We start from the raw sequence: 56,180 nt of genomic DNA, 5'->3' as shown, positions 1-56,180 counted from the left end.
GGGCGATATGGCGGTCGCTCAGCACCAGCTGGGTCTTGCCGCTGCGCACGGCTTCTTCGGCCTGGTCGGCGATGTTGCGCACCGCTGCTTCCAGGCCAAGGCCTTCTGCGTAGTTGAGGTCGATAAGCTGACGCTCGAAACCGGGACGGTCGAGGTTCATCAGCGAACGCCATTTGGCCGGCGAGATCACTGGCGAGCTGAGGATCACCCGCGAGGCGTGCTCGGGGGATTCCTGGAAGATGTTGCGCTCGGCACCCAGGCAGATCTCCAGCGACATGACGATCGCTTCACGCAGCGGGTCGATCGGCGGGTTGGTGACCTGGGCGAACTGCTGGCGGAAGTAGTCGTAGGTCGAACGCACGCGCTGCGAAAGGATCGCCATCGGCGTGTCGTCGCCCATCGAACCGACCGCTTCCTGGCCTTGTTCGCCGAGCGGACGCAGCACCTGGTCGCGCTCTTCGAAGGTGACCTGGAACATCTTCATGTATTGCTTGAGCTGGTCAGCGTCGTAGCTGGCCACGCCCTGGTCGTCGCTGAGGTCAGCCTGGATGCGCAGGGCATTCTGACGCAGCCAGCGCTTGTACGGGTGGCGCGACTTCAGGCGGTTGTCGATGGCATCGGTGTCGAGGATCTGCCCGGTTTCGGTGTCCACGGCAAAGATCTGCCCCGGGCCGACACGGCCCTTGGCGATCACGTCTTCGGGCTTGTAGTCCCACACGCCGATTTCCGACGCCAGGGTGATGTAGCCGTTCTTGGTGGTGACCCAGCGCGCCGGGCGCAGGCCGTTGCGGTCGAGCAGGCACACCGCGTGGCGGCCTTCGGTCAGTACCACACCGGCCGGGCCGTCCCACGCTTCCATGTGCATGGAGTTGTATTCGTAGAAGGCGCGCAGGTCGGCGTCCATGGTCTCGACGTTCTGCCACGCCGGCGGAATGATCATGCGCACGCCACGGAACAGGTCGATGCCGCCAGTGACCATCAGTTCGAGCATGTTGTCCATGCTCGAGGAGTCGGAACCGACACGGTTGACCAGCGGGCCGAGCTCTTCGAGGTCGGGGATCAGGTCGTTGGCGAACTTGGTGCGACGCGCCTGGGCCCAGTTGCGGTTACCGGTGATGGTATTGATTTCGCCGTTATGGGCGAGGAAGCGGAACGGCTGCGCCAGCGGCCATTTCGGCAAGGTGTTGGTCGAGAAGCGCTGGTGGAACACGCAGATCGCGGTTTGCAGGCGCTCGTCGCTCAGGTCCGGATAGAAGGCGGCGAGGTCCGCCGGCATCATCAGGCCTTTGTAGATGATGGTCTTGTGCGAAAAGCTGCAGATGTAGTGGTCGGTGTCGGCGGCATTGGCCACCGAAGAGCGACGACGGGAACTGAACAGCTTGATGGCGAATTCCTGATCGCTCAGACCTTCACCGCCAACGAACACCTGCTCGATCTGCGGCAGGCGCTCCAGGGCCAGGCGGCCGAGGACGCTGGTGTCGATCGGCACTTTGCGCCAGCCCACCAGTTGCAGGCCCGCCGCGAGGATCTCGCGGTTCATGTTGGCGCGCGCGGCTTCAGCCTTGGCGTTGTCCTGATTGAAGAACACCATGCCGACCGCGTACTGCTTGGGCAGCTCATTGCCGAACTGTTCGCGGGCCACGGCGCGCAGGAACTGATCGGGCTTCTGCATGAGCAGACCGCAACCGTCGCCGGTCTTGCCGTCGGCGTTGATCCCACCGCGGTGGGTCATGCAGGTCAGGGCCTGGATGGCCGTTTGCAAAAGGTGGTGGCTGGGTTCGCCCGTCATATGGGCGATCAGGCCGAAACCACAGTTATCCTTGAATTCTTCGGGATGGTACAGACCTGTTTTCATAGACACTTTCTCACCAGGTTCGCCTCTCACCAAGGCAAATCTTTTTTTAGTACAACCACTTACCATCCACGCCGAACGAATGCCAGCTTTGCGGGGGCAATAGGGGAGCCATTGTTGCACAGCGACAGGGAAGCCCACAAATTTACGACGAATTGCCGTAAATCCATGTCGCGTTTTTGAATGTTTTTAAGCGTGCGCCGTGGTAACGGCATGGCTTGAGTCTGAAGCGTTTCAGCCTGGACTGCAAGATGGGCTTGTGGCCGGCAGTCTGGGACAGAAAAGCCTGCCGCGCAGTACGCAGCAGGCTTGACCGATGTTCAGGAGTCGCTCAGCAGGTGGCGGGGGTAGTGCCACCAGGCTATATCAGCGGGTCGAGGCCAGTTCTTGTTGGACGCTGGCGACGGTACGTGGCCAAGGTTTACCAGCCTGGACCTTGGCTGGCAAGGCCTTGATTGCAGCCAGAGCGGCATCACGGCTGGCAAAGTTGCCGTAAGTGATGACGTACAGTGGCTTGCCCTGCAGGGTTTTCTTGAAGTAGCGATAGTCGCCACCTTGAGCCTTGACGAAGGCCTGGGCCGACGCTTCGGAGCTGGTACCGAGGATTTGCACGACATAATTGCCCGGCTTCTGCCCGGCATACCAGCTACCACCGGCCGCAGGCTTGGCCGCCGGCTTCTCTGCAGGTTTAGGCGCAGGCTTGGCGGTTGCAACCTGGGTCGGCGCAGGCTTGGCCACCGGTGCAACCGGCTTGCTGGCAACTGGCGCTACCGGCTGCTGCACAGGTGCAACCGGCTGTGCCGCAGCAACAGGCTGTGCTGGCGTTGGCGCCGGGCCAGCGGCGACACCCGCTGGCGGTGCAATCGTGGTGACGGTCGGCGGTTGCAGAGCGGTTTCGCCAGCCGGCGTGGATTCTTCGCCTTCACCCATGCCGGTGGACTCGGCCAGCGGGCCACGCATGACCGGTTGCGACTGGCCTACCAGCGGCAGGGGCATCGGCTGCGAGTTGCCGGCGAATTCGATCGCCGGGCCGCCATTGTTCGACTGGGCATTGCCTGGCTGACCTTCGCCCAGTGGCAGTTGCGCCTGCTCGGCAGGGGCAGTAGGCGCCTGGTCACCCTTCTTCGGCATCAGCACGGCGGCCGCAACGGCGACCACAACGACTGCAGACAACGCCAGCACATGTTTCTTCGGCATATTGAACCCCATTGATGGTCGCTTCGCCGTTGTGCGGCTGGCGATCATGGCTTCGATCAAGGTATCGCGGGCGACCTGGTTGATTGCCCCAGGCCAGCCGTCAGAGTTTTGGTGAATATCAACGATCTGCTCACTGCTGAACACCTCGATGCCCCGCCCGGCACCTTCCAGGCGCTGCTCGAGGTATTCACGGGTTTCTTCTTCGCTGTAGGGCTCAAGCTCGATGACGTGAAACCGCTCTTGCTCGGCATTGAGCTCTTCCAGCCCGGCGATCAGTGACGGCTCGCCAAACAGGAAGACATGCGGACGCCCTTCCGGAGTGCCCGCCGCCAACTCCAGCAAGGCTTGGAGTGCCGACTCGCCAAGTTGTTCCGCATCGTCCACCAGCAGATAGACTTCCTGCCCGGTCAGTGCCAGTTGCACCACCTGGGCAAGAATGTCCGGAACTTCAGCCTGGGCCACGCCCAGCGACTGGGCAACCTGGGCGAGCAGGCTGGCGGCATCGCTGGCGCCACGGGCGGAAACCACCACGCTCTGCACCGATTGCTTGTTGGTGCTGGCCACCAGGGCCTGGCGCAGCAGGGTCTTGCCACTGCCTTGAGGGCCGGTGACCACCAGCAGCAACTGGCTGTAACGGGCCAGGTGGTGCAGTTGACCGAGCACCGGCTTGCGCTGGGCAGGGAAGAATTTGAAACCCGGCACCCGTGCAGCGAAGGGGTCGTGGTTCAACTGGTAATGGCCGAGAAAGGCCTCGTCGGCATGCAAACTAGTCATCGGACGCTCATCAACCTCAAAGCTGGGCCACGATCGCGCGGTAATCCGCGGCCAGCGTGGCCTGAAGAATCTCTTTTGGATAGTCGTCGGTGACCACCGCTTCGCCCATGCGGCGCAGCAGGACCAGACGCAGACGACCGTCGAGTACCTTTTTATCTACTGCCATGTGTTCCATGAACTGCGCCGGGGACATCTGTGCCGGCGGCACAACCGGCAAGCCTGCATCCTGGAACAGACGGATACCACGGTCACGCTCCTGCTGGCTGATCCAGCCCAGGCGCATGGACATCTCCAGGGCCATTACGGTGCCAGCAGCGACGGCCTCACCGTGAAGCCACACACCATAGCCCATGTGGGTCTCGATGGCGTGGCCAAACGTGTGGCCCAGGTTCAGGGTGGCGCGCACGCCCGACTCGCGTTCATCGGCGCCAACCACCGCGGCCTTGGCCGCGCAGGAACGGCGGATGGCTTCAGTCAGCGCCGCCTGGTCGAGGCCGCGCAGGGCCTGCATGTGCTCTTCGAGCCAGCCAAGAAACGGTTCGTCACAGATCAGGCCGTACTTGATCACTTCGGCCAGGCCCGCCGACAGCTCGCGCGGTGGCAGGGAATTGAGGCTGCGGGTGTCGATCAGCACCGCGTTGGGCTGATAGAAGGCACCGACCATGTTCTTGCCCAGCGGGTGGTTGATACCGGTCTTGCCACCCACCGACGAATCGACCTGGGACAGCAAGGTCGTCGGCACCTGGATGAAATCCACGCCGCGCTGGTAGCAGGCAGCAGCAAAGCCGGCCATGTCGCCAATCACCCCGCCGCCAAGCGCGACCACGGTAGTACGGCGGTCGTGGCGGGCAGTCAGCAGCGCATCGAAGATCAGCTGCAGGGTTTCCCAGTTCTTGTAAGCCTCACCATCCGGCAACACCACCGGCAGCACCGAATAGGCACCCAGGGTCTTGCGCAGACGGTCGAGATAGAGGGGCGCGACAGTCTCGTTGGACACGATGGCGACCTGCCGGCCAGCGATATGCGGCGCCAGCAGTTCAGGCTGATCCAGCAGGCCTTCGCCAATGTAGATCGGGTAGCTACGTTCGCCCAATTCGACCTTTAGTGTCTGCATGTGTCCCCACAATGAACTAGGCGCGGCATCGATGGCTCGAACCGCGCGATAACGGTGTGCCCTGTCACGGCATGACTGGTCGCCGAGGATAGTCCTGGCTTAACGGGGCGGCAACTTCTGCAAGCGCTCGAGAATATCCTGCACCACCATCCGCGGCGGCCGTTCGTCGGTTTCCACCACCAGATCGGCAATCTCGCGGTAAAGCGGGTCGCGAACCTCCAGCAGCGCGCGCAAGGTCGCCTCCGGGTTGGCCGTGCGCAGCAACGGCCGGTTGCGATCACGCGAGGTGCGCCCGACCTGCTGCTCGACCGAGGCGTGCAGGTACACCACCCGCCCGCCGGCATGCAGGGACTGGCGGTTGGCATCGCGCATCACCGCGCCACCACCGGTAGCCAGCACCACGCCATCTAACGCGCAAAGCTCGGCGATCATCGCCTGCTCGCGGTCACGAAAGCCCGGCTCGCCTTCCTTATCGAAGATCCACGGGATATTGGCGCCGGTGCGCAATTCAATTTCCTTGTCGGAATCCTTGAACGGCAGGCGCAGCTCTTTGGCCAGCAGGCGGCCGATGGTGCTTTTGCCAGCACCCATCGGCCCCACAAGTATCAAATTTCGCACAGAATCAACGACTCACAGCAATCGCCTGGTCACTCATGATACGCGGAGTCAGGAAGACCAGCAGCTCGGATTTTTTCTCTTGTAGAACATCGCGACGAAACAGCCGCCCAACATACGGCACATCGCCGAAAAATGGCACCTTGTCGACAACTTTACTTTGCACCGTCGAGTACACACCGCCGATCACGATGGTCTCGCCATCATTGATGCGTACCTTGGCGTTGACCTCGTTCTTGCGGATCGCCGGCACGTGATCAAGGGCATTGAGGTAGTCGGGCTCGTCCTTGGTCACCTTGACCGCCATGATCACCCGGTTGTCCGGGGTAATCTGCGGGGTCACCTCAAGAGACAGCGACGCCTCGCGGAAGGTCACGGACGTGGCACCGCTGCCGCTGGTTTCCTGGTACGGCACTTCGGTGCCCTTGAGGATCCGCGCGGTTTCCTTGTCGGCGGTAACCACCTTGGGCTGGGAGATGACTTCGCCGTTGCCGGTCTTTTCCATGGCGCTGAGTTCCAGATCGAGCAATACGTTATTGCGCACCAGGCCAACCCCGATGCTAGCCGCCGCCCGATCGACACCGAGGTCGACAAAAGTCTCGGCGCTGCCAAGGCTCAAGCCCTTGCCCACCTGCACAGCCCCACCCCAGCGCACCCCAAGACTCTTCTCGAAATCGACATTGGCCTCGACGATGCGTGCTTCGATCATCACCTGACGAACCGGCACGTCCAGTTCGCCGATCAGCCTGCGCAGCTCTTCCAGGCGCTCCGGCGGCTGGCTGGCGACCAGGGTGTTGGTGCGCTCGTCGACACTCAGCGAGCCGTGGCTGGTGCCCCCGGCCTCATGGGCCATCAGGGCATGGAAAAGCTCGGCAATATCAGTGGCCTTGGCGTGGTGAATCGGGATCAGCTCGCGCCGTGCCGGCACTGATCCGGCCAGCTCGGCAAGCGGCGCGACCAACAGCACATTACCGTCCTTGCGTTGCTCCAGGCCCTTGCTGCGCAGCACCAGGTCCAACGCGTGATCCCAGGGCACATCCTGCAAACGCAAAGTCACCTTGCCCTGCACCGCATCACTGGCCACCAGGTTGACCCCAGAAAAGTCAGCCAGCACCTGCAACACCGTGCGTACCTCGACATCCTGGAAATTCAACGACAGCGGCTCACCGCCGTACAGCTGCTTCCCCGCAAACGCACCGGCAGACAGGCAGCTCCCTATCAGCGCGGCAACAACACCTCCCTTGCCCATCGATGACCTCCCTGGTCAGCACCTTCATCGCAGGGCGAGTATTCGCCGCCGCGCTTGCCAGCCTTGGCCGGCGACAAAAACCTGCTCGATGACTTCGACCTGGCGCTCGCCGACCTCGACAACCTGCCCCTGATCACGGCCCAGCCGGTCGCCGACCTGCAGCCGATGCACCCGGCCGTCGGCCTGAATCAGCGCGTAGCGGACTCCGCGACTGGCCAGGCTACCGACCATCTCTAGCCGCTCCAGCGCCAGGCGCTGCAACCCATCGGCATGCGGCTGCAGAGCAGAAGGCGCAAAGGGATCGCGCAGCACAGTGACTGCTCGTCGCTCGGGAAGCGACGGCTGCAGGCCCTCTGCCAAGGCATGCAGCGAGTGCTGACGATAGGACCGGGCTTGCAGCTCCATGTGCATAAGCCCCGCATCGGCCGGCTTGAGCGAAAGGCCATGCAAGGTCACCAGCCGCGATTGCCCGGCCAGGTCAGCAAAGAACGCGGCGAGGGCCGAAAAGGCGCCACGCAGACGCAGTTGCAGGGGGAGTTCAAGGTAGTGCTCCGCGGACGACGCTTCGAGTACCTGCAACTGTTCGATGGCCACCTCATGGGCCTCGGCCAGGCGGGACAGGGTTTCGAACACAGCTGGCTCGTCACTCCCCACCGACAATTGCCAGCGGGCTTGTTGCAGTCGGCTGCGCACTGCTGCGGCCTGCTCGACGCTGCCTGCACCCTCGCGCGGCGATTGATCGGCCACTTGGGCTGCCTGCGTCATCAACGGCCGCAAATGCAGGGTGTAAGCCAAGCCCGCCAGCAGTGCCAGCAACCCTGTCAGCATCACAACCGGCACAGGCCAGACGCACCGTGCCACCCGACCCCAGAAGCTCAAGGCGCAACCTTCAGGGCTGCGACCAGCTCGAACGCATGGCCTTCCTCGACTGCACTCAACAGCTGTAATTCGGCAGAACTGATCAAGGGTGAAGACGAAAGGCTGTCTGCCAGCTGCGCAACCGCTGAAGCCGACTGAGCCATCCCGGCAAGCCTTAGCGCAGTCGGCTCCTGGCTCAGGGCGGTGAGGTACAGTCCGTCGGGCATGGCCCGCTCGACCTGCTCGAGCAAATCCACGGCGAAATAGCGACCGGCCTGCAAGCCCTCCAACTGACGCAGTTCATGCAACAAGGCCTCAGGCTCCCGCTGCCCACCGCCCTGTTTGAGCGCGGCCTGACTCAACGCCTGTTCCTGCAACACGCCCCGAAAATGGTAATCAACAACCCCGGTGGCAACAGCCGCCAGCAGCACAACACCGGCACAGCCTGCCTGAAACCTTCGAATACGCAGTTGATGGCGGCGCTCGCGCCATGGCAACAGGTTTAGCCGCACACCCCGCATGGCCAGGCCGCAGGCAACGGTCAGGCTCGATGCCTCGTGGGAAAGATCGGCGTCGATCTGCAGCGTTGCCGCATCGTCAGTGGTCGCACGCTGCAATGCATGGCTATCAACCTCCAGCACCCTGGCGCTCAGCCCTGCGACTTCAAAGGTGCCCTCCAGCACATCCAGCAACCCGCGATGGCAGGCCGCAACAGCCACCTGCACGCTCACAGCATCGCCGGCAGGCGGCTCCAGCACCCGGTAATCCAGAGCGGTGTCTTCAAGGTCAAAGGGGATGAACTGCTCGGCGGCATCGCGCACCTGTGCAGCGACTTCGGCATCGCTCAGGCCTGTCGGCAGCGTCATCAATTTGCTGATGGCCCGCGTGGCCGGCAATGCCACAGCGGCCTGCCGACAGCGGCTACCACTGCGCTGCAGCGCGCGTTTCAAGGCCTGGCCGACCACTTCGGGGTCGGCAATCCAGCCGTCCAGCATGGCCCCTGCAGGCAGCGGCTCAAGCGCCCAGGCCCGCACGTGCCAGGCGCCTTTGCGTCGGTGCAACTGCACCAGTCGGATAGACGGCGGGGCAATTTCTATCCCCAGGAGTGAACCGGCATCCATGCCGAAGCGTCCAAGCATTGGTTTTTTCCTTGCTGACGACAGCCGCGCGCGTAACGCGGCGAGTTGAAAAATGCTTATAATGCCCAGCGTTTATCCTTTGTCCGCTGGCCCCGCGCGCAACCCATTCTTCTATCTGGACGCCCAAAAGCCTTGATACGCCTGCTGAAGTTCTTCTGGTGGTCTTTCGTCGCAGTCATCTGCGCGCTCGTGCTCGGTCTGAGCGGCGCATTTCTGTATCTTAGCCCCAGCTTGCCCTCGGTAGAGGCCCTCAGAAGCATCCAGTTGCAGATCCCTTTGCGGGTCTACAGCAGCGACGGCAAGCTGATCGCCGAGTTCGGCGAAATGCGCCGCTCGCCCATCCGTTTCGCCGACATTCCGCCGCATTTCATCCAGGCTTTGCTGTCGGCCGAAGACGACAATTTCGCCAATCACTACGGCGTCGACCCCAGCAGCCTGATGCGTGCTGCAACACAATTGCTCAAGTCCGGGCATATCCAGACCGGCGGCAGCACCATCACCATGCAGGTGGCGAAGAACTTCTTCCTCAGCAGCGAACGCAGCTTCTCGCGCAAGACCAACGAGATTCTCCTGGCCCTGCAGATCGAACGCGAACTGACCAAGGACGAGATCCTCGAGCTGTACGTCAACAAGATTTACCTGGGCAACCGCGCCTACGGCATCGAGGCCGCAGCACAGGTGTACTACGGCAAATCGATCCGCGATGTGAGCCTGGCGCAGATGGCGATGATCGCCGGCCTGCCGAAAGCACCGTCGCGCTTCAACCCGCTGGCCAACCCGGTGCGCGCCAAAGAGCGCCGCGACTGGATCCTGGGGCGCATGTACAAGCTCGGCAAGATCGACGAAGCCAGCTACCAGGCGGCCCTGGCCGAGCCGATCAACGCCAGCTACCACGTACCGACTCCAGAAGTTAACGCCCCTTACATCGCCGAAATGGCCCGCGCTGAAATGGTCGGCCGCTACGGCAGCGATGCCTACACCGAAGGCTTCCGCGTCACCACCACGGTGCCGAGCGACCTGCAGGAAATCGCCAACAAAGCCGTACTCAACGGCCTGACGGCCTACGACGAGCGCCATGGTTACCGTGGCCCCGAGTCGCGCTTCCCGGGCAAGACCCGCGACGCTTGGGTGCAGGAACTGAGCAAGCAACGCCCGCTGGGCGGCCTGGAACCGGTGATCGTCACCGAAGTCAGCAAAGCCGGCCTGCAGGTGCTGACCCGCGCCGGCAATCAGGAGAGCGTAGCCTGGGACACCATGAAGTGGGCCCGCCCGTTCCTCAACACCAACAGCCAGGGCCGTGCGCCGCAGCAACCCTCGGACGTTGCCCAGGTCGGTGACCTGATTCGCGTACAGCGCCTGGACGACGGCAGCCTCAAGTTCAGCCAGGTGCCAGGGGCGCAGAGCGCACTGGTATCGCTGGACCCGAACAGCGGCGCGATCCGCGCCCTGGTCGGCGGTTTCTCGTTCGAACAGAGCAACTACAACCGCGCCATGCAGGCCAAGCGCCAACCAGGTTCGAGCTTCAAGCCATTCGTGTACAGCGCCGCGCTGGACAACGGCTACACCGCCGCCAGCCTGGTCAACGACGCGCCGATCGTGTTCGTCGACGAGTACCTGGACAAGGTCTGGCGGCCGAAGAACGACACCAACACCTTCCTCGGCCCGATCCGCATGCGCGAGGCGCTGTACAAGTCGCGCAACCTGGTATCGATCCGCCTGCTGCAGGCCATGGGTGTCAGCTCGACCATCGACTACATCAGCAAGTTCGGCTTCAACAAGCAGGACCTGCCGCCCAACCTGTCCCTGGCCCTGGGCACCGCAACCCTGACGCCGATGGAAATCGCCACCGGCTGGAGCTCCTTTGCCAACGGCGGCTACAAGATCAGCCCGTACCTGATCGAGCGCATCGAAAGCCGCAACGGCGAGACCCTGTTCACCGCCAACCCGCCACGTGTGCCGCAAGCCGAGCAGGTCGAAGCCGGCATCGCCGCACCAGAGCAGGCAATCAGCACCCAACTGCCAGGTGAAGGCCTAAGTACCGTCACCAGCAACGAACCTGCTGCCATCGTTCAACCGCCGGCCGTGGCCGAGCGCATCATCGACGGTCGCACCAGCTACATCCTCACCAGCATGCTCCAGGACGTGATCAAGCGCGGCACCGGGCGCCGCGCCCTGGCCCTGGGCCGTACTGACCTGGCCGGCAAGACCGGCACCACCAACGAGTCCAAGGACGCCTGGTTCTCCGGCTACAACGCCGATTACGTAACCACGGTGTGGACTGGTTTCGACCAGCCGGAAACCCTTGGCCGCCGCGAGTATGGCGGCACGGTGGCGCTGCCGATCTGGATGAGCTACATGGGCGCCGCGCTCAAGGACAAACCCAACCATGCCCCGGCCGAGCCGGAAGGCATCCTCAGCCTGCGCGTCGACCCGGTCAGTGGCCGGGCAGCGGCACCGGGTACACCGAATGCCTACTTCGAACTGTTCAAGGCCGAAGATACGCCACCGTCGGTCAATGAGCTGGGCAACGGCAGTGCGCCAGGCAGCCCGCTGCCAGCGGACGAAGCGGCACCGATCGACCTGTTCTGATGGCCAATGGGGCTGCTTCGCCAGCCCATCGCCGGCAACGCCGGCTCCCACAATCACGCTGCATACGCTGAACCTGTGGGAGCTGGCCTTGCCAGCGATGATGCCAACACCCACCCACAGACGATCCCCCACAAAAAAGCCCCGACTCTCGCGAGCCGGGGCTTTTGGTTACAACGCTACAACAGCTTAGCCGTTGAACACGTCATCCACGCTTTTCAGCGGGTAGTTCTTCGGATACGGCAGGGTCGCTACGCCAGTCTCGATTGCGGCCTTGGCCACGGCATCGGAAACGACGGTGATCAGACGGGCATCCATTGGCTTCGGAATGATGTACTCACGGCCAAATTCCAGGGCGTCGACGCCGTAGGCTGCGCAAACTTCCTTCGGCACTGGCAGCTTGGCCAGGTCTTTCAGGGCGTTGGCGGCGGCGATCTTCATTTCTTCGTTGATGCGCTTGGCGCGAACGTCCAGGGCACCGCGGAAAATGAACGGGAAGCCCAGTACGTTGTTGACCTGGTTCGGGTAGTCGGAACGACCGGTGGCCATGATCACGTCATCACGGGTGGCGTGAGCCAGCTCCGGGGAGATCTCTGGGTCAGGGTTGGAGCAGGCGAACACGATCGGGTTCGGCGCCATCGACTTCAGGCCTTCAGCGCTCAGCAGGTTCGGGCCGGACAGGCCGACGAACACGTCAGCGCCTTGCAGGGCATCAGCCAGGGTGCGCTTGTCGGTAGCGTGGGCGAACACTGCCTTGTACTGGTTCAGGTCGTCACGGCCAGCGTGGATCACGCCAGTACGGTCAACCATGAAGATGTTCTCGATCTGTGCGCCCATGCTCACCAGCAGCTTCATGCAGGAGATGGCGGCAGCACCGGCGCCCAGGCAGACGATCTTGGCGTCGGCCAGGTTTTTGCCAGCGATTTCCAGGGCGTTGATCATGCCGGCGGCGGTAACGATCGCGGTGCCGTGCTGGTCATCGTGGAATACCGGGATGTCGCACTGTTCGATCAGCGCGCGCTCGATTTCAAAGCACTCTGGCGCCTTGATGTCTTCGAGGTTGATGCCGCCGAAGGTGATGGAAATGCGCTTGACGGTGTCGATGAAGGCCTGCGGACTCTCGGAGTCGACTTCGATGTCGAACACGTCGATACCGGCGAAACGCTTGAACAGAACGCCCTTGCCTTCCATGACCGGCTTGGACGCCAGTGGGCCGAGGTTACCCAGGCCGAGGATGGCGGTGCCGTCGGAAATGACTGCTACCAGATTGCCCTTGCCGGTGTACTTGTACGCCAGCTCTGCATCGCGAGCAATTTCGCGTACCGGCTCAGCAACGCCTGGGCTATAGGCCAGCGCCAGGTCGCGAGCAGTCGCGGTAGGTTTGGTGAGCTCGACGCTCAGTTTCCCCGGACGAGGCTGAGCATGATATTCGAGAGCGGCGGTTTTCAGATCTGACATGGTGGGCATTCCGCTATTTACTGTTCTGACGGACCGCCGAGGATACGCAAAGAGCAAAGGGCCGACAAGACTGGTCGGTCACTTGTGTCAAGGCCTTTAACCTACGACTTTCCGCCAAGAGCCGCAGTCTGCAAGGGTTTCGATGTGTACAATCGAAATTAAAAATGTAGACAATTTTTTATCTTTCGACCCTTTCCAGCATCGAAGGATCGGTCAGCGGTAGCAACCAGCGCTGCTGACCAGGCTTCAGGCCACCTTTGCGGGAACGATCCAGCACCCAACCGCGGGCTTCGATGTGCCGACCTTTCAGATCAGTAAAGAAGGAAGAGGGGAAATTGCGCTGCAGGCGCGCCGGCACCTGGAGCACCAGAGAATCGTCAATTTCGATCCAGATACCACCGCGATTGCGCTCGATATCCATCACCTTTCCACTTATCAGTGCAAAGCCAGACTGGCGCAACTCGCTTGCCGGGGTCTGTGGCGCTTGCCGCCACAGGCCCTTGCCGGCCTGACGAGCGGCGCGCTCGGCCTGCTCCTGGCAGACTGTCAGTGAGACGTTTGGCGCCACCGCAACCCGGTAACCAAGGCCTTCACTGAGCAGTTGTGCTTCGAAATTGTCGCCAGAGCGGCCGTAGACATGCGCCAGAGTGCGGCCGTATTTGTCCCGCGCCTCGACCCCGGGAACCAGGCCAACCTGGCCGCCACTGGCCTTGACCAGGGCCTGCAAGCGTTGGCGTGCGGCCTCGGCGAAGGCTTCACTGGTGCGACCCTTGCGACCGATTTCCGGTGCATTGATGCCGATCAAGCGAACGCTGCGACCATCATTCAGACGCAAGGTATCGCCGTCGACCACCTGACGCACGCTGACGACCTGCGCATCGACGGGTGCCGTGCAGAACGCCAGGGCCGGCAACTGCCAAATCGCGCCCATAAAAAAGGCGCCCGCGAGGGACGCCTTTTTCAGCAGCAATGCCAAACCCATGGGGCCAGCTTCGCGCAATCTTACTTCTTGGCACCGAACATGCCGAAGCGATCGGCGAACTTCTGTACGCGGCCGCCGGTGTCCAGGACCTTCTGCTTACCGGTGTAGAACGGGTGGCAGAGGTTGCAAACGTCGATCGGCAGGGCCTTGGCCAGAGTCGAACGAGTTTCGAATTTGTTACCGCAGCTGCAGGTAACTTCTACAGCTTCGTATACCGGATGGATATCGGCTTTCATGGTGTTTCCTCAGTGCTGACGTGCCGCCACTCAACACCATTGTTGAATACCGCACGCAAAATAGGGTCGGAATAATACCAGAGCAAACAGCCAACGCAAGTTGTCGCTTACACCGGCGGTCGTCTGCTAGGCTCGCCGGACCCTGGAATTCCCCTGCAGAGAACCTTTCGCGTGTCCGACGTCATTCTACGCCTTGCCCTGCCCTCGCCCCTGCGGCGGCTGTTCGACTACAGGGCACCGGCGAGCATGGCGCGCCAGGCACTGACCCCGGGCATGCGTATTCGCGTACCGTTCGGTCGACGCGAGATGATCGGCATCCTCATCGAAATCAGCGAAACCAGCGAGGTACCGGCCGACAAGCTGAAGCCGGCCATTGCCCTGCTCGACCCGGTGTCGCCACTGCCGCCGGCACTGTTCAAGTTGTGCCTGTGGACCGCGCAGTATTATCAGCACAGCCTCGGCGACACCCTTAGCTGGGCGCTGCCGGTGCTGCTGCGCCAGGGCGAGCCGGCCGAGGCGCGCCAGGAGCGATTCTGGCAAGTGGCCCCGGGGGCACGCCTGGACGACCCGCGCATCACCCGCGCGCCACGGCAACGCGAAGCCCTGGCGACCCTGGCGCAGCACCCCCACGGCGTGGCCCACACACTGCTGAGCAAACTGATGCTGAGCAAGGACAGCCTCGACCTGCTGCTGGCCAAGGAGCTGGTTCAGGTTGAAGTACGCCGCCACCTGCCCCAGGAGCGTCACGAACACTGGCTGGCGCAGCCGGAGCTGCCACTGAACGACGAGCAGCGCGCTGCCTTCAACGCCGTGCGTTCGGGCTTTGACAGCTTTCATGCCTTTTTATTGGCCGGGGTCACCGGCAGCGGCAAGACCGAGGTCTACCTGCAGTTGATCCGCGAAACCCTGGAAGCCGGCAAGCAAGCGCTGATCCTGATCCCGGAGATCAACCTCGGGCCGCAAACCCTGGCGCGCTTCGAGCAGCGTTTCAACGCGCGCATCGCCTTGCTGCACTCGGCGGTCAACGACCGCGAGCGCCTGGATGCCTGGCTGGCCGCCCGTGACGGTGAAGCCGACATCATCATCGGCACCCGTTCGGCACTGTTCACACCGATGAAAAACCCGGGGCTGATCATCATCGATGAAGAGCACGACGGCTCGTACAAACAGCAGGAAGGCCTGCGCTACCACGCCCGCGACCTGGCGCTGGTACGCGCGCGCCAGGAGAACATCCCGATCCTGCTGGGCTCGGCCACGCCTTCGCTGGAGAGCCTGCACAACGCCCACAGCGGCCGCTACGGCCTGCTGCACCTGCACCAGCGCGCTGGCGGCGCCCAGCAGCCACGCTTCTTGCGCCTGGATGTAAAAAGCCGGCCGCTGGACAGCGGCATCAGCGGTCCGATGCAGCAAGCCATTGGCCAGACCCTGGCTGCCGGCCAGCAAGTACTGGTGTTCCTCAACCGCCGCGGCTTTGCCCCGACACTGCTGTGCCATGACTGCGGCTGGATGTCCGAATGCCCGCGCTGCGATGCACGGATGACCGTGCACCAGCGCTCCAACGAGCTGCGCTGCCACCACTGCGGCTATGACGAGCGGGTGCCGCGCCAGTGCCCGCAGTGCAACAAGGTCGACCTGCGCCCGGTCGGCGCCGGTACCGAGCGCGCCGAAGAGCGCCTGAGCATTCTCTTTCCGGATTACCCGGTACTGCGCGTTGACCGCGACAGCACCTCGCGCAAGGATGCGATGAACCAGTTGTTCGCCACCGTCCAGCGCGGCCAGCCGTGCATCCTGGTCGGCACCCAGATGCTCGCCAAGGGGCATCACTTTCCGCGGGTGACCCTGGTGTCGATCCTCGATGCCGACGGCGGACTGTTCTCCGGCGATTTTCGCGCCAGCGAGCGCATGGCGCAGATGATCGTCCAGGTCGCCGGCCGGGCCGGGCGCGCCGAAGAGCCGGGCAAGGTGATCATCCAGACCCACCTGGCCGACCATCCTTTATTGGTGCAACTGACCGAACAAGGCTACTTCGCCTTTGCCGAACAGGCCTTGAGCGAGCGCCGCGCCGCCGGTTTGCCGCCTTTCGCGCACCTGGCCCTGCTGCGCGCTGAAGCGCACAAGCCAGGGCAAGCCGAGGGTTTTCTCGATGAAGCCTGCAGCGCCGCCGAGCAGTTGCTGGCCGAACAGAACTTGCACGGTATCGAGCTGCTCGGCCCGGTACCGGCACCCATGGAGCGCCGTGCCGGGCGGTTTCGTGCGCAATTGTTGCTCCAGGCCAATGCCCGGGCACCTTTGCATCGACTGATCAGCGCCTGGTTGCTAGTGTTGGAGCAGATGCCGTCCGGGCGGCAGGTGCGTTGGTCGCTGGATGTCGATCCGGTGGATTTGTACTGATCCATCGCGGGGCAAGCCCGCTCCTACACATCCCTGTAGGAGCGGGCTTGCCCCGCGATAGCGCCCCAAAGGTTGGCAACCTCGCCCCGGCAACGGATAATGTCCAGTTTTTCCACCTGCGCATCGAAGCGCCGCCGCGCTTGCGGTCGAAAGAGAAGCCCATGAAAGACACCATTCGCCAGCTGATCCAGCAAGCCCTCACCCAACTCGTCACCGACGGTGTGCTGCCTGAAGGGCTGACGCCGGCGATCCAGGTGGAGAACGCCCGGGACAAGACCCACGGCGACTTCGCCAGCAACATCGCGATGATGCTGGCCAAGCCGGCCGGCATGAAGCCGCGCGACCTGGCCGAGAAGCTCATCGCCGCCCTGCCTGCCGACGAGCAGGTCAGCAAGGTCGAGATTGCCGGCCCGGGCTTTCTCAACTTCTTCCAGAATACCCAGGCCCTGGCCTCGCGCCTGGATGCGGCCCTGGCCGACGCCAAGCTGGGCGTGAAGAAAGCCGGCCCGCAGCAGAAGGTGGTGGTCGACCTGTCGGCACCGAACCTGGCCAAGGAGATGCACGTCGGCCACCTGCGCTCGACCATCATCGGTGACGCCGTGTCGCGCGTGCTGGAGTTCCTCGGCGATGACGTGATCCGTCAGAACCACGTTGGCGACTGGGGCACCCAGTTCGGCATGCTGATGGCCTATCTGCAGGAAAACCCGATCACCAGCGACGAGCTGTCGGACCTGGAAAACTTCTACCGCGCAGCGAAAAAGCGCTTCGACGAATCCGAAGAGTTCGCCGACCGTGCCCGTGGCCTGGTGGTCAAGCTGCAAGCCGGCGACCCGGAATGCCTGAAGCTGTGGACTCGCTTCAAGGACATCTCGCTGTCGCACTGCCAGAAGACCTACGAGCTGCTCAACGTCAAACTGACCATGGCTGACGTCATGGGCGAAAGCGCCTACAACGATGACCTGGCCAATGTCGTCAACGACCTCAAGGCCAAGGGCCTGCTGGTCGAAAGCAAGGGCGCCCAGTGCGTGTTCCTTGAAGAGTTCAAGACCGCCGAAGGCGAGCCATTGCCGGTCATCGTGCAGAAAGCCGACGGCGGCTACCTGTATGCCACCACCGACCTCGCTGCCGTGCGCTACCGCAGCAACGTACTCAAGGCCGACCGCGCCCTGTACTTCGTCGACCAGCGCCAGGCCCTGCACTTCAACCAGGTGTTCGAAGTGGCCCGCCGCGCCGGTTTCGTCGGCCACCCGATGCACATGGAACACATGGGCTTTGGCACCATGAACGGCGCCGACGGCCGTCCGTTCAAGACCCGCGACGGCGGCACGGTGAAGCTGATCGACCTGCTCACCGAAGCCAAGGAACGTGCCTACGCCCTGGTCAAGGAGAAAAACCCTGAGCTGCCCGAGGCCGACCTGCGCGCCATTGGCGAAGTCGTCGGGATTGGCGCGGTGAAGTACGCCGACCTGTCCAAGCACCGCACCAGCGACTACAGCTTCAACTTCGAACTGATGCTCAATTTCGAAGGCAACACCGCGCCTTACCTGCTGTACGCCTACACCCGCGTTGCCGGTGTGTTCCGCAAGCTGGGCAAGAGCTTCGACGAAGTCGACGGCCAGATCATCCTGCAAGCACCACAGGAGCAGGACCTGGCTGCACGCCTGGCGCAGTTCGGCGAGATCCTCAACAACGTTGCCGAAAAAGGTACCCCGCACGTGCTGTGCGCCTACCTGTACGACGTTGCCGGCCTGTTCTCCAGCTTCTACGAGAACTGCCCGATCCTCGGCGCCGACACCCCTGAACAGCAGCAGAGCCGCCTGCGTCTGGCGGCCCTGACCGGTCGTACCCTCAAGCAAGGTCTGGAACTGCTCGGCCTGGAAACCCTGGAGCGCATGTAAGTTGGCTGCCAAGAAAAAACCTGCACCCAAGCGCGGCGCCAGCCGCTATCAGGCACCTGCCAAGCAACCGATCCCGGGCTGGCTGTGGCTGGCAATCGGCCTGTCGGTGGGCGCCTTTGTCGTTTTCCTGATGAAGCTCGAGCCGGGCAACGGCGAGGTCAAGCGTACCAAGCCCGAGCAACAGAAGGCCGAGAAGGTCGCCGAAGCCAACAAAACCGCACCCAGCCCGCAGCAGCCGGTGAAGCCGAAGTACGACTTCTATACCCTGCTGCCGGAATCGGAAGTGATCGTGCCGCCTGAAGCGGTACCGGAGAAAACCCCGCCGGTGCCGGCGCAACCTCCGGTCACCCCGGCGGAAGCGGCGAAGATCGACACCGCCCGCGCCCAGGCAGCGCTGATGGGGCAGACGCCACCGCCAGCACCACCGGTGATCAAGCCGGCGGCCACCACCCAGTTCTTCCTGCAGGCCGGTTCGTTCCGCAAGCAGGCCGATGCCGACAAGGTCCGCGCGCAGATCATCCTGCTCGGCCAGGCGGTCAAGGTGGAGTCCGGTACGGTGAAGGAAGAAACCTGGTACCGCGTGCTGGTCGGCCCGTTCAGCAACCGTGAACAGCTGACCGTGGCGCAGAAGCAACTGGCCGGCAGCGGCTTCAGCAACCTGCTGCTGCAACAGCGCCAGACCCGCCAGTAACCCCGCCCCAAGGCCTTGTCGCAGAGCGCTGCGACAAGGCCTCAGGCTTTAACGCCGCTGGGCGTTGGCCAGTGACACCTGGGTATTGAGCGTCCAGAAGTCATACAGCACCCCGACCAGAAACAGCCCGCCGGTGCACAGGTAGATCAGGCCAGTAATCCACTTGCCCTGGTACATGCGGTGCACGCCAAATATCCCCAGGAAGGTCAGCAGGATCCACGCCAGGCTGTAGTCCAGAGGACCAGGCTGAAAGCGCAGGTCAGCCTCGCGGTCCATTGCCGGAATCAGGAACAGGTCGATCAACCAGCCGATGCCGAGCAGGCCCAGGGTGCAGAACCAGAGGGTACCGGTGACTGGCTTGCCATAGTAGAAGCGGTGCGCCCCGGTGAAGCCGAAAATCCACAGCAGATAGCCGATCACTTTGCTGTGAGTGTCGTGTAACGGACCGCCCTGTTGATAACTGTTCATTCATAGCCCCTGTGGGTTATCGATAAATTTTCTAAAGAAAAATGTGACTTTTCTGTGGCAACCCGACGTGTGGTCATTTGCCATCCCTCCCGCCGCAAACCCCTATCCTGTCTGGCCCGCGCCTTTCCAATGCAGGCCAATCGCCGCTTTTGCCGGTTTCTGGCGCAGCCCGGAATCGACCAACGGATCAAAATTTGATCAAAAAGCTGTTATAAAGTTGCGCGCCAACCCACCTAGAGCCCTGCCTATGCGTCCTTTTTTCAAGACATGGCTGACCATCTGCCTATTATTGCCACTGGCTGCCCACGCCACCAATCGTGAGCAACGGTTACCCAACGGTTTCTCCGGGTACACCTCCAATTCCACTGCTGTGCGTCCACACAAGAACGTCAGCAGCAACCAAGTCCAGCACAGCTCCAAGCGCAGTGCCCGTTCGAGCAGGCCGCTGCCGGTCGCCGCTGCCATGTCGCCACAGCAGAGCAGCGATGTGCTCAGCCGTGCGGTCAACGTGCTCGGCACCCCGTACCGCTGGGGCGGCAGCAGCCCAAGCAAGGGCTTTGACTGCAGCGGCCTGGTCAAGTACGCCTTCAACGACATCGATGAAGTCGACCTGCCACGCACGTCCAACGCCATGGCCAGCGGCCACGGCATCAAGGTCGATCGCAACGACCTCAAGCCCGGCGACCTGATCTTCTTCAACATCAAGAGCCGCCGGGTCAACCATGTGGCCATTTACCTGGGCAACGACCGCTTCATCCATGCGCCGCGCACCGGCAAGCGGGTCAGCATCGACACCCTTGACAAGCCGTACTGGAAAAGCCGTTACGTGGTTGCCAAACGCGTCTTGCCAAAAAGCCAGCAACTGGCCCTGGCCAAGCGCTAGAATCGCCCCGGCGCCCGCTCACGGGCGCTATCTGGGCTGACCAGCCCTCGCCGCACCAGGCCCTGCAGGCAACCGTCCAGGGTCTGCATACCCTGCGCCCCGCCTGTCTGTAGCGCCGAATACAACTGCGCCACCTTGCCCTCTCGGACCAGGTTGCGCACCGCAGGCGTCGCCAGCAGGATCTCGTGGGCCGCCACCCGCCCGCCACCAACACGCTCGACCAACACCTGCGACACCACCGCCTGCAGCGACTCCGCCAGCATCGCGCGCACCAGTTGCTTCTCTTCGGCGGCAAATACATCCACCAGGCGATCGATGGTTTTCGCCGCCGAGCCGGTATGCACCGTGGCCAGCACCAGATGCCCGGTTTCCGCCGCAGTCAGGGCCAGGCGAATGGTCTGCGGGTCGCGTAGCTCACCGAGCATGATCACATCCGGGTCCTGGCGTAACGCGGCACGCAAGGCCTGGGCGAAGCCATGGCTGTGCCGGCCGATCTCGCGCTGGCTGATTCGGCTGCGCTGCGAGCTGTGGATAAACTCGATGGGGTCCTCGAGGGTGACGATATGCAGCGGCCGCTCGCGGTTCAGGTGATCGACCAGGGCCGCCAGGGTAGTTGATTTGCCCGAGCCGGTGGGCCCGGTGACCAGCACCAGCCCGCCCGACAGCTCGGCAATCTGCCGAAATACATCCCCGAGACCGAGGTCAGCCAGGCTGCTGACCTGCGCCGGAATCACCCGCAGTACCGCAGCGGCACCATGCAGTTGCTGGAATGCATTGACCCGAAAGCGCGCCAATGCTGGCACGGCAAAGGCAAAGTCGATATCCAGATGTGTTTCAAAATCCTTTTGCTGCGCCTCGGACATGATCTGACCGAGCATTTCAGCCATGTGGTCCGGCGTCAGCAGCGCCAGCTCCATCGGCCGCAAACGCCCCTCAAGACGCAGCGCCGGCACCTCGCCCGCCGCCAGGTGCAGGTCGGAAGCACCGGCCCGCACTGCCAGCGCCAGCAGTTCAGTCACATCCATGAGACTCCCCAAAGGCCGCCAAGCAGGTAGAATGCCGCAGACCCAAAGAGCCGCTGGCATCGATCAATGTCCACCATAGCAGACAACCTTTCCACGCTCGCCGCACGTATCCGTGCCGCCGCGCTGGCCGCCGGGCGCGAGCCTTCGGCCGTCCAGCTGCTGGCCGTGAGCAAGACCAAACCCGCCGCTGCCGTGCGCGAAGCCTTCGCCGCCGGGGTGCGCGATGTCGGTGAGAACTACCTGCAGGAAGCCCTGAACAAACAGGGCGAATTGACCGACCTGCCCTTGACCTGGCACTTCATCGGCCCCATTCAGTCGAACAAGACTCGTGCAATTGCCGAGCACTTTGACTGGGTACATTCCGTGGACCGCCTGAAAATCGCCCAACGCCTGTCTGAGCAACGCCCCGAGCACCTTGCAGCGCTGAACATCTGCCTGCAGGTCAACGTCAGCGGCGAAGCGAGCAAGTCCGGCTGCACTCCCGAGGAGCTGCCGGCCCTGGCCAGCGCCATTGCCGCGCTGCCACGCCTGCGCCTGCGCGGGTTGATGGCGATTCCCGAGCCAACCGACGACGAGACCGCGCAACTAGCTGCCTTCGCCCGGGTTCGCCAGTTGCAGGCGAGCCTTGGCCTGGAACTCGACACCCTGTCCATGGGCATGAGCCATGACCTGGAAGCCGCGATTGCCCAGGGCGCGACCTGGGTGCGTATCGGCACCGCGCTGTTCGGTGCCCGCGACTACGGCCAGCCCTGACCCATGCTTTTTCCCTATTTCCCTATCAAGGACCTGACATGAGCAAGACTCGTATTGCCTTTATCGGCGCCGGCAACATGGCTGCCAGCCTGATCGGCGGCCTGCGTGCCCAGGGCCTGGAAGCTTCGCAGATCCGCGCCAGCGATCCGGGCGCCGAGCAGCGGGCGAAAATCCATGCCGAGCACGGCATCGAGATGTTCGCTGACAACGCCCAGGCCATCGAAGGTGCCGATGTGGTGGTCTTGGCGGTCAAGCCACAGGCGATGAAAGCCGTGTGCGAAGCCCTCAAACCCAGCCTCAAGCCCGAGCAGCTGGTGGTCTCGATTGCCGCCGGGATCACCTGCGCGAGCATGAACAACTGGCTCGGCACCCAACCGATCGTGCGTTGCATGCCCAACACCCCGGCGCTGCTGCGCCAAGGCGTCAGCGGCCTGTTCGCCACCGCCCAGGTTTCGCCGGCCCAGCGCCAGCAGGCCGAGCAACTGCTGTCGGCCGTGGGCATCGCCCTGTGGCTGGACACCGAACAACAGCTCGATGCGGTGACTGCCGTGTCCGGCAGTGGCCCGGCGTACTTCTTCCTGCTGATCGAGGCCATGACCGCCGCCGGCGAAAAACTCGGCCTGCCACGGGAAACCGCCGCCAAGCTGACCCTGCAAACCGCCCTGGGCGCGGCACACATGGCCGTCAACAGCGATGTCGACGCCGCCGAACTGCGCCGCCGGGTAACCTCGCCGGCCGGCACCACGGAAGCGGCGATCAAGTCGTTCCAGGCCAATGGATTCGAAGCGCTGGTGGAACAGGCGCTGGGTGCCGCTGCGCACCGCTCGGCCGAAATGGCCGAACAACTGGGCAACTAAGGAGCCGAAGATGATCGGATTGAACACCGCTGCAATCTATGTGCTGCAGACCCTCGGCAGCCTGTACCTGCTGATCGTGGTCCTGCGCTTTGTCCTGCAACTGGTGCGCGCGGACTTCTACAACCCGCTCAGCCAGTTCGCCGTACGCGCCACCCAACCGCTGCTCAAGCCTATGCGCCGGGTGATCCCGAGCCTGTTCGGCCTGGACATGTCGTCGCTGCTGCTGGCGATCATCATCCAACTGCTGGTGATGGGCCTGACCCTGCTGCTGGCCTACGGCACCACTGGCAACCCGCTGCAACTGCTGGTCTGGTCGATCATTGGCGTGACCTCGCTGTTTTTGAAGATTTTCTTCTTCGCCCTGATCATCAGCGTGATCCTCTCGTGGGTCGCGCCGGGCAGCCATAACCCGGGCGCCGAGCTGATCAACCAGATCTGCGATCCGTTCCTCGCGCCGTTCCGCCGTATCCTGCCGAACCTGGGCGGCCTGGATATCTCGCCGATCCTGGCGTTCATGGCGCTCAAACTGATCGACATGCTGGTGATCAACAACCTGGCGGCGATGAGCGGGATGCCGGAGATTCTGCGTCTGCTGGTCTGATCGGTAACCGCAGCGCCCCTATCGCTGGCAAGCCAGCTCCCACAAGGTTCTCAACAACCTGTGGGAGCTGGCTTGCCAGCGATGTTTTTCAAGCCTTGGCACATTGCTTGCCGCCCACCCCGGTGGTCTTTAGACTTACGCCTCATTCAAGCGTGAGCAGGGTCGATGTCCACTGTCTTTCCCGAAGATTCGGTCGGTCTGGTAACACCGCAACTGGCACAGTTCAGCGAGCCGCTGGCGCTGGCCTGCGGTCGCTCGCTGGCCACCTATGAACTGATCTACGAAACCTACGGCACGCTCAACAGCAAGGCCAGCAACGCCGTGCTGATCTGTCATGCGCTGTCCGGCCATCACCATGCCGCCGGCTACCACAGCCCCGACGACCGCAAGCCGGGCTGGTGGGACAGCTGCATCGGCCCCGGCAAGCCGATCGATACCAATCGTTTCTTCGTGGTCAGCCTCAACAACCTCGGCGGCTGCAACGGCAGCACCGGCCCCAGCAGCATCAACCCGCTCACCGGCAAGCCCTACGGCGCCGATTTCCCGGTCCTGACCGTGGAAGACTGGGTGCACAGCCAGGCGCGCCTGGCCGATCGCCTGGGCATCCAGCAATGGGCTGCGGTGGTTGGCGGCAGCCTGGGCGGCATGCAGGCGCTGCAGTGGACCATCACTTACCCGGATCGCGTGCGTCACTGCCTGGACATCGCCTCGGCACCCAAGCTCTCGGCGCAGAACATCGCTTTCAACGAGGTCGCGCGCCAGGCCATCCTCACCGACCCGGAATTCCACGGCGGCTCGTTCCAGGACCAGGGTGTGATCCCCAAGCGCGGCCTGATGCTGGCACGCATGGTCGGGCACATCACCTACCTGTCCGACGACTCCATGGGTGAGAAATTCGGCCGCGAGCTGAAAAGCGACAAGCTCAACTACGACTTCCACAGCGTCGAGTTCCAGGTCGAAAGCTACCTGCGCTATCAAGGCGAGGAGTTCTCCGGCCGTTTCGACGCCAACACCTACCTGCTGATGACCAAGGCGCTGGACTACTTCGACCCGGCCGCCAGCCACGGCGGTGACCTGGCGGCGACCCTGGCCCCTGTCACGGCGGACTACTGCGTGATGTCGTTCACCACCGATTGGCGCTTTTCCCCGGCGCGTTCGCGGGAGATCGTCGACGCGCTGATCGCCGCCCGCAAAAACGTCTGTTACCTGGATATCGACTCGCCCTATGGCCACGATGCCTTCCTGATCCCGACCCCGCGCTACATCACGGGTTTCACGAACTACATGAACCGCATCGTCTGCTGAGGACCCTATGAGAGCCGACCTGGAAATCATCCAAGACTGGATCCCCGCCGGCAGCCGGGTACTCGACCTCGGCTGCGGTACCGGTGAACTGCTGGCGTCGCTGCGCGACCACAAGCAGGTCGCCGGCTACGGCCTGGAAATCGACCCCGACAACATCGCCCAGTGCGTGGCCAAGGGCGTCAACGTCATCGAGCAGGACCTCGACAAGGGCCTGGGCAACTTCGCCAGCAACAGTTTCGACGTGGTGGTCATGACCCAGGCCCTGCAGGCCGTGGAGTACCCCGACCGGATTCTCGACGAAATGCTCCGCGTCGGCCGCCAGTGCATCATCACCTTCCCCAACTTCGGTCACTGGCGTTGCCGCTGGTACCTGGCGACCAAAGGCCGCATGCCGGTTTCCGACTTCATGCCGTATACCTGGTACAACACGCCGAACATCCACTTCTGCACCTTTGAAGACTTCGAGGCCCTGTGCAGCGAACGCCGCGCCCAGGTCCTCGACCGCCTGGCGGTCGACCATTTGCACCGCCACGGGTGGGCGAGCAAGCTATGGCCTAATCTTCTAGGTGAGATCGGCATTTACCGTGTCAGCAGCCCCGGCCTTACCGAACACAAGGTCGCGGTTTAACCCGCACACCGGAGGAGAACGATCATGGGTCGCTTGTTGAGCTGTTTACTGGTTGCCTGCCTGAGCCTGTCGGCGGTTGCCGCCGATGCCATCAAGGGCGAGCGCAAAGAAGTGTTCGGCGATACCACCGTGCACTACAGCACCTTTATTTCCACCTTTCTGACGCCCGAGACCGCCAAGGCGACTGAACTGGTGCGCAGCAAGAACCAGGGCGTGATCAACGTCTCGGTGATCAAGGCCGGCAAGCCGGTGGTCACCCAGGTCAACGGTACCGTCAAGGACCTGACCAGCAACTCGGTACCGCTGAAGTTCAAGCAGATCACCGAACAAGGCGCGATCTATTACATCGCCCAGTTCCCTGTTGAGCAACAGGAAACCCGTACCTTCACCATCAACGTTGGGGTTAACGGCAAGACCGAAACCATCAGCTTCAACCAAGAGCTTTTCCCAGGCGAATGATGACTTTTCAGCAAATCGTATTGGCCAGCCACAACGCCGGCAAACTCAAGGAACTGCAGGCCATGCTCGGTGACACCGTGCAACTGCGTTCCATTGGCGAATTCAGCAGCGTCGAGCCGGAAGAAACCGGCCTGTCGTTCGTCGAGAACGCCATCCTCAAGGCGCGCAATGCCGCGCGCATTTCCGGCATGCCGGCGCTGGCCGACGACTCGGGCCTGGCTGTGGACTTCCTGGGTGGCGCGCCCGGCATCTATTCGGCACGTTACGCCGACGGTAAAGGCGATGCAGCGAACAACGCCAAATTGCTCGATGTGCTCAAGGACGTTCCGCAAGAACAGCGCGGCGCCCAGTTCGTCTGCGTCCTGGCCCTGGTCCGCCATGCCGACGACCCGCTGCCGATCCTCTGCGAAGGGCTGTGGCATGGTCGCATCCTGACCCAGGCCAGCGGTGAACACGGCTTTGGCTACGACCCGCTGTTCTGGGTGCCGGAGCGCGATTGCTCCAGCGCCGAGCTGAGCCCTGCCGACAAGAACCAGATCAGCCACCGTGCCCGTGCCATGAGCCTGTTGCGTCAACGTCTGGGCCTGGCATGACCAAGCGTTCGCCGGCACAGCCACTGCACCTGGGCGAGGCTGGCTTTTCTTCCCAAGCACCGCGGGCGGCATTGACGCAGTTGCCGCCCCTGGCGCTGTACATCCATATCCCCTGGTGCGTGCGCAAATGCCCGTACTGCGACTTCAACTCCCACGCCGCCACCCCCGAGCTGCCTGAAGAAGCCTACGTCGATGCCTTGCTGGCCGACCTGGACCAGGAACTGGGCGCCGTTTATGGCCGCCCGATCAGCTCGATCTTCTTCGGCGGCGGCACCCCGAGCCTGTTCAGCGCCCGCGCCCTTGGCCGCTTGCTGGTGGGTGTGGAGCAACGCATCCCGTTTGCCAGGGACATCGAGATCACCCTGGAAGCCAACCCCGGAACGTTCGAGCAGGAGAAGTTCAAAGCCTACCGGCAGCTGGGCATCAATCGCCTGTCGATCGGCATCCAGAGCTTCCAGCAGGCCAAGCTCGAAGCCCTGGGCCGCATCCACAACGGTGACGAGGCCATTCGCGCCGCCGACATGGCGCGCAATGCCGGGTTCGACAACTTCAACCTCGACCTGATGCACGGCCTGCCCGACCAGTCGCTGGACGACGCCCTGGGCGACCTGCGCCAGGCCATCGCGCTGAGCCCTACGCACCTGTCCTGGTACCAGCTGACCCTGGAGCCGAACACGGTGTTCTGGAACCAGCCGCCGCTGTTGCCCGAAGACGACATCCTCTGGGACATCCAGGAAGCCGGCCAGGCGCTACTGGCCAGCCACGGCTACGCCCAGTACGAAGTCTCGGCCTACGCCCAGCCCGGCCGCGCCGCCCGCCACAACCTCAACTACTGGAGCTTTGGCGATTTCATCGGCATTGGCGCTGGCGCCCACGGCAAGCTCAGCCACCCCGACGGGCGCATCCTGCGCACCTGGAAGACCCGCCTGCCCAAGGACTACCTGAACCCGGCCAAGGCCTTCAAGGCCGGCGAGAAGCTGCTGCCGGTGGATGAGCTGCCGTTCGAGTTCCTGATGAACGCCCTGCGCCTGACCCAAGGGGTGGAGATCGAGCTGTTCAGCCAGCGCACCGGCTTGCCGCTGGAACAGCTCGCGGCAGCGCGCCGTGAAGCCGAACAAAAAGGGCTTTTGCAGGTCGAACCGACGCGACTGGTCGCTACCGCGCGTGGCCAGTTGTTCCTCAACGACCTGCTGCAGTATTTCTTGACCTAAGGATTGCGAATGGACCTGGTACTCGACCTGCTCTCGACCGTTTCCCGCTGGAGTCGCAGCAACCTGTCGGAGATTTCCCTGGCCTTGGTGGGCTGTTTGCTGGTGCTGTTCGGCACCGACATCAAAGGCTGGGTCGAACAACGCCTGGGCGGCCTTGCAGGCGCCTTGCGCGTGCCATTCATGGCGCTGTTGGTGATGATCGGCAGCGGTGCGGCGCTGATCTATGCCACGCCGTGGGTAGTGAAGGGGCTCGCGCAGTTCAACAACTATGCGTTGGCGCCGGTGTTGCTGATTGTGCTGGTGTTGATTGGCGTGGTTGCTGATCGGCGCTGAAGATCAGGGCGCTTCCAGGGCTGCTTCGCAGCCCATCGCCGGCAAGGCCGGCTCCCACACAGATCTCCTGACAATTTAACACTGCAGGCAATCACAGCACCTGTGGGAGCCGGCCTTGCCGGCGATCGACCGCAAGGTTTACGCCAGCTTCTCGAACTTCAGATCCCACACCCCATGCCCAAGCCGCTCGCCGCGGCGTTCGAACTTGGTGATCGGGCGTTCGGCCGGGCGCTCTACGCACTTGCCGTCTTCGGCCAGGTTGCGATAACCCGGGGCCACGTTCATCACTTCCAGCATGTATTCGGCATAGGGCTCCCAGTCGGTCGCCATATGGAACACGCCGCCCACCTTGAGCTTGCTGCGCACCAGCGCGGCGAATTCCGGCTGAACGATGCGGCGCTTGTGGTGACGGCTCTTGTGCCATGGGTCGGGGAAGAACAGCATCAGCCGGTCGAGGCTGTTGTCAGCCACGCACTTGTTCAGCACTTCAATGGCGTCGCAGTCATACACCCGCAGGTTCTTCAGGCCCTGGGTCAGCACGCCGTTGAGCAGCGCGCCGACACCCGGACGGTGCACTTCGACACCGATGAAGTCCTGCTCCGGTGCGGCAGCAGCCATTTCCAGCAGGGAATGGCCCATGCCGAAACCGATCTCCAGGGTCCGCGGCGCCGAGCGGCCAAAGACCTGGTCGTAGTCCACCGGGCTCTCGGCCAGGGGCAGGATGAACAACGGCCCACCCTGGTCCAGGCCACGCTGCTGGCCTTCGGTCATGCGCCCGGCACGCATCACGAAACTCTTGATGCGGCGGTGTTGGCGCTCTTCGCCTTCGGTGGTGATCGGCGTTTCTTGCGATTCAGTCATCAGGGGCTCTTACTTGATCAGACCATCCAGCGGCGACGAGGCGCTGGCATAGAGTTTTTTCGGCATACGCCCGGCCAGGTAGGCCAGACGGCCAGCGACAATGGCGTGTTTCATGGCTTCGGCCATCATGACCGGCTGTTGTGCGTGAGCAATCGCCGAGTTCATCAGCACCGCCTCACAACCCATTTCCATGGCGATGGTGGCGTCCGATGCGGTACCGACTCCAGCGTCGACCAGCACAGGTACTTTCGATTCTTCGAGGATGATCTGCAGGTTGTACGGGTTGCAGATCCCCAGGCCCGTACCGATCAGACCGGCCAGCGGCATCACTGCGATACAGCCGATTTCGCCCAGCTGACGGGCAATGATCGGATCGTCACTGGTGTAGACCATCACATCGAAACCGTCCTTGACCAGCACTTCGGCGGCCTTGAGGGTCTCGATCACATTAGGGAACAGGGTCTTCTGGTCGGCCAGCACTTCGAGCTTGACCAGGTTGTGGCCATCGAGCAGTTCACGGGCCAGGCGGCAGGTGCGCACGGCTTCGACCGCGTCATAGCAACCCGCAGTGTTCGGCAGGATGGTGTAGCGATCGGGTGGCAGCACGTCGAGCAGGTTCGGTTCGCCCGGGTTCTGACCGATGTTGGTCCGGCGCACGGCCACGGTGACGATCTCGGCACCGGAGGCCTCGATGGCCAGGCGGGTTTCTTCCAGGTCACGGTACTTGCCGGTGCCGACCAGCAGGCGCGACTGGAAGGTACGACCGGCCAGGGTGAAGGGCTTGTCGCTACGAACGTTGCTCATCGGTAATCCTCTTGAAGGTTGAGGGACTTGCAGGTAAATCGCGAAGGCCTAGCCACCGCCAATAGCGTGTACCACTTCAACCTGGTCGCCTTCGTTCAGCGCGGTGCTGTCGTGCTGGCTGCGCGGCACGATGTCCAGGTTGAGTTCGACCGCCACCCGGCGACCCGCCAGGTCAAGCCGGTTGAGCAGGGCCGCGACGCTTTCGCCATCGGGCAATTCGAAAGGTTCACCGTTCAGTTGAATGCGCATGCGCACGGCCGCCATTATTTTTAGGGGCCCGCATTCTAGCCCTGATCAGGGCGCAAACCCAAGGCCGGGCCGCGCCATTCGTCTCGATCCGGACTCGCGGGTCAGCTCAGGCGCCAGGCTGCAAGGCCCAGGCACAGCCATCCGCCGAGAAACGCCAGACCGCCAAAGGGGGTGATGATGCCAAGCTTGCCGATGCCGCTCAGGGTCAGCACATACAGGCTACCGGAAAACAGCAGGATCCCCAGGGCGAACAGACCACCGGCCCAACCGACCAGGCGCCCGGGCAGGTGCACCGAGAGCACGGCCACCGCGAGCAGGGCCAGGGCATGCACCAGCTGGTAGGTCACGCCGGTATGGAAGATCGCCAGGTATTCGCTGCTCAACCGGCCCTTGAGGCCATGGGCGGCAAAGGCCCCCAGGGCCACGCCGGTGAATCCGAAAAATGCCGAGAGCAGCAGAAAGCTACGAAGCATTGGGAAGACTCCTAGTCATCACAGGGTCTGTATAATGGCCCGCTCCATCGGTTCGGCCAAGCCATCACCTATGCTGTCTTCCATTTTCCGCCGTCTCACCCGTGCCCTGTTGTGGTTCGCCGCTGGCAGCGCCCTGCTGGTGCTGGTGTTTCGCTGGGTGCCGCCGCCAGGTACCGCGCTGATGGTCGAGCGCAAGGTCGAGTCCTGGTTCAACGGCCAGCCGATCGACCTGCAACGGGACTGGGAGCCGTGGGAGCAGATCTCCGATGAGCTCAAGCTGGCGGTGATCGCCGGCGAAGACCAGAAGTTCGCCTACCACTGGGGCTTTGACTTCAATGCCATCCAGGCGGCGCTGGCCCATAACGAACGCGGTGGCAGTATCCGCGGCGCCAGCACCCTGAGCCAGCAAGTGGCCAAGAACCAGTTCCTCTGGGCTGGCCGTAGCTGGCTGCGCAAGGGCCTGGAAGCCTGGTTCACCGCGTTGATCGAGCTGCTGTGGTCGAAAGAGCGGATTCTTGAGGTCTATCTCAACAGCGCTGAATGGGGTGAAGGCGTGTTTGGCGCGCAGGCCGCAGCGCGGCACCACTTTGGCGTCGATGCCCGTCAACTATCGCGCCAACAGGCCAGCCTGCTGGCCGCAGTGCTGCCCAGCCCGTTGAACTGGAGTGCCAGCCGGCCAAGCACTTATGTGGCGCGACGTGCCGGCTGGATTCGCCAGCAGATGCGCCAGCTGGGCGGTAGTGGTTATCTGGCGCAGCTGGACAGCCCGCGCCGGGCGCCCTGGAGCCAATAAAAAACCCGGCAAAGCGCACACTTTGCCGGGTTTTTTATTGGCTGATTACTGGGTAACCGCCTTAGAACGCGCCCATATAGTCACGTTTGCCCACTTCGACACCGTTGTGACGCAGGATTGCGTAAGTGGTGGTGACGTGGAAGAAGAACTGTGGCAGGCCGTAGGTCAGCAAATAAGCCTGGCCACTGAAGCGCTTCTCTTTCGGCGTGCCCGGACGGGTCACGATTTCGATGCCTTCCTTGCCGTCGATCTGCGCCGGCGCAACGCCGTCCAGGAAAGCCAGAACCTTACTGATCAGCGCTTGCAGTTCAGCAAAGGTGGTTTCGCTGTCATCGTATTTCGGCAACTCGACCTCAGCCAGGCGCGCCGATACACCCTTGGCGAAATCAACAGCGATCTGCACCTGGCGAACCAGTGGAAACATATCCGGATACAGGCGAGCCTGGAGGAAGACGCTCGGATCAATGTTTTTCGCCGTGGCGTGAGCTTCGGCCTTGTTCAGAACATCACTCAAGGCGTTGAGCATTTGCTTGAAAACAGGAACAGAAGCGGCGTACAAGGAAATGGTCATAACAGTCTCGACAGGGGTGGCGGAGAATCATGAAAAAGCCCCGACACGTCGGGGCTTTTTGGTTATTGCCGTATCGCGAATCAGACTGCGATCAAGGCTTTGACCTTGTTCATCGCATTCTTTTCCAGCTGGCGAATCCGCTCGGCAGACACGCTGTATTTCTCGGCCAGGTCATGCAAGGTGGCCTTTTCCTCGGCCAGCCAGCGCTGGTAGAGGATGTCACGGCTGCGATCATCCAGGCCCTGCAGGGCTTCGTGCAGGTTGCTGGTGGAGTTGTCACTCCAGTCGGCATCCTCCAGTTGACGCGCCGGGTCGTAACGGTGGTCTTCCAGGTAGTTGGCCGGCGACTGGAATGCACTGTCGTCGTCGGCTTCACTGGCCGGGTCGAAGGCCATGTCCTGACCGGTCAGGCGGCTCTCCATCTCACGCACTTCACGCGGCTCGACACCCAGGCTTTCGGCGACACGATGGACTTCATCGTTGTTCAGCCAGGCCAGGCGTTTTTTCTGGCTGCGCAGGTTGAAGAACAGCTTGCGCTGAGCCTTGGTGGTAGCGACCTTGACGATGCGCCAGTTACGCAGGATGAACTCGTGAATCTCGGCCTTGATCCAGTGCACCGCAAAGGACACCAGACGCACACCCATTTCCGGGTTGAAACGCTTGACCGCTTTCATCAGGCCAACGTTACCTTCCTGGATCAGGTCGGCCTGGGCCAGCCCGTAGCCGGAATAGCTGCGAGCAATGTGTACAACAAAACGCAGGTGGGCGAGCACCATCTGCCGAGCCGCCCCAAGATCCTGCTCATAGTAGAGACTCTCGGCCAGTTCACGCTCCCGCTCGGGCGTCAGCAATGGAATGCTGTTGACCGTGTGCACATAGGCTTCCAGGTTTGCGCCGGGAACCAGGGCATAGGCAGGTTGCAACGAAGTGGTCATACGAAAAAACCTCCGACTCACTAAACTCGTGCCATAGGCACTGCCAACATTGACCGGAAACCGCGAAACAAGTTCCCTAAAAATGAAAAGAGTCAATACCAGCAAAAAGACACTATCGCGGTGCAAGCTCGCTCAAGTGGCGGGCGACCGCAATCCAAGCACCGATATACCCTAACAATACCGCTCCAAGCAAGAGGGATAGACCATCGGCTGACGGAACCCCGGCCAGGGCAAAATCACTGCCGTACAGTCCGGAGAGCCCGATTACCGCGTCGTTCAGCCAGTTCAGGCCAAACGCCAGCACGCCCCAGGCCAACACCCCGGCACCCAGGCCATACAAGGCGCCCATGTACAGGAAAGGCCGGCGCACATAGCTGTCGGTACCACCGACCAGCTTGATTACCTCGATCTCGGTACGGCGGTTCTCGATGTGCAGGCGAATTGTGTTACCAATTACCAAAAGCAGTGCCGATACCAGCAAAACCGTCAGGCCGAAGACAAAGCGGTCACCCAGCTTGAGAATCGCCGCCAGCCGCTCGACCCAAACCAGGTCGAGCTGCGCCGCTTCGACCTTGGGCAGCTCCGCCAGGCGCTGACGCAGGGCTTCCAGCGCCGGCTTGTCGACTTCCGCCGGGGTTACCACCACCACGCCAGGCAGCGGGTTCTCCGGCAATTCACGCAGGGCTTCGCCCAGGCCGGACTGCTGCTGGAACTCATTGAGGGCCTGCTCGCGGCTGACATACTCAGCCTCGGCAACCCCGGGCAAACCCTTGATCTGCTCACGCAGGGCTTCGCCTTCGTGGCTGCTGGCATCGAGCTTCAGGTACAGGGAAATCTGTGCCGCGCGCTGCCAGGAGCCACCCAGGCGTTCGACGTTGCTCAGGAGCAACGACAGGCCCATGGGCAGGCTCAGGGCCACCGCCATCACCAGGCAGGTAAAGAAGCTGCCGATCGGCTGCTTGCCCAGGCGCCGCAGGCTGTCGAGCAGGCTCGAACGGTGGCTTTCCAGCCAGGCATGCAGCAGGGTACGAAAATCCGGGCCGTCATCATCGTGACCGCCACGTTTGTTTTTTTCCGGTGCAGCATCCGCCGCCTTGGGTGCTACTCGCTCGGAAACCTTGGGACTACGTGTCGCACTCATTGCCCGGCCTCCCCGTCGCCGATCAAGCGGCCGCGCTGCAGGGTCAGCATGCGATGGCGCATGCGCGCGATCAGCGCCAGGTCGTGACTGGCGATCAGCACGCTGGTACCCAGGCGGTTGATATCTTCGAATACACCCATGATCTCCGCAGCCAGGCGCGGGTCGAGGTTACCGGTAGGTTCGTCCGCCAGCAGCAAGGCCGGGCGGTGGACAATAGCGCGGGCAATGCCGACGCGCTGTTGCTGGCCGGTGGACAGGTCGCCGGGGTACAGCTCGGCTTTGTCTGACAGGGCCACGCGTTCCAGCGCCGAGTCGACCCGCTTGGCCACTTCGACCTTGGACAGGCCGAGGATCTGCAGCGGCAGGGCGACGTTGTTGAATACGGTACGGTCGAACAGCAGCTGGTGGTTCTGGAACACCACGCCGATCTGCCGGCGCAGGAACGGGATCTGCGCGTTGCTGATCTGCCCCAGGTCCTGCCCGGCCAGCAGCAGCTTGCCGCTGGTGGGACGTTCCATGGCCAGCAACAGGCGCAGCAAGGTACTTTTGCCGGCGCCGGAATGGCCGGTAACGAACAGGAATTCGCCCCGACGCACCCGAAAACTCAACTCATGCAGGCCAACGTGACCATTGGGGTAGCGCTTGGCGACCTGTTCGAATCGAATCATGGATGCTCCCGCTCGGCAAACAGTGCTTTCACGAAGGGTTCGGCTTCGAAGGTGCGCAAATCGTCAATCCCTTCGCCCACGCCAATATAGCGGATCGGCAGGCCGAACTGCTTGGCCAGGGCAAAGATCACCCCACCCTTGGCGGTGCCGTCGAGCTTGGTCAGGGCCAGGCCGGTCAGTTCGACGCTCTGGTTAAAGTGCTTGGCCTGGTTGATGGCGTTCTGGCCGGTACCGGCGTCGAGCACCAGCAGCACCTCGTGGGGTGCGTCGGCATCGAGTTTGCCGATCACCCGACGGACCTTCTTCAGCTCTTCCATCAGGTTGTCTTTGGTGTGCAGGCGACCGGCGGTGTCGGCGATCAATACATCGATATTACGGGCCTTGGCGGCCTGCACGGCATCGAAGATCACCGAAGCCGAATCGGCGCCGGTGTGCTGGGCGATGACCGGGATCTGGTTGCGCTCGCCCCAGACCTGCAGTTGCTCGACCGCAGCAGCGCGGAAGGTGTCACCGGCGGCGAGCATGACCTTCTTGCCTTCGAGCTGCAGCTTCTTCGCCAGCTTGCCGATGGTGGTGGTCTTGCCGGCGCCGTTGACGCCGACCACAAGGATCACGAACGGCTTGCTCTGGTTATGAATGCGCAGCGGCTGCTCGACCGGCTTGAGCAGGTCGGCCAGCTCGCCTTGCAGCGACTTGTACAGCGCATCGCTGTCGGCCAGCTGCTTGCGCGCGACCTTCTGGGTCAGGCTCTGGACGATCACCGAAGTGGCTTCGACGCCGACGTCGGCGGTCAGCAGGCGGGTTTCGATTTCATCCAGCAGGTCGTCATCGATGGCTTTCTTGCCGAGGAACAGGCTGGCCATGCCCTCGCCGATGCTGGCGCTGGTCTTCGACAGGCCCTGCTTGAGGCGGGAGAAAAAGCCACTTTTGCTCTCTTCGCTACGCACTGGAGCGGCTGATTCGGCAACCGGGGCAGCCACTTCCACGGCAGCGGCCACGGGTACAGGCTCGGGCTCAGGTGCGACGACTGGCGCAGGCACGACAACAGGCTCAGGTGCAATGACGACGGGCTCAGGCGCAACTACAACCGGCTCAGGCTCAGGCTCGATGACCGGCATGGGAGCGGGATGCGCACGCTCGGGAATCGGCGGCGGGGTATGCGACTCAAGGTCGGCAACCAGGGCCACCGGCTCTTCAGGCACAGGCAGGACAAGGCCGACGGAAGGCGCGGGCTGAACTTCGACCGGCACGGCAACTGGAGCGACATGCACGGCTTCTGGCACAGCAACAGGTGCAGGTGCAGGTGCAGCCTCGACCGGTGCAACGGCAGCCGCAACCTCGGCAGGCAACGCAGCAGGTTGCTCCGCTTCAATCGGTGCAGGGGCTTGCGGCTGTTCAGCTACGGGTTGCTGGGGCTTTTTGCGCAACCAGCCGAACAGGCCTTTCTTTTCACCAGCCGCGGCCGGCGTCTTTTTGTCGTCGTTGGAACCAAACATGGAAGACGGCTATCTCAGGGTAGCGATGCGCCACTGCGGCGCCTCGTAAATTCTTTTAACGCAGAACAGTCTACTTTTAATCCGGCTCGTTCTTGCGCAGCATTTTGTCATCAAGCCTACGGGCTGGATCCACGACAGGCATGGTCCTCAGGCAACCGGATCAGTATCCTAGCACCTCCAAGCCCGCTGACGCTAAGACCACGCGGGCAGTCCTACAGGTTAAACAACGTATGAATGCTCTAGCCCGCCGCGCCGCTGGCCTGTTGCTCAGCACAGTTTGTCTGCCGTTCGCGGCCTTCGCCGCCGATACGCAACCCACTCACGAGTTCATTCTCGACAACGGCCTGAAAGTGGTCGTGCGCGAGGACCACCGGGCGCCGGTGGTGGTCTCGCAAATCTGGTACAAGGTCGGATCGACCTATGAATCCCCCGGCCAGACCGGCCTTTCCCATGCCCTGGAACACATGATGTTCAAGGGCAGCGAGAAGCTCGGCCCCGGCGAAGCCTCGCGCATCCTGCGCGACCTGGGCGCCGAAGAGAACGCCTTTACCAGCGACGATTACACCGCCTATTACCAGGTGCTGGCCCGCGACCGCCTGCCGGTAGCGCTTGAGCTCGAAGCCGACCGCATGGCCAGCCTGCGTCTGCCGGCCGACGAGTTCAGCCGCGAAATCGAGGTCATCAAGGAAGAACGCCGCCTGCGCACCGACGACCAGCCCAATGCCAAGGCCTTCGAGCTGTTCAGCGCCATGGCCTTCCCAGCCAGCAGCTACCGCACCCCGACCATAGGCTGGATGGCTGACCTTGACCGTATGAAGGTCGAGGAGCTGCGTCACTGGTACGAATCCTGGTACGTGCCGAACAACGCCACCCTGGTGGTGGTCGGCGATGTCACTGTCGAGGAGGTCAAGGGCCTGGCCCAGCGCTTCTTCGGCGCCATCCCGAAACGCGCGGTGCCACCGGCCAAGCTGCCGCTGGAGCTGGCTGAGCCTGGCCTGCGGGAAACCACCCTGCATGTACAAACCCAGCTGCCGAGCCTGATCTACGGCTTCAACGCCCCCGGCCTCGCCACTGCCAAGGACCCCCGCACCGTGCACGCCCTGCGGCTGATCTCGGCACTGCTCGACGGCGGTTACAGCGCACGCCTGCCGAGCCGCCTGGAGCGTGGCCAGGAGCTGGTCTCCGGTGCTTCCTCCAGCTACAACGCATTTACCCGCGGCGACAGCCTGTTCCTGATCTCGGCCACGCCGAACCTGCAGAAACACAAAACCCTGGCCGACGTCGAAGCCGGTATCTGGAAGCTGCTCGACGAGCTCAAGACCACCCCGCCTTCGGCTGAAGAGCTTGAGCGCGTACGTGCCCAGGTCATCGCCGGGCTGGTCTACGACCGTGACTCCATCAGCAGCCAGGCCACCGCCATTGGCCAGTTGGAAACCGTCGGCCTGTCGTGGAAGCTGATCGACAGCGAGCTGGACGAGCTGAAAAGCGTGACCCCGGCAGACATCCAGAGCGCCGCCCGCACCTACTTCACCCGTGAACGCCTGAGCGTTGCCCATGTACTGCCCGAGGAGAACGCTCATGAGTGAACGCAGCGCACCCCGCTACACCCTGATCGGCCTGGGCCTGCTGTTGCTGCTGGGCCTGCTGGCTTTCTTCCTGGCCAAGCCGGCGCAATCGGATAACGCCGCGCAACCGGCCACCAACACCGCCGCCAAGGCGGCCAACACCTTGCAATCGCTGGCTGAGCTGGACGGCAAGGCGCCAAGCCGCCGACAGTTGAACATCCAGACCTGGAATACCGCCGAAGGCGCCCGTGTGCTGTTCGTCGAAGCCCGCGAGCTGCCGATGTTCGACCTGCGCCTGACCTTCGCCGCCGGCAGCAGCCAGGACGGCGATGCCCCGGGCCTGGCGACCCTGACCAACGCCATGCTTAACGAAGGCGTAGCCGGCAAGAGCGTCACCGCCATCGCCGAAGGCTTCGAAGGCCTGGGCGCCGACTTTGGCAATGGCGCCTACCGCGACATGGCCGTGGCTTCGCTGCGCAGCCTGAGCGCCGCCGACAAGCGCGAGCCGGCGCTGAAGCTGTTCGCTGAAGTGGTCGGCAAACCAACCTTCCCGCAGGACGCCCTGGCACGCATCAAGAACCAGATGCAGGCCGGCTTCGAGTACCAGAAGCAGAACCCTGGCAAACTGGCCGGTATCGAGCTGTTCGAGCGCCTGTACGGCACCCACCCTTATGCCCACCCGAGTGACGGCACAGCCAAGAGCATCCCGCCGATTACCCTGGAGCAACTGCGCGCCTTCCACGCCAAGGCCTATGCCGCCGGCAACACAGTCATCGCCCTGGTCGGTGATTTGAGCCGCAGCGAAGCCGAAGCCATTGCCGCGCAAGTTTCCTCTGCCCTGCCAAAAGGCCCGGCACTGGCCAAGGTTGAACAGCCTAGCGAGCCCAAAGCTGGCACCACGCACCTCGATTTCCCGTCCAAGCAGACCCACCTGATGCTCGCTCAACTGGGCATCGACCGTAACGATCCGGACTACGCTGCGCTTTCGCTCGGCAACCAGATCCTCGGCGGCGGCACCTTTGGTACCCGCCTGATGAGCGAAGTGCGCGAGAAGCGCGGCCTGACCTACGGCGTGTACTCGGTGTTCAGCCCGATGCAGGTGCGGGGCCCATTCATGATCAACCTGCAGACCCGTGCCGAGCTCAGCGAGGGCACCCTCAAGCTGGTTCAGGACATCCTCGCCGACTACCTCAAGAGCGGCCCGACCCAGCAAGAGCTGGACGATGCCAAGCGCGAACTGGCCGGCAGCTTCCCGCTGTCCAATGCCAGCAACGCCAGTATCGTCGGCCAGTTGGGCGCCATCGGCTTCTACCACCTGCCGCTGACCTGGCTGGAAGACTACATGCAGCAATCCCAGGCGCTGACCACCGAACAGGTCAAGACCGCGCTGAACAAACACCTGGCCGCTGACAAGATGGTCATCGTCACCGCCGGGCCAAGCGTGCCGCAAAAACCACTGCCGCCGCCCACTGACAAACCCGCCGAGCAACCGCTTGGCGTACCGGAGCATTAATGGCCAGTCCATCCGCAAAATCGGCCAAGCCGCACCACGGCCAGGGCCAGCTGCGCATCATTGCCGGCGAATGGCGCAGCCGGCGCCTCGGCTTCCCTGACGCGCCGGGCCTGCGGCCGACCCCGGACCGGGTCCGCGAGACCCTGTTCAACTGGCTCGCCCCGCACATCGAAGGGGCAAAAGTGCTCGACGCCTACACCGGTAGCGGCGCGCTGTACCTCGAAGCGCTGTCCCGTGGCGCAGGCGAGTCCGTGGCCCTGGACAGCAACCCGGCGGCCATCGCCAGCTTGCGGCAGAACCTGGAAACCCTGCGTTGCCCACGCGGCCAGGTGATCCAGACCGACGCCCAGCGCTACCTGCAGGGCGAGCCGAAGCTGGCCTTCGACCTGGTGTTCCTCGATCCGCCGTTCAACCAGGGCTTGCTGCCCACCACCTGCGCCCTGCTTGAAGAGCGTCAGTGGCTGGCCGAGAACGCCTGGATCTACACCGAGAGCGAAACCCCGCCATCGACCCTGCAGCTGCCCGGCAACTGGCGCCTGCACCGGGAGAAGAAAGCCGGCCAGGTGTATTACGCACTCTGGCAACGCGGCTGATTCACAGCAGGAAGGCGCAACGGGCGTTACACTTCAAGACAACCGTTGCGCTTTTCTACCGAGATACCTCCGATGTCATCTGCCCCGTCCAGCCCCTTCAAACCCGCCCTGGGGCTGGGCAATCCGCATATGCAGACGCTATGGGGACCGTTGTGGCGTAAATCAGCGGCCCTGAGCCGCCAGCGCGAACGTTTGTGGCTCGCTGATGGCGATTTTCTCGACCTCGACTGGCACGGCCCCCATGAAGCGACAACGCCAGTGGTGCTGGTGCTGCACGGGCTCACCGGCTCCTCCAGCTCACCTTACGTGATTGGCATGCAACAGGCCCTGGCCGACCGTGGCTGGGCCAGCGTGGCGTTGAACTGGCGCGGCTGCTCGGGCGAGCCCAACCTGCTGCCACGCAGCTACCATTCCGGCGCCAGCGAAGACCTGGCTGAAACTATCAACCATCTGCGTGCGCAACGGCCTCAAGCGCCGCTGTATGCGGTGGGCTACTCGCTGGGTGGCAACGTGCTGCTCAAGCACCTGGGTGAAGCCGGTTCGACCAGCCAGTTGCAGGCGGCGGTAGCGGTATCGGTGCCATTTCGTCTGGACCAGTGTGCCGACCGCATCGGCCTGGGCTTTTCCCGGGTGTACCAGGCGCACTTCATGCGCGCCATGCTCGCTTATGTGAAAGACAAGCAGCGCCACTTCCAGCATCACGGGCACCATGAAGGGCTGGCTGTATTGGAGCGCCTGGGATCGCTGGAAAACCTGCGTACATTCTGGGATTTCGATGGTCGGGTGACCGCGCCGCTCAATGGCTTTGCTGACGCCAAGGACTATTACCGGCGCGCATCGAGCCGGTACTTTTTGGGCGAGAACCGTACGCCAACGCTGATCATCCACTCCAGCGATGACCCGTTCGTGTTTGCCCACAGCCTGCCAGGGGCCAATGAGCTGGCGGCGCAGACCACCTTCGAGCTGCACACGCGTGGCGGGCATGTGGGGTTTGTCGATGGCAGTGTGCGCAACCCGGGGTACTACCTGGAACGGCGGATTCCGCAGTGGCTGGCGATAAATCGAGCTGACTGAAAAGCTTCGCCGGCAAAGCCGGCTCCCACAGGATTTGTGGTGTTGCACAGTTCTGTGGGAGCCGGCCTTGCCGGCGAAAGGCTGCATTGCAGCCCAACAAGGGCTTACTCAGTCGCCGGTGGCCACCGCCCGCTTGGGATCGGTAATCCACTCACTCCACGAGCCCGCATACAACTTGCCCAGCGGATACCCCGCCAGCGCCAGGGCAAACAGGTTGTGGCAAGCCGTCACGCCGGAGCCACAGTAAGCCACCAACTGCTCTGGCGAACGCTTGCCCAGTTTCTCGGCAAAACGCTGCTTGAGCTGCTCGGCCGGCAAAAACCGTCCATCCGCCCCCAGGTTGTCGGTAAATGCCGCGCACTGCGCGCCTGGGATGTGCCCGGCGACCGGGTCGATGGGTTCGACCTCGCCACGAAAACGCGGCAAGCCACGGGCATCGATCAGGGTCAGCTCGGGCTTGCCCAGGCGCTCGCCCAGCTGCGCGGCATCCAGCACCAGGCTGTCGTCCGGCTCACCGCTGAAGGTGCCTTCACGTTTGGCTGGCGGGTCGAGGCTCAACGGCAGCCCGGCCGCGTGCCAGGCTTTGAGGCCGCCATCCAGGATCGATACGCCGCTGCGCTTGCCTAGCCAGGCCAGCAGCCACCAGGCCCGGGCTGCGAAGGCGCCCGGGCCGTCATCGTAAAGAACGATCGCACTGTCATTGTCGATGCCCCAGGCCCGCAGCCGCTCGACCAGCTGCTCTGGCTCCGGCAACGGATGACGCCCGGTCACGCCCTTAATGATTGGCCCGCTGAGGTCGCGTTCCAGGTCGGCAAAATACGCTCCGGCGATATGCCCCTCGGCGTAACTGCGCTGACCATAATCGATGTCTTCCAGGGCAAAACGGCAATCGAGAATCACCAGCGCCGGCGCCTCCAGGCGTTCGGCCAATTGCTGGGCGGTGATCAGTTGCGCGAGGGGCATGACAGTCTCCTGAACGATTGAACGGATAAGGCCCGGGCGTTATTGCTCCAGCGCCTGGTTAAGCGAAACGTAGAATTCCTGGCACAAGGCATCCACCGCGGGGCGCGCCTTGGCGGTGACGAAGCCGAGCTCCAGCACCAGTACCTGATAGACACCGCGCTTGAAGGCTTCTTCACTCAGGTGCGCGGAATTTTCGCGAGTGGTGCAGAGAAAGCGCACCCAGGAAGTGAGGATGATCCAGGCATTGAGGGTCAGCGACTCGATCTGCACGGTATCCATCTCGACGATGCCGGCCTCGACAAAGCCCCGGTAGATCGCCTGGCCCTGTAGCAGGCAGCGCTGGGAAAAACGCCGGTATCGGGCGGCCAGCTCCTTGTCGCTGTCGAGCAGGTGCTCCAGGTCGCGGTGCAAAAAACGGTAGTTCCACATCGCCGCCAGCAGCGCCTTGAGGTAGAAGCGCTTGTCTTCCACCGTGGCCAGACGCCCTTGCGGCGGGCGCAGGAAGCTTTCCACCAGCTCTTCATACTGAGTGAAGAGCACAGCGATGATTTCCTGCTTGTTGGCGAAGTGGTAGTACAGGTTGCCGGGCGAAATCTCCATGTGCGCGGCAATGTGGTTGGTGCTGACACTACGCTCGCCCTGCTGGTTGAACAGCTCCAGGCTGTTCTGCACGATGCGCTCGCGGGTCTTGATACGCGGGGCCATGATCAATTCCAGGCGTTGAGCTTGAATGAATAGGTCCATCTTACGGTGTATCCACACCGGTATGTACCTGCAGACGCTGTGAAAAACAGTCGCACAGCACACATATTAGAGTATATGCTCTAGAAAACCTGCCTTGCCGTGGAGTTTCGCATGCTCGCCGACGCTACCCGCTCCCTGCCGCTCACTGAATTCGACGCCCTCGACGCGCTGTTTGCCAAGCAGCGCCAGGCCTTTGCCGATAACCCCCGGCCCACGGCTGCACAACGCCTGCAATGGCTCAAGAGCTTGCGCACTGCGCTTCTCGGCCAGCAGGACGCCCTGATCGCAGCGATCAACGAGGACTTTTCCGGGCGTAGCGCCGACGAAACACTGCTGGCTGAACTGATGCCGAGCATCCAGGGCCTGCGCCATGCTGAAAAACATCTCAAGCAGTGGATGAAAGCCTCGAAACGCAAGGTCGGCCTGGCCTTCCAGCCAGCCAGCGCCGAGGTGCAGTACCAGCCGCTGGGCGTGGTCGGCATCATCGTGCCGTGGAACTACCCGCTGTTTCTCGCCATCGGCCCGCTGACCTGCGCCCTGGCCGCCGGCAACCGGGTGATGCTCAAGCTCAGCGAAGCCACACCGGCCACCGGCCTGCTGCTCCAGCAATTGCTCGACAAGGTATTCCCCGAAGATCTGGTCAGCGTGGTGCTGGGTGAAGCCGACGTTGCCCAGGCCTTCTCGCGCCTGCCGTTCGATCACCTGCTGTTTACCGGTGCCACCAGTGTCGGCCGCCAGGTGATGCTCGCCGCCGCGCAAAACCTCACCCCGGTAACCCTGGAGCTGGGCGGCAAATCGCCGGCCATTGTCTCTTCCAGCGTGCCACTGGCCGACGCCGCCGAACGCATCGCCTTCGGCAAGACCCTCAATGCCGGCCAGACCTGCGTGGCACCCGACTACGTGCTGGTGCCACGCGAGCGCTTGGACGATTTCGCCAGTGCCTACCAGAACGTGGTGCGGCGCTTTTATCCGACCCTGGCCAACAACCGGGACTACAGCGCGATCATCAACCCACGCCACCTGGCCCGCCTGGAGAGCTACCTGGAAGATGCGCGTAACAAGGGCGCCGAGATCATTGATCTGTATCCCGAAGAGCCGCGCCAGGGGCGCCGTCTGCCACCGCACCTGCTGCTGAAGGTCAGCGACGAGATGCGCGTGATGCAGGACGAGATCTTCGGCCCGCTGCTGCCGCTGGTGCCCTACGACAACCTCGACCAGGCGCTGGCCTACATCAATCAGCGCCCGCGCCCGCTGGCGCTGTACTACTTCGGCTACGAACGCAGCGAACAGCAACGGGTACTGGAGCAGACCCACTCCGGTGGCGTGTGCCTCAACGACACCCTGCTGCACGTCGCCCAGGACGACCTGCCGTTCGGCGGTATCGGCCCATCGGGCATGGGCCATTACCACGGTCATGAGGGCTTCCTGACCTTCAGCAAGGCCAAGGCGGTGTTCGCCAAGCAGCGCTTGAATGCCGCGCGGCTGATCTACCCGCCCTACGGCAAGGCGCTGCTGAAGCTGGTGTACAAACTGTTCATTCGCTGAAAAACCATCTTCGGGCCTGATAACAATGACCACAAGCCTGCCTGTAAACCCCGCGCTGAGCCGGCGCGGGCTGCTCAAGCTCAGCCTCGGCGCCAGCGCTTTTCTCGCCACTGCCGGGCTGGGTGCCAGCCTCAGCGGCTGCTCGGCGCAAACACCGGCCAGCGGCTTCACTGCCCTGCGCCAGAACGACCTGCCGATTGTTCAGGCCCTGATTCCGGTAGTTCTGGCCGGCACCAAGGCGGCGGACAACCGCGAAGCCTTGCTACGCAGGCTGGACAACAAGCTCGCTGCCCTGTCGCCGGCCATGCTCAAGCTGACCCGGCAGCTGTTCGACGTGCTTGCCATGGCGGTCACCCGCGGGCCGTTGACCGGCATCTGGGGCAGTTGGGACAACGCCAGCAGCGCGCAGATCGAAGCCTTTCTGCAACGCTGGCAGGACAGCTCGCTGAACCTGCTGCGCATGGGCCACGCCTCGCTGCTGCAACTGCTGCACATGGCCTGGTACGAACTGCCTGAATCCTGGGCCCATTGCGGCTACCCGGGGCCACCCAAGGTCTGATCCCCCCATAACGACAAGAGGCTGAAGATGCCCGTACCCGACCTGTTCCGCGACGGCCTTGGCCGTGGCTGGAAAACCCGTGACGCCTCGCGCCTGGACCAGGACCTGAGCCTGGAAACCGATATCGCCATCATCGGCAGCGGCGCCGGGGGTGCCACCAGTGCCGAGCTGCTCAGCGCCGCCGGTTTCAAGGTGCTGCTGATCGAAGAAGGCCCGCTGAAAACCAGCAGCGACTTCCACATGCTCGAAGACCAGGCCTACGCCAGCCTCTACCAGGAAGGGATCGGCCGTATGAGCAAGGACGGCGCCATCACCATTTTGCAAGGCCGCGCGGTCGGCGGCACGACCCTGATCAATTGGACCTCGAGCTTTCGTACACCCGAGCCCACGCTGGAGCACTGGGCCAGGGAACATGGCGTCAAGGGCCTGAGCAGCGCCGAACTGGCGCCGTGGTTCGCACGTATGGAGCAACGCCTGGGCATCGAGCCGTGGATCATGCCGCCCAACGCCAACAACGAGGCGCTACGCCGCGGCTGCGAAGCGCTGGGCTACAACTGGAAGGTGATCCCGCGCAACGTGCGCGGCTGCTGGAACCTGGGCTATTGCGGCATGGGTTGCCCGGTCAACGCCAAGCAGTCGATGCTGGTCACCAGCATTCCAGCGACCCTCGAGCACGGCGGCGAGCTACTTTATCTGGCCCGGGCCGAGCGCCTGGAACACAACGGTGAACAGATCAGCGGTCTGCACTGCGTGGCCATGGACGCGCGCTGCGTCGAGCCGACCGGCCGCAAAATCCGGGTCAAGGCCCGGCATTACATCCTCGCCGGTGGCGGTATCAACAGCCCGGGCCTGCTGCTGCGCTCCGAGGCTCCGGACCCCCACGAGCGCCTGGGCAAACGCACCTTCCTGCACCTGGTCAACTTCAGCGCCGGGCTGTTCAAGGACCAGGTCAACCCGTTCTACGGTGCGCCGCAGTCGATCTATTCCGACCATTTCCAGTGGCGCGACGGCGTCAGCGGGCCGATTGGCTACAAGCTCGAAGTACCGCCCCTGCATCCAGCGCTGGCCAGCACCCTGCTGGGCAGCTTCGGCAAAGAAAACGCCCTGCGCATGGAGCAACTGCCGCATACCCACGTAATGCTCGCCCTGCTGCGCGACGGTTTTCACCCGGACAGCGTCGGTGGCGAGGTGCAACTGCGTGGCGATGGCTCGCCGGTGCTCGACTATCAGGTCTCGCCCTATGCCTGGGATGGCGTGCGCCGGGCTTTCCAGAGCATGGCCGAGATCCAGTTCGCGGCGGGTGCCGAAAGTGTGCTGCCGGTGCACAGCGATGCCCGCCATGTGAAAACCCTGGCCGAAGCCCGACAAATGATCGACGGGCTGAATCTTGAGCTGTTTCGTACCCGCCTGGGCAGCGCCCATGTCATGGGCGGCTGCGCCATGGGCGAGGACCCACGCCAGGCAGTGTGTGACAGCCTGGGACGGCATCATCAGCTGGCCAACCTGTCGATCCACGACGGTTCACTGTTCCCCACCAGCATCGGTGCCAACCCGCAATTGTCGGTGTATGGCCTGACTGCGCGGCTCAGTGACGCCCTGGCCGAGCGACTGGCAGCCGGCAGATGACAACAAATGGCCTCACTGTCTATAGTGCCTTCAGCGTGCGCGGGCGACTTGGCCGACCGCCATTGCTGCGATACCATCCGACTCCCCAACGCACTCCTGCCAGGACGACGCGATGAACCGAGTGTTGTACCCAGGTACTTTCGACCCTATTACCAAGGGCCATGGCGATCTGGTCGAGCGAGCCTCGCGGCTGTTCGACCAAGTGATCATTGCGGTCGCCGCCAGTCCGAAAAAAAACCCATTGTTCCCGCTGGAACAACGGGTGGAACTGGCTCGTGAGGTCACCAAGCACCTGCCCAATGTCGAAGTCCTCGGCTTCTCCACCTTGCTGGCGCATTTTGCCAAGGAACAGCAGGCCAATGTTTTCCTGCGCGGCCTGCGGGCTGTTTCGGACTTCGAGTACGAGTTCCAGCTGGCGAACATGAACCGCCAGCTGGCCCCCGACGTCGAGAGCCTGTTCCTTACCCCTTCGGAGCGTTATTCGTTCATTTCCTCAACCCTGGTCCGGGAAATCGCGGCGCTGGGCGGCGACATCACCAAATTCGTCCACCCGGTGGTGGCCGAGGCCCTGACCGAACGCTTCAAAAAGTGACATTGGCGATTTGACCACGGCGCCCGCGTGCACTGCGGGCGCTAATGCGGCACAATTATGCCCATTGGTTTTCAAATGCCTGGGTTCTGAGCCCTGGCCGGAGTCCCCATGTCCCTGATCATCACCGACGATTGCATCAATTGCGACGTCTGCGAACCCGAGTGCCCGAACGCTGCGATCTCTCAAGGTGAAGAGATCTACGTGATCGACCCCAACCTGTGCACCCAGTGCGTGGGTCACTACGACGAGCCGCAATGCCAGCAAGTCTGCCCGGTAGACTGCATCCCTCTGGATGAAGCCCATCCGGAGACCGAAGCGCAGCTGATGGAAAAATACCGCCGAATCACCGGCAAGGCCTGATGCCGTTCGTCGCCCGACTCATACCGCTGGTACTGGGCGCCACCCTGGCGCTAGGGGCTGCCTGTGCCCAGGCACAAGGCCCGGGTCGCGCGGCGATTGCCACACCCCATGCCGAAGCCACCGCCGCTGCGCGGGAAATTCTCGAGCAGGGCGGTAACGCCTTTGACGCCGCCATTGCCGTCAGCGCCGCGCTGGCGGTGGTCGAGCCCTATGGCTCCGGCCTTGGCGGCGGCGGATTCTTCCTTCTGCGCGAAGGCGAAACGCCCGCCCGCTATACCTTTATCGACGCTCGCGAGCGCGCGCCAGGCAGAGCCAGCGAAGCCATGTACCTCAAGGACGGCAAGGTCCAACCGGGGTTGTCGATCAATGGCCCGCTGGCGGCAGCGATTCCCGGCTTGCCGGCAGCACTCGCGGATCTCGCTGCCCATTACGGCAAGCTGCCGCTGCACAGCACCCTGGCTCCTGCCATTCGTCTGGCCAACCAGGGTTTTGCCGTCGACCGCATTTACCGCGACCGCGCGCAGATGCGCTTGAGCGCATTGCGCGACGACCCGGAAAGCGCCCGGCTGTTCCTCATCAATGGTGAAGTACCGGCCCTTGGCGCTCAGATCCGCCAACCGCAACTGGCCATTACCCTTGAGCGCATCGCCAGCCAGGGCCGCGACGGCTTCTATGCCGGCCCTACCGCTCAGGCCATGGTTGAGGGCATACAAGCTGCGGGGGGCATCTGGCGCCTGGATGACCTGGCCAACTACCGCACCGCCAAACGCGAGCCGCTGCGCTACCAGCTTGCCGGCCAGCGCGAACTGATCAGCGCTCCGCCGCCCTCGGCCGGTGGCGTGGCCCTGGCCCAGAGCCTGGCGATGCTGCAGCGCCTGCCCTGGCAAAGCGCCGAGCCGGTGCAGCGCAGTCATTACGTGCTGGAAGTGTTGCGCCGGGCCTATCGCGACCGCGGCCTGCTCGGCGATCCGGACTACGTCGCCAACCCGCTGCCACAACTGCTCGCACGCAATTACCTGACTTCGCTGGCCGACAGCATCGACGTGCACCAGGCCACGCCCAGCAACAGCCTGCCGCCCGCCCCGGCCTGGCGCGAAGGTGATCACACCACCCACTTTGCACTGATCGATGCCGACGGCAATGCCGTGGCCGCGACACTGTCGGTCAACCTGCCGTTCGGCGCCGCCTTCAGCGCCCCCGGTACCGGTGTGGTGCTGAACAACGAAATGGATGACTTTGCCGCCGACCCGCGTGGCAGCAACAGTTATGGCCTGGCCGGCAGCCAGGCCAACGCCGTGGCCGCCGGTAAACGGCCGCTGTCGAGCATGAGCCCGAGCTTTATCGAGAGCCCGACCCAGTTCGCCGCCTTCGGCACACCGGGCGGCAGCCGCATTCCGAGCATGGTGCTGCTGTCGATGATGGGCTTTCTTGAGGGCAAGCCGGTGGCCGACTGGCCGGCGGTGCCGCGCTATCACCACCAGTACCTGCCGGATGTGGTCGAGCACGAGCCGGGGGCGTTCAGCACCGGGCAGCAGCGTGAACTGCAGGCACGCGGCTACCAGCTCAAGGACCTGGGGCGGACCTACGGCAATCAGCAAGTACTGTACTGGGACAAGGCCGGGCAAACCCTCGAAGCCGCCAGCGACCCCCGCGGCGTGGGCGCCGCGCAGGTGCTCAGCCCGCGCTAAACACCTTCACTTCTGGCAGCGTAGGCAGAAGACGCTGGCGCGCTGGCCGAGCTTGACCTCACGCAGGATGCTGCCACACACCTTGCACGGCTCTTCCCCACGCCCGTAGACGAACAGTTCCTGCTGGAAGTAGCCCGGCTGGCCGTCGCCACCGATAAAGTCGCGCAAGGTGGTGCCGCCGCGCTCGATGGCGCAGGCCAGGATGCGTTTGATCTCGATCGCCAGCTTCAGGTAACGCGCCCGGGAAATGCTCCCGGCTTCACGGCGCGGATCAATGCCAGCGGCGAACAGCGCCTCGGTCGCATAGATATTGCCCACCCCGACCACCACCGCGTTGTCCATGATGAACGGCTTGACCGCCATGGAGCGGCCGCGTGACAGCTGGAACAGCCGCTCGCCGTCGAACAGATCGGTCAGGGGTTCCGGGCCGAGCTTGATCAGCAGCTCATGATTGAGCGGATCGAGGCTCCACAGCATCGCCCCAAAGCGCCGCGGGTCGGTGTAGCGCAGGGCCAGGCCCGACTCCAGTTCGATATCCACATGCTCGTGCTTGGCCGCCGGCAGGCCGATCTCGACCAGGCGCAAGTTGCCGGACATGCCCAGATGGCTGATCAGGGTGCCAACCTCGGCATTGAGCAGCAGGTACTTGGCGCGCCGCTCGACCTTGACGAAACGCTGCCCGGACAGGCGAATGTCGAGGTCCTCGGGGATCGGCCAGCGCAGGCGCCGGTCGCGCACGATCACCCGGCTGACCCGCTGGCCTTCCAGGTAAGGCGCAATACCGCGCCGGGTGGTTTCGACTTCTGGCAATTCCGGCATGGATCAGTGACCGCCCAGTTCGCGAATGGTCTGCTTGAGGTTCTCGAAGTCATACTCGGACAGGCCGACATAATCGAGCACCAGGTGCCCGACGGTATTCCATTCGTGGTCGACGCTCTGGTTGCCCAGCACCCGGTAGGAGGCACAGATGTGCTCGGCCATCTTCAGGATCGCCAGCAGGTTCTTCAACTGGCTGTTGCGCGCCGAGTCATCGCTGAACACCGCCAGGGCGTTGTGATGGTTGGCAATGGCATTGCTCAGGTGCTCGGGCAGGCGCCACGACTTGGCGGTGTAGTACCCGACCACCGCATGGTTGGTGTTGAACACCTGGTTTTCGGTATCGACCACCCGCTGTTCGGCGCCGGCACTGGCGTAGGCATCCTCGAGCACGCTCATGTACTCGGGGAAGCGCTTGAGCATCAGCGGCACGCCGCAATCGTGGAACAGGCCCAGGGCATAGGCTTCGTCCACTGCCTGGGAGCCGATGCGCTTGGCCAGGGTCAGGCAGGTCATGGCCACGTCCTGGGCGGTGTCCCAGAAACGGTTGAGGGTGACGATGGTGTCGTCGCTCATCTCGCCCTTGATCGACTGCGCATTGATCAGGTTGATGATCGAGCGGCTGCCGAGCAGATTCACCGCACGCTGGATCGAGGCGATCTTGTTGCTCAGGCCGTAGTACGGCGAGTTGACCAGCTTGAGCAATGCCCCGGACAAGCCCGGGTCCTGGGAGATCAGCTTGGCGATCACCTCCAGGTCGGGGTCGGGCATGTATTGTTCGAACTGCAGGTCAACCATGATCTGCGGCTGCGGCGGCACGCTGATGCCTTGCAGGGCGTTCTGGATCTGTTCGGCGGAGAGTTCCTGGGACATAAGTACACACTCGGGGCTGAGCGGCGATTCTAACCCGATCGTACTGGCCAGGGGTGAAGCTAAAGGCCATCGCTCTGTTGCAATTTGTCGCTATTCCCCATCGACACGGCAGGCATCGCGCTATAATCCCGCTCTTTTTTCCCGGAGCGACGTCATGTCCCTGCCCAGCCTTCGTCTCAAAGCCAATGCCGACCGCCGCCTGCGCGCTGGCCACCTGTGGGTCTACAGCAACGAAATCGACGTCGCCGCGACCCCGCTGCATGGCTTCAAGGCCGGTGACCAGGCGATCCTCGAAACCGCCGGCGGCAAGGCTTTGGGCGTCGTTGCCATGAGCCCGAACAACCTGATCTGCGCCCGCCTGCTGTCGCGTGACGCCAAGCTGGCCCTGGACAAGTCGCTGCTGGTGCACCGCATCAACGTTGCCCTGTCGCTGCGTGAGCGCCTGTTCGACAAGCCGTTCTACCGCCTGGTGTATGGCGATTCCGACCTGCTGCCGGGCCTGGTGGTCGATCGTTTCGGCGACATCCTGGTGGTCCAGCTCGCTTCGGCGACCATGGAGCAACACAAGGATGACGTCGTAGCCGCCCTGGTTCAGGTGCTCAAGCCGACCGGTATCCTGTTCAAGAACGACTCGGCCGCGCGCGATGCCGAAGGCCTGGGCCGTTACGTCGAAACCGTGTTCGGCCTGGTACCGGAGTGGGTGGCCCTGGAAGAGAACGGCGTGAAGTTCGAAGCGCCGGTCATGGAAGGCCAGAAGACCGGCTGGTTCTACGACCACCGCATGAACCGCGCGCGTCTGGCGCCGTACGTCAAAGGCAAGCGCGTGCTCGACCTGTTCAGCTACATCGGTGGCTGGGGCGTACAGGCCGGTGCCTTTGGCGCCAGCGAAGTGTTCTGCGTCGATGCCTCGGGCTTTGCCCTGGACGGCGTCGAGCGTAACGCCGGGCTCAACGGCATTGCCGAGAAGCTGACCTGCATCGAAGGCGACGTGTTCGAAGCGCTGAAAGAGCTCAAGGCCTCCGAAGAGCGTTTCGACGTGATCGTGGCCGACCCGCCCGCCTTCATCAAGCGCAAGAAAGACCTGAAAAACGGCGAGGGCGCCTACCGCCGCCTGAACGAACAAGCCATGCGCCTGCTGACCAAGGACGGCATCCTGGTCAGTGCATCCTGCTCGATGCACCTGCCGGAAGACGACCTGCAGAACATCCTGCTGACCAGCGCCCGCCACCTGGACCGCAACATCCAGCTGCTCGAACGCGGCGGCCAGGGCCCGGATCACCCGGTCCACCCGGCGATCCCGGAAACCCGCTACATCAAGAGCATCACCTGCCGCCTGCTGCCGAACAGCTAAGGCGTGGTGCAATAAAAAATCCCGGCCAGGTGCCGGGATTTTTTTGCCTGCAATACGCTAGCGGTTGGGCTGCCAGGTCAAATCGATACCATCGAGGGTCAGCGTCTTGTAACGTGGCATCACCGGTTTCATCTGCCCACTGCGGATCAACTGAACCAGTCGCTCGGTGTTATCGCGAATACTGTGCAGGCTACCGACTTCGCGCCACTCCCCCTTGCCCTCGCGGGCAAACAGGAAAACGCTGGATGCGTAGGTGTGCCGCGGGATCATCAACACTTCGTTGCGCCCGTCGCCATCCATGTCCACCCCCCACAGGAAACAACCCTTGCCGCCGCATTGGCTCAGGGCCATGACCATCGTGGCGAACTCCTCGCTGCCAGGTTGCTCAGGCCCCAGCCATTCAAGGTTCGGGGCGTGACTGTCGTCGGCGTACAGCGGGTGGGCTTCATCCATGATCCACTGCAGCTTTTTTCGTCCTTCGGCGTCGAACAGTTCGTCAGTCTTGAGCCGCGCTTCCAGCGCCTTGAACGCCTCACGTCCCGGCTTGCCCAGGCGGTGGTACAAAGTTCTGGCATCGAATTCCTGGATCGCGGTACGCCCGCTAAGCAGACGCTCGACCTGGTTGTTTGCACTGAGCTGCAAAGGGTTCAGCAGCGGCGTATAGAACAGCACCACGAGCACCGCGCTGAGCAGGGCAATCCACGGGTTGCTGACCCGCAGGCTGTGCAACCAGCCCTGGCGCGAGGCGAACACTGCCCAGAGTGCGGCCAGGCTGTGAACCTGCATCACACCGATCAGCAACAGGGCGAGGATGCGCTCAGGCGTAAGGCCATACTGATTTACCCGCAACCAGCTTGAATAGCCCGCCAGCGCCACCAGTACCGGCAAGCACAGCAAGCAGGCCTCGACCAGGCGCTTGAGCACGCTCGGATAGGGATTGGCCTGATGGCCATCCTGGAACACGCCGTTGACCAAAAACAGGTTGATGACCACCAGCAACAACAAGATGGTGGTCGAGTAGCCGGTACTCCAGATCGGCTGCAACCCGGTAAACGGCAGCATCAGGCTGAACAGTACGGCGATCAGTGCGCTCAGTGGCAGCAACACACGACACAGGGTCAATAGCACGCCGCGCAGCAGGCCGATGACTTTTTCGTTCTCCAGGCCCATGCGCATCCCCAGGGAGAACACTACCGCCAGGCCGATGCGCACTACTGGCGCCGAGGTCAGCACGTCTTCGACCTGGGGGATGCCGAGCATCAGGAACAGGCGTCCGCACAACCACAGCAGCAGCCAGAACAACAGGGTGAACAGCAGTGCCAGGAGGACGATGAAGATGTTGTTCCAGGCATGCCGGAACAGGTCTTCATAGCGCAGCCGCAGGCCTTCGCGGGTCGGCCAGCTGAGGATGAAGGCGGTGCCGATGTAGGTGACGGCAACCGCAGCCACCCATGAGCTCTGCCAGACCCAGCCCAGGGTGTCCTGACTGAAGGTCCAGCTGCTGATAAAGCCGATCAGCAGCGTCAGGCCCAGTACCAGCCAGCCCGTACCGCGATGCAGCACTGCACTGCCAAGCAGTTGCAGGTTGACCCCGGCCACCAGCACGGCGGCGCACAGGCCGAATGGCAGCCCGGCGATATCGATTTGGACGTGCCTGGCGTAGAGGAACACCAGGCCCTGAACCAGGCCGATGGCCAGGTAGAACAGTAAAGATCGACTTATCGCAGGCATTGCAAATCCTTTTGGCCAGTGGGGTGCGAAGGGCGCAAGTCTACCGAAAGCCAGCACCTGATCGTGTGGCTTGCGGACAATTTTTGCAGTAACGGCCGGGCTGGCTTGCCGGTAGGGTGCTAGATCAGATATCGAGTACCTGCGAAGCAATGCCGAAGTAAACCAGCACACCGGCAGCATCAGCGATTGAGGTTACCAACGGACCGCTGGCGGTCGCAGGATCCAGCTTCAGCTGACTGAGGAGGAACGGCAGGCTCATGCCAATCAAGCTGCCCAGCAAGACGATAATCAGCATGCTGCTTGCCACGATCAATGCGATATCCGGGCCACCTCGCAGTACACCGAGCGTGGCCACCGCCGCCGCCATGGTTGCTCCCAAGGCCAAAGCTACCCCGCACTCTCGGCCAAGCAGGCTTAACCAGTCGCGCATCACCACTTCGCCGGTGGCCAGAGCCCGGACCATCAGGGTCGCCGACTGAGCTCCGGCGTTACCCCCGCTGTCGACCAGCAACGGCAAAAAAAACACCAGGGCAATGTGCGCGGCAATGGTGTCCTCAAAGGCTGCGATTCCCGCCCCGGAGAACAGATTGCCAAACACCAGCAGTACCAGCCAGAACACTCGCTTGCGGTAGAGCAAGCCGACAGTTGCCGATTTCAGGTTACCGATATGAGTGCCTATCGAGGCACCTTTATGAAAGTCTTCGGTGGCTTCGTCCACCATTACATCCAGAGCCGCGTCACAGGTCACGATACCCACAAGATGCCCGCGTGGGTCGAGCACCGGCAGGGCCAGCAGGTCGTACTCGCGGATCAGCCGGGCCACCTGCTCCTGCGGAGTATCGGTGTTCACGCTCAGCACCGGTTGAACCATCAGCCGTTCGATCGGGCGGTCAGGGGCAGCCAGGATCAACTCGCGCAACGAGAGCGTGCCGAGCAGGTTGCCCTGTTCGTCGAGGACGTAGGACTGGTAGATGGTTTCGGCATCGGCCGCTTCGCGGCGCAACATGTCGATGGCCTGGGTCGCCGTGAGCCCGCTGACAATGCAGGAGTATTCGCTGCTCATCAGCGCCCCGGCGCTGCCCTCAGGGTAGAAACCGGGCTGCAGCAAGCCGTCCCGACGCGCCTGAGCCTGCTGGCGCGGTTGCGACAGCGTGTTTACATCGTCAATGCAGTGCATATCTTTCTCCAGGCACCTTCGCGGGAGCCCGGGAGCCTTGCCCTTGCATCAGGCTCAGCCCAGTAGCAGCCCCAGCGCCGATGCGCTCAGTGCCAGATTGTAAGTTCGCGTTGAACCGAAACTGGGAAGGTCCATTAAGGGTGTCGTCTCGTGAGCCGCACATGCGGCGCGCGGATAATAGCCAGCTCATTCAGGCTGCAATAGCCGTAAAAGTGCGTTTCAGAAGGGTCCTACGAATGGGTGGGATAGCGTGAAGCTGCTCAAAGCGTGATCCCAGCATCACCAACCATCTATTGCGCCATTCCCTCAAAGCCGCAGCGGTGTAGAATCGGACTATTCATCGCCAGTCATCCCCGGCGGGTTTATGAGCTCTGGCCGAGCGCACGGCGATCCCGCGGCGATCTCGGCTTCATCCGTACCAGCGGCCACCTGCCTTCGGTGCAAAGGACAAGAGAAGCTCACTCCCCTTTTTGTTACCTGATTAGCCGCCAGGAGTGCTTCATGCCTGATTACCGCTCGAAAACGTCCACCCACGGCCGCAATATGGCCGGCGCCCGCGCCCTCTGGCGTGCCACCGGGATGAAGGACGAAGACTTCAAGAAACCGATCATCGCCATCGCCAACTCGTTCACCCAGTTCGTCCCGGGCCACGTGCACCTGAAGGACCTGGGCCAGCTGGTCGCCCGCGAGATCGAACGCGCCGGTGGCGTGGCCAAGGAATTCAACACCATCGCGGTCGACGACGGCATCGCCATGGGCCATGACGGCATGCTCTATTCGCTGCCTAGCCGCGAGATCATTGCCGACTCGGTCGAGTACATGGTCAACGCCCACTGCGCCGACGCCATCGTCTGCATCTCCAACTGCGACAAGATCACCCCCGGCATGCTGATGGCCGCGCTGCGCCTGAACATCCCGGTGATCTTTGTCTCCGGCGGGCCGATGGAAGCCGGCAAGACCAAACTGGCCAGCCACGGCCTGGACCTGGTCGACGCCATGGTCATTGCCGCCGACTCCACCGCCAGCGACGAAAAAGTCGCCGAGTACGAGCGCAGCGCCTGCCCGACCTGCGGTTCGTGTTCCGGCATGTTCACCGCCAACTCGATGAACTGCCTGACCGAAGCCCTGGGCCTGGCCCTGCCGGGCAACGGTTCGACCCTGGCCACCCACAGCGATCGCGAACAGCTGTTCCTGCAGGCTGGCCGTACCATCGTCGAGCTGTGCAAGCGCTACTACGGCGACAACGACCAGAGCGTGCTGCCG

Annotated in this window: 54 protein-coding genes (2 of these 54 running past the window's edge); 27 read left to right on the top strand and 27 right to left on the bottom strand. The window is 63.1% G+C overall.

Translation table 11 applies throughout. The features are described from left to right. From gltB to pilM, 7 genes are all read right to left on the bottom strand, one after another. Positions 1–1,855: the 5' portion of a glutamate synthase large subunit gene (gene gltB / locus JV241A_RS00860; protein WP_134061206.1), read on the bottom strand. The gene continues 2,591 nt to the left of window position 1, outside the view; the window shows 1,855 of its 4,446 coding nt (coding positions 1–1,855); its start codon is at positions 1,853–1,855; its stop codon lies beyond the left edge, outside the window. A 363-nt stretch (positions 1,856–2,218) separates the two neighbouring features. Further along, positions 2,219–3,823 (bottom strand): AAA family ATPase, encoded by a 1,605-nt coding sequence (locus JV241A_RS00855; RefSeq protein ID WP_115089380.1) that lies wholly within the window; start codon positions 3,821–3,823, stop codon positions 2,219–2,221. 16 nt (positions 3,824–3,839) lie between these two features. Then, the gene (gene aroB, locus JV241A_RS00850) at positions 3,840–4,937 is read right to left on the bottom strand and encodes a 3-dehydroquinate synthase (RefSeq protein WP_115089383.1); all 1,098 of its coding nucleotides are present in this window, start codon (positions 4,935–4,937) and stop codon (positions 3,840–3,842) included. A 99-nt stretch (positions 4,938–5,036) separates the two neighbouring features. Further along, complete coding sequence (aroK, locus tag JV241A_RS00845; RefSeq protein WP_115089385.1) at positions 5,037–5,555, bottom strand: shikimate kinase AroK; 519 nt, start codon at positions 5,553–5,555, stop codon at positions 5,037–5,039. Between the two features lie 4 nt (positions 5,556–5,559). Further along, a complete protein-coding gene (locus tag JV241A_RS00840) occupies positions 5,560–6,801 on the bottom strand; it encodes a type IV pilus secretin PilQ family protein (protein WP_134061205.1) in 1,242 nt (413 codons plus the stop codon). A gap of 24 nt (positions 6,802–6,825) precedes the next feature. After that, positions 6,826–7,629, bottom strand: a complete 804-nt coding sequence (locus tag JV241A_RS00835) for a pilus assembly protein PilP (RefSeq protein ID WP_134061204.1) — start codon at positions 7,627–7,629, stop codon at positions 6,826–6,828. Between the two features lie 47 nt (positions 7,630–7,676). Next, entirely contained in the window at positions 7,677–8,798 is a 1,122-nt protein-coding gene (pilM, locus tag JV241A_RS00830) for a type IV pilus assembly protein PilM (RefSeq protein WP_134061203.1), read from the bottom strand. 135 nt (positions 8,799–8,933) lie between these two features. Here pilM and JV241A_RS00825 point away from each other — a divergent pair, with 135 nt between their 5' ends. Further along, positions 8,934–11,387, top strand: coding sequence for a penicillin-binding protein 1A (locus JV241A_RS00825; protein ID WP_166675627.1), 2,454 nt, complete (start codon positions 8,934–8,936; stop codon positions 11,385–11,387). Between the two features lie 186 nt (positions 11,388–11,573). On the opposite strand, the gene JV241A_RS00820 is transcribed toward JV241A_RS00825, so the two are convergent. The 3 genes from JV241A_RS00820 to rpmE form a co-directional block, all read right to left on the bottom strand. After that, positions 11,574–12,842 (bottom strand): malic enzyme-like NAD(P)-binding protein, encoded by a 1,269-nt coding sequence (locus tag JV241A_RS00820; protein WP_115089391.1) that lies wholly within the window; start codon positions 12,840–12,842, stop codon positions 11,574–11,576. Positions 12,843–13,020: 178 nt separating this feature from the next. Beyond that, positions 13,021–13,842 carry a thermonuclease family protein gene (locus JV241A_RS00815; RefSeq protein ID WP_134061201.1) on the bottom strand — a complete coding sequence of 274 codons (822 nt, stop codon included), beginning with the start codon at positions 13,840–13,842 and terminating at the stop codon, positions 13,021–13,023. 2 nt (positions 13,843–13,844) lie between these two features. After that, the gene (rpmE, locus tag JV241A_RS00810) at positions 13,845–14,060 is read right to left on the bottom strand and encodes a 50S ribosomal protein L31 (protein WP_010222223.1); all 216 of its coding nucleotides are present in this window, start codon (positions 14,058–14,060) and stop codon (positions 13,845–13,847) included. A 171-nt stretch (positions 14,061–14,231) separates the two neighbouring features. Between rpmE and JV241A_RS00805 the strand changes: the two genes are divergently transcribed. The 3 genes from JV241A_RS00805 (at position 14,232) to JV241A_RS00795 (ending at position 19,040) form a co-directional block, all read left to right on the top strand. Further along, entirely contained in the window at positions 14,232–16,451 is a 2,220-nt protein-coding gene (locus JV241A_RS00805; RefSeq protein ID WP_134061200.1) for a primosomal protein N', read from the top strand. 161 nt (positions 16,452–16,612) lie between these two features. Beyond that, positions 16,613–18,349 carry an arginine--tRNA ligase gene (gene argS, locus JV241A_RS00800; RefSeq protein ID WP_134061199.1) on the top strand — a complete coding sequence of 579 codons (1,737 nt, stop codon included), beginning with the start codon at positions 16,613–16,615 and terminating at the stop codon, positions 18,347–18,349. 1 nt (position 18,350) lies between these two features. Further along, on the top strand, positions 18,351–19,040 hold the full coding sequence (locus tag JV241A_RS00795) for an SPOR domain-containing protein (protein WP_038997644.1): 690 nt from the start codon (positions 18,351–18,353) through the stop codon (positions 19,038–19,040). A gap of 48 nt (positions 19,041–19,088) precedes the next feature. Here the strand turns inward: JV241A_RS00795 and JV241A_RS00790 are convergent, their stop codons facing one another. Further along, entirely contained in the window at positions 19,089–19,508 is a 420-nt protein-coding gene (locus JV241A_RS00790) for a TM2 domain-containing protein (protein ID WP_115089394.1), read from the bottom strand. 247 nt (positions 19,509–19,755) lie between these two features. Between JV241A_RS00790 and JV241A_RS00785 the strand changes: the two genes are divergently transcribed. Continuing rightward, a complete protein-coding gene (locus JV241A_RS00785) occupies positions 19,756–20,391 on the top strand; it encodes a C40 family peptidase (RefSeq protein WP_115089395.1) in 636 nt (211 codons plus the stop codon). Here the strand turns inward: JV241A_RS00785 and JV241A_RS00780 are convergent. Next, on the bottom strand, positions 20,388–21,416 hold the full coding sequence (locus JV241A_RS00780) for a type IV pilus twitching motility protein PilT (RefSeq protein ID WP_115089396.1): 1,029 nt from the start codon (positions 21,414–21,416) through the stop codon (positions 20,388–20,390). The two genes, JV241A_RS00785 and JV241A_RS00780, sit on opposite strands and share 4 nt — an antisense overlap. 66 nt (positions 21,417–21,482) lie before the next feature. Between JV241A_RS00780 and JV241A_RS00775 the strand changes: the two genes are divergently transcribed. From JV241A_RS00775 to JV241A_RS00735, 9 genes are all read left to right on the top strand, one after another. Then, positions 21,483–22,169, top strand: coding sequence for a YggS family pyridoxal phosphate-dependent enzyme (locus tag JV241A_RS00775; protein ID WP_115089397.1), 687 nt, complete (start codon positions 21,483–21,485; stop codon positions 22,167–22,169). Between the two features lie 38 nt (positions 22,170–22,207). Beyond that, positions 22,208–23,026 (top strand): pyrroline-5-carboxylate reductase, encoded by an 819-nt coding sequence (gene proC, locus JV241A_RS00770; protein ID WP_115089398.1) that lies wholly within the window; start codon positions 22,208–22,210, stop codon positions 23,024–23,026. 10 nt (positions 23,027–23,036) lie between these two features. Then, the gene (locus JV241A_RS00765; RefSeq protein WP_115089399.1) at positions 23,037–23,627 is read left to right on the top strand and encodes a YggT family protein; all 591 of its coding nucleotides are present in this window, start codon (positions 23,037–23,039) and stop codon (positions 23,625–23,627) included. Between the two features lie 165 nt (positions 23,628–23,792). After that, positions 23,793–24,932 (top strand): homoserine O-acetyltransferase, encoded by a 1,140-nt coding sequence (locus JV241A_RS00760; protein ID WP_115089400.1) that lies wholly within the window; start codon positions 23,793–23,795, stop codon positions 24,930–24,932. Positions 24,933–24,939: 7 nt separating this feature from the next. After that, the gene (metW, locus tag JV241A_RS00755) at positions 24,940–25,560 is read left to right on the top strand and encodes a methionine biosynthesis protein MetW (RefSeq protein WP_038997652.1); all 621 of its coding nucleotides are present in this window, start codon (positions 24,940–24,942) and stop codon (positions 25,558–25,560) included. 24 nt (positions 25,561–25,584) lie between these two features. Then, entirely contained in the window at positions 25,585–26,019 is a 435-nt protein-coding gene (locus JV241A_RS00750; protein ID WP_115089401.1) for a DUF4426 domain-containing protein, read from the top strand. After that, on the top strand, positions 26,016–26,612 hold the full coding sequence (gene rdgB, locus JV241A_RS00745) for an RdgB/HAM1 family non-canonical purine NTP pyrophosphatase (RefSeq protein WP_045193965.1): 597 nt from the start codon (positions 26,016–26,018) through the stop codon (positions 26,610–26,612). Before JV241A_RS00750 ends, rdgB begins: the two co-directional genes overlap by 4 nt. Further along, on the top strand, positions 26,609–27,823 hold the full coding sequence (gene hemW / locus JV241A_RS00740) for a radical SAM family heme chaperone HemW (protein WP_134061198.1): 1,215 nt from the start codon (positions 26,609–26,611) through the stop codon (positions 27,821–27,823). Before rdgB ends, hemW begins: the two co-directional genes overlap by 4 nt. A 9-nt stretch (positions 27,824–27,832) precedes the next feature. Beyond that, on the top strand, positions 27,833–28,156 hold the full coding sequence (locus tag JV241A_RS00735) for a DUF3392 domain-containing protein (protein ID WP_010222202.1): 324 nt from the start codon (positions 27,833–27,835) through the stop codon (positions 28,154–28,156). Positions 28,157–28,294: 138 nt separating this feature from the next. On the opposite strand, the gene trmB is transcribed toward JV241A_RS00735, so the two are convergent. The 4 genes from trmB to JV241A_RS00715 all read right to left on the bottom strand — a co-directional run bounded on the left by trmB (position 28,295) and on the right by JV241A_RS00715 (position 30,543). Continuing rightward, positions 28,295–29,017, bottom strand: coding sequence for a tRNA (guanosine(46)-N7)-methyltransferase TrmB (gene trmB, locus JV241A_RS00730; protein ID WP_134061197.1), 723 nt, complete (start codon positions 29,015–29,017; stop codon positions 28,295–28,297). 9 nt (positions 29,018–29,026) lie between these two features. Beyond that, on the bottom strand, positions 29,027–29,821 hold the full coding sequence (locus JV241A_RS00725) for a thiazole synthase (protein ID WP_115089404.1): 795 nt from the start codon (positions 29,819–29,821) through the stop codon (positions 29,027–29,029). A 48-nt stretch (positions 29,822–29,869) separates the two neighbouring features. Next, positions 29,870–30,070 carry a sulfur carrier protein ThiS gene (gene thiS, locus JV241A_RS00720; RefSeq protein WP_010222198.1) on the bottom strand — a complete coding sequence of 67 codons (201 nt, stop codon included), beginning with the start codon at positions 30,068–30,070 and terminating at the stop codon, positions 29,870–29,872. A gap of 101 nt (positions 30,071–30,171) precedes the next feature. Beyond that, positions 30,172–30,543 (bottom strand): DUF423 domain-containing protein, encoded by a 372-nt coding sequence (locus tag JV241A_RS00715; RefSeq protein WP_010222197.1) that lies wholly within the window; start codon positions 30,541–30,543, stop codon positions 30,172–30,174. 70 nt (positions 30,544–30,613) lie between these two features. On the opposite strand from JV241A_RS00715, the gene mtgA reads away from it, so the two are divergent. Then, a complete protein-coding gene (gene mtgA, locus JV241A_RS00710) occupies positions 30,614–31,336 on the top strand; it encodes a monofunctional biosynthetic peptidoglycan transglycosylase (RefSeq protein ID WP_038999656.1) in 723 nt (240 codons plus the stop codon). A 61-nt stretch (positions 31,337–31,397) separates the two neighbouring features. Here mtgA and JV241A_RS00705 read toward each other — a convergent pair whose 3' ends face one another. The 5 genes from JV241A_RS00705 to ftsY form a co-directional block, all read right to left on the bottom strand. Then, entirely contained in the window at positions 31,398–31,907 is a 510-nt protein-coding gene (locus JV241A_RS00705) for a DUF1993 domain-containing protein (protein ID WP_028943901.1), read from the bottom strand. 80 nt (positions 31,908–31,987) lie between these two features. Further along, a complete protein-coding gene (gene rpoH, locus JV241A_RS00700) occupies positions 31,988–32,842 on the bottom strand; it encodes an RNA polymerase sigma factor RpoH (protein ID WP_115089405.1) in 855 nt (284 codons plus the stop codon). 112 nt (positions 32,843–32,954) lie between these two features. Then, positions 32,955–33,983 carry a permease-like cell division protein FtsX gene (gene ftsX / locus JV241A_RS00695; RefSeq protein WP_115089406.1) on the bottom strand — a complete coding sequence of 343 codons (1,029 nt, stop codon included), beginning with the start codon at positions 33,981–33,983 and terminating at the stop codon, positions 32,955–32,957. Next, a complete protein-coding gene (ftsE, locus tag JV241A_RS00690; protein WP_065757980.1) occupies positions 33,980–34,651 on the bottom strand; it encodes a cell division ATP-binding protein FtsE in 672 nt (223 codons plus the stop codon). Before ftsE ends, ftsX begins: the two co-directional genes overlap by 4 nt. Beyond that, positions 34,648–36,147, bottom strand: coding sequence for a signal recognition particle-docking protein FtsY (gene ftsY / locus JV241A_RS00685; protein WP_134061196.1), 1,500 nt, complete (start codon positions 36,145–36,147; stop codon positions 34,648–34,650). The genes ftsE and ftsY overlap by 4 nt, the downstream gene beginning before the upstream one ends. A 230-nt stretch (positions 36,148–36,377) precedes the next feature. Here ftsY and JV241A_RS00680 point away from each other — a divergent pair, with 230 nt between their 5' ends. The 4 genes from JV241A_RS00680 to JV241A_RS00665 all read left to right on the top strand — a co-directional run bounded on the left by JV241A_RS00680 (position 36,378) and on the right by JV241A_RS00665 (position 40,892). Continuing rightward, complete coding sequence (locus JV241A_RS00680) at positions 36,378–37,733, top strand: pitrilysin family protein (protein WP_115089409.1); 1,356 nt, start codon at positions 36,378–36,380, stop codon at positions 37,731–37,733. Further along, complete coding sequence (locus tag JV241A_RS00675; RefSeq protein ID WP_134061195.1) at positions 37,726–39,225, top strand: pitrilysin family protein; 1,500 nt, start codon at positions 37,726–37,728, stop codon at positions 39,223–39,225. The genes JV241A_RS00680 and JV241A_RS00675 overlap by 8 nt, the downstream gene beginning before the upstream one ends. Next, positions 39,225–39,818, top strand: coding sequence for a 16S rRNA (guanine(966)-N(2))-methyltransferase RsmD (rsmD, locus tag JV241A_RS00670; protein ID WP_115089411.1), 594 nt, complete (start codon positions 39,225–39,227; stop codon positions 39,816–39,818). Before JV241A_RS00675 ends, rsmD begins: the two co-directional genes overlap by 1 nt. Before the next feature lie 72 nt (positions 39,819–39,890). Then, on the top strand, positions 39,891–40,892 hold the full coding sequence (locus JV241A_RS00665; protein ID WP_115089412.1) for a hydrolase: 1,002 nt from the start codon (positions 39,891–39,893) through the stop codon (positions 40,890–40,892). 108 nt (positions 40,893–41,000) lie between these two features. Here the strand turns inward: JV241A_RS00665 and JV241A_RS00660 are convergent, their stop codons facing one another. Together JV241A_RS00660 and JV241A_RS00655 are read right to left on the bottom strand one after the other, a co-directional pair. Next, complete coding sequence (locus JV241A_RS00660) at positions 41,001–41,855, bottom strand: sulfurtransferase (protein WP_115089413.1); 855 nt, start codon at positions 41,853–41,855, stop codon at positions 41,001–41,003. 39 nt (positions 41,856–41,894) lie between these two features. Continuing rightward, positions 41,895–42,560 (bottom strand): TetR/AcrR family transcriptional regulator, encoded by a 666-nt coding sequence (locus JV241A_RS00655; RefSeq protein WP_115089523.1) that lies wholly within the window; start codon positions 42,558–42,560, stop codon positions 41,895–41,897. Between the two features lie 150 nt (positions 42,561–42,710). On the opposite strand from JV241A_RS00655, the gene JV241A_RS00650 reads away from it, so the two are divergent. From JV241A_RS00650 to ggt, 6 genes are all read left to right on the top strand, one after another. Further along, positions 42,711–44,144 (top strand): coniferyl aldehyde dehydrogenase, encoded by a 1,434-nt coding sequence (locus JV241A_RS00650; RefSeq protein ID WP_115089414.1) that lies wholly within the window; start codon positions 42,711–42,713, stop codon positions 44,142–44,144. 25 nt (positions 44,145–44,169) lie between these two features. Further along, positions 44,170–44,703, top strand: a complete 534-nt coding sequence (locus JV241A_RS00645; RefSeq protein ID WP_134061194.1) for a twin-arginine translocation pathway signal protein — start codon at positions 44,170–44,172, stop codon at positions 44,701–44,703. A gap of 27 nt (positions 44,704–44,730) precedes the next feature. Further along, positions 44,731–46,329, top strand: a complete 1,599-nt coding sequence (locus JV241A_RS00640; RefSeq protein WP_115089416.1) for a GMC family oxidoreductase — start codon at positions 44,731–44,733, stop codon at positions 46,327–46,329. Positions 46,330–46,441: 112 nt separating this feature from the next. Next, positions 46,442–46,921: a pantetheine-phosphate adenylyltransferase gene (gene coaD / locus JV241A_RS00635; protein ID WP_115089417.1), complete on the top strand. Its 480-nt coding sequence runs from the start codon at positions 46,442–46,444 to the stop codon at positions 46,919–46,921. A gap of 108 nt (positions 46,922–47,029) precedes the next feature. Beyond that, positions 47,030–47,281 (top strand): YfhL family 4Fe-4S dicluster ferredoxin, encoded by a 252-nt coding sequence (locus JV241A_RS00630; protein ID WP_038997674.1) that lies wholly within the window; start codon positions 47,030–47,032, stop codon positions 47,279–47,281. Further along, positions 47,281–48,969, top strand: a complete 1,689-nt coding sequence (ggt, locus tag JV241A_RS00625) for a gamma-glutamyltransferase (RefSeq protein WP_134061193.1) — start codon at positions 47,281–47,283, stop codon at positions 48,967–48,969. Before JV241A_RS00630 ends, ggt begins: the two co-directional genes overlap by 1 nt. Positions 48,970–48,975: 6 nt before the next feature. On the opposite strand, the gene mutM is transcribed toward ggt, so the two are convergent. Next, positions 48,976–49,788, bottom strand: coding sequence for a bifunctional DNA-formamidopyrimidine glycosylase/DNA-(apurinic or apyrimidinic site) lyase (gene mutM, locus JV241A_RS00620; protein ID WP_115089419.1), 813 nt, complete (start codon positions 49,786–49,788; stop codon positions 48,976–48,978). A gap of 3 nt (positions 49,789–49,791) precedes the next feature. Continuing rightward, positions 49,792–50,604 carry an HDOD domain-containing protein gene (locus JV241A_RS00615; protein WP_166675626.1) on the bottom strand — a complete coding sequence of 271 codons (813 nt, stop codon included), beginning with the start codon at positions 50,602–50,604 and terminating at the stop codon, positions 49,792–49,794. A 208-nt stretch (positions 50,605–50,812) separates the two neighbouring features. Here JV241A_RS00615 and JV241A_RS00610 point away from each other — a divergent pair, with 208 nt between their 5' ends. After that, positions 50,813–52,009, top strand: coding sequence for a class I SAM-dependent rRNA methyltransferase (locus tag JV241A_RS00610; protein WP_010222172.1), 1,197 nt, complete (start codon positions 50,813–50,815; stop codon positions 52,007–52,009). Between the two features lie 57 nt (positions 52,010–52,066). Here the strand turns inward: JV241A_RS00610 and JV241A_RS00605 are convergent, their stop codons facing one another. Then, positions 52,067–53,740 (bottom strand): DUF4153 domain-containing protein, encoded by a 1,674-nt coding sequence (locus JV241A_RS00605; RefSeq protein WP_134061192.1) that lies wholly within the window; start codon positions 53,738–53,740, stop codon positions 52,067–52,069. A gap of 124 nt (positions 53,741–53,864) precedes the next feature. After that, positions 53,865–54,917, bottom strand: a complete 1,053-nt coding sequence (gene mgtE / locus JV241A_RS00600) for a magnesium transporter (RefSeq protein WP_115089423.1) — start codon at positions 54,915–54,917, stop codon at positions 53,865–53,867. Between the two features lie 501 nt (positions 54,918–55,418). On the opposite strand from mgtE, the gene ilvD reads away from it, so the two are divergent. After that, positions 55,419–56,180, top strand: the 5' end (the start) of a protein-coding gene (gene ilvD, locus JV241A_RS00595) for a dihydroxy-acid dehydratase (RefSeq protein ID WP_093377274.1). The gene runs 1,080 nt beyond the window's last position; 762 of the gene's 1,842 nt are visible here — the first part of the coding sequence; it begins with the start codon at positions 55,419–55,421; its stop codon lies off the right edge, out of view.

Origin of the sequence: Pseudomonas sp. JV241A (genome assembly GCF_900275665.1) — a bacterium.
GTDB classification, from domain to species: Bacteria; Pseudomonadota; Gammaproteobacteria; order Pseudomonadales; family Pseudomonadaceae; genus Aquipseudomonas; species Aquipseudomonas wadenswilerensis.
Note: the sequence above shows the minus strand (reverse complement) of the source record. Positions and strands in the feature narration are given on the sequence as shown.

What these genes read in the sequence shown, in the direction of transcription:
- metW (WP_038997652.1), top strand. Translation starts at nt 24,940, where the DNA reads ATGAGAGCCGACCTGGAAATCATCCAAGACTGGATCCCCGCCGGCAGC.
- JV241A_RS00785 (WP_115089395.1), top strand. Translation starts at nt 19,756, where the DNA reads ATGCGTCCTTTTTTCAAGACATGGCTGACCATCTGCCTATTATTGCCA.
- ftsE (WP_065757980.1), bottom strand. Translation starts at nt 34,651, where the DNA reads ATGATTCGATTCGAACAGGTCGCCAAGCGCTACCCCAATGGTCACGTT.
- JV241A_RS00760 (WP_115089400.1), top strand. Translation starts at nt 23,793, where the DNA reads ATGTCCACTGTCTTTCCCGAAGATTCGGTCGGTCTGGTAACACCGCAA.
- argS (WP_134061199.1), top strand. Translation starts at nt 16,613, where the DNA reads ATGAAAGACACCATTCGCCAGCTGATCCAGCAAGCCCTCACCCAACTC.
- rpmE (WP_010222223.1), bottom strand. Translation starts at nt 14,060, where the DNA reads ATGAAAGCCGATATCCATCCGGTATACGAAGCTGTAGAAGTTACCTGC.
- thiS (WP_010222198.1), bottom strand. Translation starts at nt 30,070, where the DNA reads ATGCGCATTCAACTGAACGGTGAACCTTTCGAATTGCCCGATGGCGAA.
- proC (WP_115089398.1), top strand. Translation starts at nt 22,208, where the DNA reads ATGAGCAAGACTCGTATTGCCTTTATCGGCGCCGGCAACATGGCTGCC.
- JV241A_RS00765 (WP_115089399.1), top strand. Translation starts at nt 23,037, where the DNA reads ATGATCGGATTGAACACCGCTGCAATCTATGTGCTGCAGACCCTCGGC.
- mtgA (WP_038999656.1), top strand. Translation starts at nt 30,614, where the DNA reads ATGCTGTCTTCCATTTTCCGCCGTCTCACCCGTGCCCTGTTGTGGTTC.
- JV241A_RS00610 (WP_010222172.1), top strand. Translation starts at nt 50,813, where the DNA reads ATGTCCCTGCCCAGCCTTCGTCTCAAAGCCAATGCCGACCGCCGCCTG.
- ftsX (WP_115089406.1), bottom strand. Translation starts at nt 33,983, where the DNA reads ATGAGTGCGACACGTAGTCCCAAGGTTTCCGAGCGAGTAGCACCCAAG.
- rsmD (WP_115089411.1), top strand. Translation starts at nt 39,225, where the DNA reads ATGGCCAGTCCATCCGCAAAATCGGCCAAGCCGCACCACGGCCAGGGC.
- JV241A_RS00660 (WP_115089413.1), bottom strand. Translation starts at nt 41,855, where the DNA reads ATGCCCCTCGCGCAACTGATCACCGCCCAGCAATTGGCCGAACGCCTG.
- mutM (WP_115089419.1), bottom strand. Translation starts at nt 49,788, where the DNA reads ATGCCGGAATTGCCAGAAGTCGAAACCACCCGGCGCGGTATTGCGCCT.
- JV241A_RS00840 (WP_134061205.1), bottom strand. Translation starts at nt 6,801, where the DNA reads ATGGGCAAGGGAGGTGTTGTTGCCGCGCTGATAGGGAGCTGCCTGTCT.
- JV241A_RS00605 (WP_134061192.1), bottom strand. Translation starts at nt 53,740, where the DNA reads ATGCCTGCGATAAGTCGATCTTTACTGTTCTACCTGGCCATCGGCCTG.
- JV241A_RS00790 (WP_115089394.1), bottom strand. Translation starts at nt 19,508, where the DNA reads ATGAACAGTTATCAACAGGGCGGTCCGTTACACGACACTCACAGCAAA.
- mgtE (WP_115089423.1), bottom strand. Translation starts at nt 54,917, where the DNA reads ATGCACTGCATTGACGATGTAAACACGCTGTCGCAACCGCGCCAGCAG.
- JV241A_RS00780 (WP_115089396.1), bottom strand. Translation starts at nt 21,416, where the DNA reads ATGGATGTGACTGAACTGCTGGCGCTGGCAGTGCGGGCCGGTGCTTCC.
- JV241A_RS00715 (WP_010222197.1), bottom strand. Translation starts at nt 30,543, where the DNA reads ATGCTTCGTAGCTTTCTGCTGCTCTCGGCATTTTTCGGATTCACCGGC.
- JV241A_RS00820 (WP_115089391.1), bottom strand. Translation starts at nt 12,842, where the DNA reads ATGTCAGATCTGAAAACCGCCGCTCTCGAATATCATGCTCAGCCTCGT.
- JV241A_RS00725 (WP_115089404.1), bottom strand. Translation starts at nt 29,821, where the DNA reads ATGAGCAACGTTCGTAGCGACAAGCCCTTCACCCTGGCCGGTCGTACC.
- hemW (WP_134061198.1), top strand. Translation starts at nt 26,609, where the DNA reads ATGACCAAGCGTTCGCCGGCACAGCCACTGCACCTGGGCGAGGCTGGC.
- JV241A_RS00640 (WP_115089416.1), top strand. Translation starts at nt 44,731, where the DNA reads ATGCCCGTACCCGACCTGTTCCGCGACGGCCTTGGCCGTGGCTGGAAA.
- rdgB (WP_045193965.1), top strand. Translation starts at nt 26,016, where the DNA reads ATGATGACTTTTCAGCAAATCGTATTGGCCAGCCACAACGCCGGCAAA.
- JV241A_RS00775 (WP_115089397.1), top strand. Translation starts at nt 21,483, where the DNA reads ATGTCCACCATAGCAGACAACCTTTCCACGCTCGCCGCACGTATCCGT.
- JV241A_RS00630 (WP_038997674.1), top strand. Translation starts at nt 47,030, where the DNA reads ATGTCCCTGATCATCACCGACGATTGCATCAATTGCGACGTCTGCGAA.
- trmB (WP_134061197.1), bottom strand. Translation starts at nt 29,017, where the DNA reads ATGACTGAATCGCAAGAAACGCCGATCACCACCGAAGGCGAAGAGCGC.
- ftsY (WP_134061196.1), bottom strand. Translation starts at nt 36,147, where the DNA reads ATGTTTGGTTCCAACGACGACAAAAAGACGCCGGCCGCGGCTGGTGAA.
- ggt (WP_134061193.1), top strand. Translation starts at nt 47,281, where the DNA reads ATGCCGTTCGTCGCCCGACTCATACCGCTGGTACTGGGCGCCACCCTG.
- JV241A_RS00650 (WP_115089414.1), top strand. Translation starts at nt 42,711, where the DNA reads ATGCTCGCCGACGCTACCCGCTCCCTGCCGCTCACTGAATTCGACGCC.
- rpoH (WP_115089405.1), bottom strand. Translation starts at nt 32,842, where the DNA reads ATGACCACTTCGTTGCAACCTGCCTATGCCCTGGTTCCCGGCGCAAAC.
- aroB (WP_115089383.1), bottom strand. Translation starts at nt 4,937, where the DNA reads ATGCAGACACTAAAGGTCGAATTGGGCGAACGTAGCTACCCGATCTAC.
- JV241A_RS00675 (WP_134061195.1), top strand. Translation starts at nt 37,726, where the DNA reads ATGAGTGAACGCAGCGCACCCCGCTACACCCTGATCGGCCTGGGCCTG.
- JV241A_RS00750 (WP_115089401.1), top strand. Translation starts at nt 25,585, where the DNA reads ATGGGTCGCTTGTTGAGCTGTTTACTGGTTGCCTGCCTGAGCCTGTCG.
- pilM (WP_134061203.1), bottom strand. Translation starts at nt 8,798, where the DNA reads ATGCTTGGACGCTTCGGCATGGATGCCGGTTCACTCCTGGGGATAGAA.
- JV241A_RS00855 (WP_115089380.1), bottom strand. Translation starts at nt 3,823, where the DNA reads ATGACTAGTTTGCATGCCGACGAGGCCTTTCTCGGCCATTACCAGTTG.
- coaD (WP_115089417.1), top strand. Translation starts at nt 46,442, where the DNA reads ATGAACCGAGTGTTGTACCCAGGTACTTTCGACCCTATTACCAAGGGC.
- JV241A_RS00680 (WP_115089409.1), top strand. Translation starts at nt 36,378, where the DNA reads ATGAATGCTCTAGCCCGCCGCGCCGCTGGCCTGTTGCTCAGCACAGTT.
- JV241A_RS00705 (WP_028943901.1), bottom strand. Translation starts at nt 31,907, where the DNA reads ATGACCATTTCCTTGTACGCCGCTTCTGTTCCTGTTTTCAAGCAAATG.
- JV241A_RS00835 (WP_134061204.1), bottom strand. Translation starts at nt 7,629, where the DNA reads ATGCTGACAGGGTTGCTGGCACTGCTGGCGGGCTTGGCTTACACCCTG.
- JV241A_RS00655 (WP_115089523.1), bottom strand. Translation starts at nt 42,560, where the DNA reads ATGGCCCCGCGTATCAAGACCCGCGAGCGCATCGTGCAGAACAGCCTG.
- JV241A_RS00735 (WP_010222202.1), top strand. Translation starts at nt 27,833, where the DNA reads ATGGACCTGGTACTCGACCTGCTCTCGACCGTTTCCCGCTGGAGTCGC.
- JV241A_RS00665 (WP_115089412.1), top strand. Translation starts at nt 39,891, where the DNA reads ATGTCATCTGCCCCGTCCAGCCCCTTCAAACCCGCCCTGGGGCTGGGC.
- JV241A_RS00645 (WP_134061194.1), top strand. Translation starts at nt 44,170, where the DNA reads ATGACCACAAGCCTGCCTGTAAACCCCGCGCTGAGCCGGCGCGGGCTG.